Genomic DNA, 57,671 nt, shown 5'->3' with positions numbered 1-57,671 from the left:
ATGGGGCCTGGGCGAGATGGTCGTGCAGGGGGCCGTTAACCCGGATGAATTCTACGTGCATAAACCGACGCTGGCGGCTAACCGTCCGGCTATCGTTCGTCGCACCATGGGTTCGAAAAAAATCCGCATGATCTACGCGCCGACTCAGGAACACGGTAAGCAGGTAACGATCGAAGATGTGCCGCAGGAACAACGCGACATTTTCTCCCTGACTAACGAAGAAGTGCAGGAACTGGCCAAGCAGGCGGTGCAGATCGAGAAGCACTACGGTCGTCCGATGGATATCGAATGGGCGAAAGACGGTCATACCGGTAAGCTGTTCATTGTTCAGGCGCGCCCGGAAACCGTGCGTTCTCGTGGCCAGGTGATGGAGCGTTATACGCTGCATGCGCAGGGTAAAATTATTGCTGAAGGTCGTGCCATCGGTCACCGCATTGGCGCGGGTCCGGTCAAAGTCATCCAGGACATCAGCGAAATGAACCGTATCGAACCAGGCGACGTACTGGTTACCGACATGACCGACCCGGACTGGGAACCGATCATGAAGAAAGCAGCGGCGATTGTCACCAACCGTGGCGGTCGTACCTGTCACGCGGCAATCATTGCCCGTGAGCTGGGGATCCCAGCCGTGGTGGGCTGTGGCGATGCGACCGAGCGCATGAAAGATGGTGAGAAGGTTACTGTCTCTTGTGCCGAAGGCGACACCGGTTATGTTTACGCTGACATGCTCGACTTTAGCGTGAAGAGTTCCAGCGTGGAGACCATGCCGGATCTGCCGTTGAAGGTGATGATGAACGTCGGTAACCCGGACCGCGCTTTCGACTTCGCCTGCCTGCCAAACGAAGGTGTTGGTCTGGCGCGTCTGGAATTTATCATCAACCGTATGATTGGCGTACACCCGCGTGCACTGCTGGAGTTTGATGACCAGACGCCTGAGCTACAAAATGAAATCCGCGCCATGATGAAAGGTTTCGATTCTCCGCGTGAATTCTACGTTGGTCGTCTGACGGAAGGGATCGCGACGCTGGGAGCGGCGTTTTATCCTAAACGCGTCATCGTGCGTATGTCTGACTTTAAGTCCAACGAATATGCCAACCTGGTCGGCGGTGAGCGTTATGAACCGCATGAAGAGAACCCGATGCTGGGCTTCCGTGGGGCGGGCCGTTATGTTGCCGATAGCTTCCGCGACTGCTTCGCGCTGGAATGTGACGCAGTAAAACGTGTCCGTAACGACATGGGCCTGACTAACGTTGAAGTGATGGTACCGTTTGTACGTACCGTTGCCCAGGCGAAAGCGGTGGTGGAAGAGCTGGCACGCCAGGGGCTGAAACGCGGTGAGAACGGACTGAAGATCATCATGATGTGTGAGATCCCGTCTAACGCCTTGCTGGCCGAGCAGTTCCTCGAGTACTTCGACGGCTTCTCCATCGGCTCAAACGACATGACGCAGTTGGCGCTGGGTCTGGATCGTGACTCTGGTGTAGTTTCTGAACTGTTTGATGAGCGTAACGACGCGGTGAAAGCGCTGCTGTCGATGGCGATTCGTGCAGCCAAGAAACAGGGCAAATACGTGGGTATTTGCGGTCAGGGCCCATCTGACCATGAAGACTTTGCGGCCTGGCTGATGGAAGAGGGGATCGACAGCCTGTCGCTGAACCCGGACACTGTCGTACAGACCTGGCTAAGTCTGGCTGAACTGAACAAGTAACATCATGCCTTATCCGGCCTATTCAACGTAGGCCGGATAAGATACGCTAGCGTCGCCATCCGGCACTTTATCCTGCAACACTCTCCACGCTCAAACGCTGAATAATATCCTGACGCAGTTGGTATTTTTGTACTTTACCGGACGCTGTGCGTGGTAATTTCTCCACGATCACAATGTGCTCAGGGTATTTGTACTTTGCCACCCGCTTGCGACTAAAAAAGGCTACCACTGACTCCAGTGACAGCGAATGATGCGGCGGTTTTAGCACCACATAAGCACATGACCTTTCACCTAAGCGTTCGTCCGGCATCGCGACAACGCAGGCATCGTGAATGCGGGGGTGCTGCAATAAAATATCCTCAACTTCGCGGCTGCTGATGTTTTCTCCACCGCGGACAATGATATCTTTTTTCCGTCCGGTGATTTTGATGTACCCCGCATCGTCCATTCGGCATAAGTCGCCGCTGTAATACCAGCCGTCTTGATCCAGCGCACGGGCGGTGAGTTCGGGTTCATCGAGATAGCCCATAAACACATTGGGACCGCGTGAGGCTTCTTCGCCTTCTACACCCGCAGGCAACGTATTGCGTGCTTCATCGACCACTTTAATTTCGACGCCTGCAGCAGCATATCCGTCGGTATCCATCATGCGAGAAAGCGAATCATCGAGATTGACCAGCGCATGCGGGGAACTCTCTGTCGAGCCATAAATGCTTAATAATTTTATGCCGAGCTGCTGGCAGTCACGGGCAATCTTCTGTGGAATGGTTGTGCCCCCACATAAGAAAAAGCGTAGCGATGAGAGATCGCTTGGCCGTTTGTCCATGCTACACAACATGTCGTAGACGAAGGGCGTTGCGCCGAGCACACAGGTACAGCGTTGTTGTTCCAGCAGTTCAAGACAGGCGGCTGGGGTGAAAATATCTAACAATACGCTGCGTGCGCCGATTAAAAACGGTGCGGTAACGCCATGCATAAAACCGGTAGCGTGTCCCAGTGGTGCTGGCATTAAAAACACATCCTGCCAGGTGAGATTAAGACGGGCACAGTAGGCGCGCTCGCTGGCAAGGATGTTGTTGTGGGTCAGCATTACGCCTTTTGGCATTCCCTCGGTACCGGAGGTAAACAACACCGCCGCCAGTTCATCGGCGTGAACATTAATCGTTTGGGTTAATGGCGGAGCTAAAAGCAGTTGGCTGAGCGCTAGCGAGGTCGTTGCCGGAGCCAGTTTATCCACGGCAACGATCTGTTGCAGATGTGGCAACTGGTTTTGTAAGGGCAGGATCAGATCGACCGGTCGGGTCTGTTTAAACAGCGTCGGTGCGAAAAAAATCTTCGCCTTGCACTTATTCAACACCCATACCATCTCTGCTTCACGCCACGCTGGCAGCAGCGGTACGGAAACGGCCCCGGTTTTGAGGCAGGCCAGGTAGATAATCGTAAACTCGCACCAGCCCGGTAGCTGGAAGGCAATGCGATCGCCAGGTTGAATACCGCAGGCTAAAAACCAGGTTGCCAGACTGCTGGCCGCGCTATCGAGTGCAGCATAGGTGTATGAAGCGCCATGGTTATCAACCACCGCGATTTTATCTGGCATGGCTCTGGCAGTTTGGTTCCAGTAATCGCCAAGCGAAGCATCTCCCCATAAACCCTGTTGCCGCCAGACTTCGCGACGTTCGGCGTTAAACGTTAGTGTGATACTCATGAAGTTATTCCCTGGATGATTTCGGCATACATCTGACCGGATGGCCGGCGTGGCCGAACCGGTGTACTACAGGCAAAATCCGTTAGCCGTAGCGAAAATCAATGCCAAATGTTCCGACCGGATATTCCCATTGGTCGAGGATCGTGTCGCCGCACAGTACTCGACACGTTCCGCACTCCAGGCAACCAGCAGAATCAAAATGAATGTTTCCACTCTCGTCCTGCTTATACAGCCCGGCGGGGCAGGCTTTCAGCAGCTTGCGAAATTCATTAAGGTCTGGATGTTCGGCCAGGATGATGTGCGGGTGGCCTTCATCGACATTGAATTTATTGACGCCCAGTTTGACGTCAACGTTAACAGTATTGTCCTGACTCATAGTGCAGTTGCCCCCTTGATACCGTCTTTCAGTAAGTTCATCAGTCCGATTTGTTTGGCATGGGACATAATCATCTTGCGAACCGGTTGATTTGGACGTCCGTCAACGGTGAACATATCGCTCATGATGTCGGCCACCATACGCGGATACTGGGTGAACAGACGTGGGTTTTCCATCAACGCCGGGATCTTGCGAAAATGTTGTAAATCACGCATCACACAGCCTTGTTCAAGCGCGCGTTTGTAGGCCATCAGGCTGCTGGCAGAGAAATCCTGTCGTTCTTTTGCTGCAATGGCTGTTTGGGCAGCGGCTTCTGCGGAAGCGATGGCCAAATCCATACCTCGCACCGTGAAACCCAGGTTCAAACAGAAACCGGCGGCATCACCGACGATCATCACACCGTCATCGACCAGCTTTGGAACCATTGCCAGACCGCCTTCCGGCACCATATGCGCGGAATATTCCAGTAATTCACCACCGGCAATCAATGGTCGAATAGTTGGATGTTGCTTAAAGTCTTCCAGCATTTGTGGAATACTTTTTGTGGCATGGGCAATATCCCCCAGACCACACACCAGCCCCAGAGAGATGGAGTCCTGGTTGGTATACAAAAAACCTCCGCCCATCAATCCATCAGACGGTGAGCCTGCAAACAGCCAGGCCGCGCCCTCATTACCTGAAAGGTTGAAGCGATCTGCAATGACCGCTGGAGGTAAGCCGATCAGCTCTTTTACGCCAACGGCATAGTGATGTGCAGAAGAGGGAGGAACCATCCCCAGGGACCGCCCCAACATAGAGTTGACGCCATCGGCCAGGATGACAATATTGGCTTCCAGGATATCGTCACCGGCCTGGACTCCGGTGACCTTATTACCTTCGCGGATCAGAGCATCGACGCGCACACCGGGGATGAACTGCACGCCAGCTTGTTCCGCTTTTTCCATTAGCCATGGGTCGAGTCTGTTGCGCAAAACGGTATACGAATCCTGCGTTGGTGCGTCAGCTTTTTCACGATGGAAATCGAGAGTGACGGCGCTTTCTTCGGTCAGAAAGGAGATTTTTTCGCGGGTGACTTTACGCTCGAGCGGCGCCTCCTGCGCGAACCCTGGCATGATGCGCTCAAGGCTATGCGCGTAGAGTCTTCCGCCGGTCATATTTTTACTGCCTGCACTGTTTCCGCGCTCAATGACCAGCACGTCCAGTCCGGCCTGAGCCATAACGTAGCCTGCAACCGTACCCGCCACGCCAGCACCGACCACAATGGCATCAAATTTTTCATCTGACATGCTTTATGCTCCTTTCCCGCTGCAAGGGCAGCGGGAGATGTGCGTTAAATGGGGGGATTAGCGGCTGAGATGTTCGATAAGGGCCGGAACAACTTTGTAGATGTCGCCTACCAGGCCGTAATCGGCATAATTGAAAATAGGGGCTTTCTTGTCTTTGTTGATAGCAACAATGACTTTCGCGCCGTTACCACCGACCATATGCTGAATTTGTCCTGAAATGCCCAACGTCAGATAAAGGTCTGACTTCAGTAACACACCAGAAACGCCAATGTAGCGTTCGCGCTCCATCCAGTTTTCGCCTTCGGCGATCGGGCGCGAGCAGCCCACTTCTGCCCCCAGTACCGATGCCAACTGGTGCACCATCTCCAGATCGTGTTGCGCAACCAGGCCGCGACCCACGCCAACCACACGTTTGGCTTTACTGAGGTCCACGCTGCTCACGGATTTAGCGCGACGTTCCTGGCACATAATTTCATGAAGCGGTGCGATGTAAGCTACTGGGACAACAGGGCAGTTGTACGAGGCGTTTTCCGCTACAGGTTCAAGCAGGCCAGGGGCAAGAGTGATAATTGCCAGCGCGCTTTTGATTTTTTCTTTGCCGAATGCCAGCCCACCATACATTCGGTGCTCTGCGAACACTGTGCCATCCTCAAGAGTCACCGATATTGCGTCGTTCACCATCGCGGCATTGAGTTGGATGCTTAACCGTGCCCCAAGTGATTTCGCGCGCTTTGTGGCTGACATCAACAGCATTCCGGCGTGTTCTTGCATCAGCGCCGCGATGGTTTCGGCGTAATTTTCTACACGCTGTAAACCGGAGGGGGCTTCGAGCACGATTATTTCATCGGCACCCAGAGGTTTAACCTGATTAGCCTGTTCGCTGCCTTGTACAATAAGATGGACATGCTCACCCCACTGACGTGCGCCGGTCATTAATTCTGCGTAGCGTTCTACGTTATCGCTGAACACCCATACGTTAGCTAATTTACTCATGACAATTTCTCTCCGTTGAGCTTAGTTCAGGGCTTTTTTAAGGTGTTCAGCCAGTTCGGCAATGGCTTCAGCCGAGTCATTTTCCAGAATGATGTGCTTACGTTCTGTTTGTGGCGGTACAGTGAGGCTTACCAGTTCCGCTAACGGTGACGCAGGCGTCCAGCCAATATCGCTGGCTTGCCATGGTGTGACGGGCTTTTTACCCGCGCCGAGAATGGCTTTCATTGAGGGAATACGCGGCGTGTTGATATCCGAGGTTACGCAGAGTACGGCGGGGAGCGGCAGGTCGATCACTTCAACCTCGTCTTCCAGCACGCGCTCAACCACAATGCGGTCGCCGTTACGTTGGATGTTGCTGACGGCGTTAATCACCGGGAGTTGCAACAGTTCGCCAACCAGTAAGCCAACCTGTTGGGCATAGATATCCCCCGATCCTTCTCCGAACAGCATCAGGTCGAAATTCATATTTTTGGCCGCGCAGGCCAGCGCCTGAGCGGTGTCGCGGGGCAATGAATGCTCCAATTGCGGATCCTGCACCATGAACAAACTGTCCGGTCCACGTGACAGCACGTCTTTACGCACTTTGGAATTTTGCAGTAGCGATCCGCCCACGGTTAAAGCGACGATTTCATCACCCTCCGCACTCAGTTGCGCCGCGGCCTCAATCGCATTCAGATCAAACTGGCTGATTTTGGCATCGGCCCGGTCAAAGTTAAGCGAATGCTGTGGGGTAACAACAATGTCCTGTTCTTCAGGCACCAACTTAAAGCAGGTTATTATTTTCATGGCATCTCCAGTCATCCACAGTAGGGAAAATTAACTGAAAATAGTTTGCGGCAGAGAGGGGACAGTTTTCGACGGGGCAATCTGTTTTCATTCCCAACAATCTTGCAAAAAAAAGTGCTGCGGGAATGCTTGTTTTATAAACGAGAGCTCGGCCTTGTGTACTGAAGAGAAAAAAGAGCAAACAAACCAGGGAAGGATAATTGCGAAATGCATCATGTTTTTTATCGTTTTTACGCTTAATTTGTTTCTGATATGTAAATTGTTAATGTTGAATTAATAACATTTATTCTTTTCGTTTTTTATCAAACGGAAATAAACGTGGAAAACAACGCAATGAGGCAGGAGGTATCATCTTGCAGTCGACGCAAATAATTTTGTTTCGCCAGCAAGGAATAACGTTGTATAACGTTATTATCGTTTTCACTTTTCGATATTCATTATTCACAAAATTACTGCCTTTAGGTGGAGGTTGTCATGTATCAACGCTGCTTTGATAATGCCATTGAGACCCTTTTTGAGCAGGGGAAAACGCCGAGATTTTCCCGATTCGTCATTAGCGATGATCCTAACTGGGAGTCCGGACATCATGTTCATGATAATGAAACGGAGCTTATCTATGTTAAAAAGGGGGTTGCAAGATTAATCATCGACTCTTCGCTGTATGTCGCGCATGCCGGGGACATTGTGGTGATTGAGCAAGGGCGATTGCATGCGGTTGCATCTGATAGCAGCGCACCTGCTACCACTTACACCTGCGCACTCTACGGTTTCCGGTTTAACAGTTGGCAGGACAATCAGCTATTGCAGATGCACTCGTGTCCGGTCATTAGCGTCAGCCAGGGTAAAGAGGTTATTAAGAGTATTTTTAATGAGCTGGGGGTGATGCTCCCGCAGAGCAAGAACAACCTGACGTCTTCCGCTTATGACGCATTCGCGTATGCATTAACCGTGTTATATTACGAAAACTTTAAAAATGCTTACCGCTCTGAACAGGGATATATTAAAAAAGATGTCTTAATTAAAGATGTATTGGTCTATTTAAATAACAACTTCCGCGAAAAAATTACTCTCGAACAGTTATCTAAAAAATTCCGCGCCAGCGTGAGCTATATCTGCCATGAATTTACCCGCGAGTATCGTATATCACCCATCAATTATGTTATTCAACGGCGAATGACAGAAGCGAAATTTTCCCTGACCAATACGGAGGCCTCGTTGGCGGAAATTTCGTGGCGGGTAGGGTATGAAAACGTCGATCATTTTGCCAAACTTTTTCAGCGGCATGTGGGGTGTACTCCCAGCGATTATCGTAAGCAGTTTAAAAATAACCTTGCTGAGCAGGAATGCTTGATGCCTGAAGTTTGATTCTCCCGCACCGTCCCGGATAGCGTATCTGCGCTATCCGGTCAGTTATACCGCTTACTTATTCTGATAATCCTTTAGGATTTGGCGACCCGCGACGTAAATCATGATTTCATCGGTACCACCGCCAATGCGCTCACAGCGGACATCGCGCCAGAATCGGGATACGCGTGCTTCATCGGTGTAACCCAGTCCGCCCATGATCTGAATTGCGTCGTCAATCACTTCCATTGCCGTACGTGCACAATACAGTTTTGCCAGTGCCGCACTGGTTCGCAGCGACTGTTCCTGATCGGCCTGCCAGGCGACCTTCAGCACCATATTGCGCATGTTTTCAATTTTGATTGCCATCAGCGCCAGTTTTTCCTGGATCATCTGGTTATGACCGATCGGCTTACCAAATGCGATGCGCTGGTTAGCGTAGCGGGCGGCATCTTCGAAGGCGCATTCGGCAAAACCCGTGCTGCGCGCGGCGTTGATCAGGCGTTCCATTTCGAAGTTGTACATTACGTTGAGGAAGCCCATGCCTTCTTCGCCGACCATATCGCTTTCGTCCACTTCAACGTCATCAAGATAGACTTCGCAGGTGCTTAACATGTGCCAGCCGATTTTATGCAGTGGGTTAACCTTAATGCCCGGCTTCTTAGAATCCACCCACCACAGCGTAAAGGCTTTCTTCGGATCTTTCGGCTCCGGGTCGCGAGCCAGCACCAGCATGTACGGATACTCTTTAGCGCCGGTGATAAATGTTTTTTGCCCGTTGAGATACACCTTGCCATTTTTGCGGGTGTAGCTGGTGGTGGCACTATTATTATCGGAGCCTGCTCCTGGCTCGGTTAATGCCAGCGCATACGCCGGATCGCCCGTTTCCATGGTGCTTTCTGCTGTTTTACGCAGCTGCTCGGCGGAGCCAAAACGTCGCATGCTGTGGATGCACTGACCGTTAGTGATCAAAAAAGCGGGCGCGCCACATTTTGACACTTCCATCAGCGCCAGCATCTGGGTGACGTAATCAGCCGGGATGCCGCCAAACTCTTCCGGAACGCCCAGCATCGAAATGCCGTTGTCCGCAAGGGCTCGCATAAATTCCTTCGGATAAGTCGCCGTCTGATCGCAGGTACGGAAATACTCCTCCGGGAAATTGCTGGTAATCAGCTCACGAATGCTGGCAAGCAACAGTTCTTGTTCTTCAGTTAATGAAAAGTCCATCAGGGTACTCCTTTTAATTGGCTGCGTCGGGTAATACAAAGCCCATCGAGGCATCGATAAATAATCTTTCGTCCATCAATTTCAGGTCTGGGGAAATAATCGGTGTGAAATCCATTTTGTCCAGGATGTCTTCCTGTAAAGAGACTCCCGGTGCAATTTCGATTAAATGAAGACCATCTGCTTTTAACGTAAATACAGCGCGTTCAGTGATGTAACGCACATCAAGTCCACGTTCGAGGGCAATTTTTCCGCTGAAAGTCACTTCAGGTAATTCATTAACGAATTTTTTCACCCGACCTTCCTGCACGATATTTAACTTACCGTCCGCAACTTCCGTTTTCAGACTTCCGGCTGTTAACGTGCCGCAGAAAATAATTTTTTTGGAAGTGGCGCTAATATCGATAAAACCGCCGGTACCCATGATTTTGCCATTGAATTTGTGTACGCCGACGTTGCCGTGGCGATCCACTTCGGCAAAACTTAAATAGCACACATCCAGCCCGCCACCGTGATAGAAGTCAAACTGGGACGTCATATCCAGAATGGCGCGAGTGTTGACGTTGGCACCGAAAGCAATGCCTTGAGAGGTGATGCCGCCAATCGGACCCGTTTCGACTGTCAGAATAAAATCGTCAGCACAGCCTTCTTCGCGCGCGACGAGACCAATGCCATCGGCAATACCTACGCCAACGTTGCCGACCGCACCTTTGCGCATTTCAAACAGGGCGCGTCGGGCCACCAGTTTACGCTGATTGAGCGGCAGGGCAGTTTGTTGGCTGTCATCGAGCACAAAATCGCCAGAGATAAAGCGGTTAACCGGCGCACCACCGTACAGTTGCGTTTGGTCGGGGTCGATGACCACAATATCGACCAGATAGCCGGGAATACGTACCGACTTCGGATGCAAAGTGGCTTTCTTCACCATTTTTTGCACCTGCATCATAACGATGCCGCCGTTATTGTGTACGGCCTGGGCAATCACCAGCGCATCAAGATACATAACTTCATCTTCAAAGGTGGCATAGCCTTCGCTGTCACAGGTGGTGGCGCGAATAAAGGCGATGTTTGGCGCAATGGCTTTGTAATACAGGTACTCTTTGTTATCAATTTCCACCAATTTGATCAGATCTTCGGTGGTCACTTCATTCAGCTTACCGCCCTGTTGGCGAGGGTCAACAAATGTACCGATGCCGATATCACTGAGGATCCCAGGCTGGTGGGCTGCCGATGCACGCAGGGTTTGGGTTAATACGCCCTGAGGATAGTTATAGGCGGCAATTTTATTTTGTTCCGCCAGGTCGGAGATTCGTGGTGATTGTCCCCAGTGTCCGCATAATGCCCATTTGACTAAGCCTTCCTGTGCCAGCGGGCTAATTCCCCGGTCGGCACGGTCACCCAGACCTGTAGGGCTAATCAACGCTAGATTTCGTGGTGACTGAGAGTTTTTATATTTTTCAGCCAGCGCGTTAATTAATGTTGTTGCTTCGAGAATACCGCCACCTGCACCTAATACACAAAGAGTTGCTTCATCAGGAATATAATTAACTGCATCTGCTGCGGATAATACGGGTACCCGACCATCTATACGATTTGGTCTTGAAAATTTCATGTGAACTCCAGATTATATGCGTGCGACTACCTGTCGCTATATTCGACAATAATATTGTGAGTTATTTAATAAAGTTTAATTATCGGCCAGATATCCGTGGTTAGACGAATATCTGGGGTAGGGCATTACTGATATTAATATGGATATATCTGTAATTAAGCCTGATGCAATATTGTCAATACAGTACGCAGGTCGGTGACCGAAATTTGTCCTGGGGCGGAGGCTTTTTTTACTGCCCCAAAGGTTGCCGCTGAACCGAAAACTTCACCAGACAGACGTGAAATCACCCCTGTTTTAGCCATCGACATGGTGATTATCGGGCGATCGGCATAGCGTTCTTGCATTTCCAGCGTGGCGCTAAGCAGCGTCAGAACATCCGCTTTATTTTGCGGCATCAAGGCAATTTTGGGGATGTCTGCGCCTAGTTCCTGCATTTTACGCAGGCGCTGGACAATCTCTTCTGCAGCTGGTGTCTTATGAAAATCGTGATTGGACATAATCACAAAGACATTTTTCGCGTGCGCATGCTCGACGGTCGCTTTGACCAGTTCGTCTCCGGTAAACAGTTCCAGATCGATCATATCCACCAGACCGCTGTCTACCGCCGCGCGGTTAAGTGCAATATAGTTTTCGACAGACAGTGCCTGTTCACCGCCTTCTTTGGCGCTGCGGAAGGTGAAAAGTAGCGGTTTGTCCGCTATCACATCGCGGATGGCGCGAGCCGCTTCCAGCACGGCATCTGTGGAAGAGACATCGCCGAAATGGTCAACGCGCCATTCCAGAATGTCGAAATCCGCTTCGCGATAGGCCAGCGCTTCGCTTTTTACCGTTGCGATGTCTATACCCATCAGCGACACAATGATCTTCGGCGCACCATCGCCAATAACGAGATTTCTTACGGTTACGGTTTTCATTGATTACCCTTTAACTATTCTACAAATGCTTGCCCGTCAGGCGGCAAAACCCATAACCTGTTTCACATACTCCAGCGGGAAATCTTTCCCGGTCCAGAGCTTGAACTGTTCAGCCCCTTGCCATAACAACATGCCGTAACCATCAATTGTTTTGCAACCAGCACTTTGTGCCTGCTGCAATAATTTGGTCATATGCGGGTTGTAGACGCATTCGGTTACCAGCAGTTCCGGACGTAGCAGGGAAGCGTCGGTCACGAGAGATTCATTTTCCAGCGGCTTCATGCCGACTTTTGTTCCGTTGGTTAAAATATCCGCGCTGGCAAGTGCGTCAGCAAAAGCCTGGCGATCTGCGAGATCGATAACAGTGACCACGCAGTCGGTGTTTTCATTGACGCGTTTGGCAAACTCCTGCGCTTTGGCAAAAAACTCATCCTGGCGGTTAAAGAGTTTAATTTCTTTGATGCCTTCAATCGCTGCCTGTGCACCAATGGCTGTCGACGCACCGCCTGCGCCCAACAGTACCATGGTTTTACCTTTGATATCGAAACCACTTTCCTTAATTGCACGAATATGACCCGTGCCATCGGTATTGTAACCACGCAGGTAACCATCATCATTGACGATAGTATTAATTGCACCGACCAGTTTGGCGGCAGGTGTTAATTCATCAACATATTCACATGCTAGCTGCTTGTTGGGCATTGAGACCCCTGTACCACGCATCTTTAAGGCCTTCAGCCCGGCAATTGCATTAGCAAACGTTGAGTTATCGACTTCAAATGCCATATAAGTGAATGGCAATCCCGCTTTTTCTAATGCCTTATTTTGCATTTCAGGCGACAGACTGTGTCTGATAGGGTAGGCCATCAATCCAATTAGTTCATATTTAGCTGTTACGTCCATTTGATACTCCTTCTAAACAATTTATTGAAAATAACGTTCGCCCAACCGCACATCATTTTGGGGGATATCAAATACGCGGTAGTAACGAATAAAGACGATGATGGCGGTGATGAAGGCCAGCAGAGCAAATGCAAAGTCCAGCAAAATGATGTACTGCAGACCAATGTTAGAGAGGTATCCGGTGATTAATGGGATAATAAAGTTGGCTACGCCACCCATCATCATATAAATACTGGTGACTTTGGCTTTGCTCTTGGGAAAGAATTCAGACATCACCGAGACACCGAGCTGTAAAATACCGCCAGCGGCAGAGAATCCAATGAGAAATGAACCGACGTTACACACCAGCGGAGAGGGATATAAGTAGATGACGGCTGCGGTGATGGTTGCCAGCCCGGCGTTAAACACATTTGCCCAAATAGGCCGAACCCATTTTTTTAACAGAGCGGCAAAAATAAATACGCAGACTAATGATCCCATACTGTAGTAAGAGATTGTCTTCAGTGCGTCAGATTCTGCCATGCCGGCAAAGGCCATCGCATATTTGGGCATCCAGACTACGATGACGTAAAAAGTCGAAAAGGCAGCAACACCAAACATGACGGATGCCACACCTTCCAGCCAGACCAACGGTTTACTGTTCATCTGTGGCAGATCTTTCGCGATGCCAGCATCCACCATCTGGCCAGGGAAGCGACTTCTTAGCAGCATCAAGGTAATGACGACAAACAACGCACCCGGGATAATGACCGCATAGCCGTACCAGACATGGTTGAGCAACATGGTGCTGACGACGATGGGGTAGATCATCTGCCCAAACGAGACCATAGCTTTCACCAGGATAACGGCTGAGCCAGAGGCTTTAGGGAAGCATTCCATTAACGCCGGGTACCCGCCGGTATCCAGTGCCGAGTTTGCCACGCCAACGCAAACGGCCAGAATAAAGGCAATCATCAGATTAGGGCTGGCGGGAATACCGAAGAAGAACAGTATATAAAGAATAGCGCCTAACAGAATGATAGCCCGACGACCAAATTTATCTGAGAGCACGCCAAAGAATAAGATGCTCACCAGTCGCCCCAGACCAATGCCTGAAATCAAATAGGCAATTCCTGCATTGTCGGTGGAAAACTTTTCTGCAAGAGAGGTCATATTTTGCGCCAGTGTAATGACGCTAATGCCGTGTAGGAAATAACTTAAATAAATACAGATTATCGCCAAAAGAAATGGCGTATTAAAGGTCTTGCTTTGAGACATTTTCACAACTCCTTGCGGATTTTAAAATTGTTCTGTGCTCGTCGATATTGTTTAAATTGCGGCGACCTTGTAATTAATATACTGGGCGGCAGCCACAGAACCTACATAGCATGGCGTTTAAGTTACCAGGTATATTGCATAACACACTGTGAAATCGAACTCTGCCAGCCAGTGTTTTGCTGATGTTTTAAAACTGAAGTCAATTATTTTGCAGAAGAGGGGAACAATATTGCATCCACGCTTATTTTACGGCTTGTATCATCTTTAGCTGATGTTTTGACGTGATGTGGCTGCGATAACCAATAAACAACGCCAACAGGAATCCAACAGCGGCTATGCCAGTATCAAACCACATGATGTGAGCAATACTGGTTTCAGAGAGTTTTGCTGTTATCAATGGAATGGTGAAGGTCGCAATGCTGCCGGCGCTGTAGTAAATACCGGTCGCTTTGCCCTTCGCATGCGGAAAGCGTGCGGCCATCAGCGTTAAACCGATTTGCACAACGCCCCCTGCGGAAGAAAAACCGATGACAAACGCAAAGATAATGACAACGATAGGTGTCGGATGCAGACAAACCATCAGCAGTGCGACAAATGAGATAAACGTATACAGCATCAGCATCGATGTCGCGCGTTCTGCTTTTCGCGCCAGCGGGGCGGTGATCAGCACGCACAGTAGAGAGCCGCAGGTATAAATGCTTAACAGTTTGATAGATAACGTATAGGGCATTCCGGCGACAAACTGTCCGTATTGCGCCAGCCACTGGCTTACCAGGTAAAATGTCGCCATTGCGATGTAGCCGTACAGGGTGTAACTGGCAAGGTCGAGCAGGGAGCAACGATGTTCAGGTTGTCCGGTTTCCCGTTCAGCCGGTTGAGCCCGGATGACGGTATGAGGCCCGGGATGTGGCGGAAACCGACAGCGAAATAAAAACACACCGTTGAGTATCATAACGGTTGCCGCCAGCAGGAAGGACCAGCCAAACCAGATTTCGGCCCATACCAGCAGACTGATAATCATTGGCAGCAGGAACTGACCGCTGGAGACGAAGGCTTTTATCAAAATATTGGCCGTGCTGGGTGAACGGGGGAATGCCTCCATCAGGCTGGGATAGGTTCCGGCATCGAGAAAACTGTTTGCCATTCCCGCTAAAAAACCAAAAGCATAGGCAAGAAAAATACTGTGAGTATTTATGATGCCAATAAAGAAAATCAGGTAGCAGGTCATACCAAGGATAATAAATGGTCTGCGACCATAGCGATCGGAAAGCATCCCTGCTACTAATAAAACGCTTAAGCGGCCGATACCGAGTGAGGAAATAACAATCGAGACGCCCGCGGTATTGGTTTGCCACTGTTGTTCCAGTGAAGACATATTGAGGCTCATCAGAATGACCCCCATGCCGTGCACCAGGTAATTTAGGTACAGCCCTATCGCAGTGGAGAAATAGGTGTTTTTCATAATGTGTTACTCAGCGAAGAGGCTAAATAGGTATGGCGTTGCGATCTCTTAACACATACGCTCGAGATCGTGAGCATAGAGTTCAACAGCTGCCGACTGATAGATTTTCCAGTCGAGAAAACCATCGTGGTGATAAACCGCCTGAAAAGCGTTCAGATCGGGGAAAAAACGCATGGTGTTATTACCAATGCGGTTATTTATTTTGTCGATAATTGCATTAATTCTTAACTTCCTCTTGGCTTTCATTTCTGAACAAATGCGGACAATGTCGTCTGGAATTTCTCTTTCACCCTTTTCCCATTGTTGCCAGGCGACAACATTGTCATCGCGCGCGATATACCTGGCGCTTTCTTCCACCGTCATAGCAAAAATATGGCGGATCGCCTGTAGCTCTAATGCGTTCATTATTTGGTCGCTTCATAAAAGACGGTGGAATAGTAATAACATTGCTGTGGATATTTCGGCTTGAAGAGAGTCACAGTATTTTGTGCAATATTATTTGGTCCTTGACGGGGAAGATAATGTGTTGGTGCGTTAAGGTTGGTGGAGTGGCGTGCGAAGGACAAAAAAAAGCCCATCGTGGGAGATGGGCAAAGACTACACACAGCAATTCGTTGTTTCACTCAGGGGATTTCCATGCTTATAAATCAATGTGTTGATCTAAAGCCATGGGCTAATAGTAGGCATACTGATTTTTTACGTCGATCAGATTCATCTCAATAGTTTAAAAACTGTAAAGAATTTGCGACACAAATGAGTATTGAAAGAGGGATGAAGTTGGTTCTAATCCCGTAAGAGGGAGGGATTGATTAGTATTGTTAAACAATCAGGCGGCGTTGCCGCCTGATGTTGGATTACTTATTGCGTTCGATTTCAGCAATTTCTTCGAGGATTTCATCCGGATTGGTACCTGGCGCAGGGGCTTCGTTTACCCAGGCGGAGAACAGACGCCAGGAAACGGCCAGTACTACTGGACCGATAAACAGACCAATCATGCCGAAGGCAATCAATCCGCCGATGACTCCGGAGAGAATCAGGAGCAGTGGCAAATCGGCACCCATGCGAATCAGCATCGGTCGAATCACGTTATCCAGTGTTCCGACCACGCCGCTCCACACCAGCAACACGGTGCCCCAGGTTGAATCCCCCGTCCAGTATAGCCAGATAATGGCCGGAATCAGTACCGGTAGCGGCCCCAGTTGCACCAGACATGACAGGATCATCAATACCGCCAGCAGTGTGGCATACGGCACACCGGTTACCGCCAGACCAATACCCCCGAGCACTGCCTGTACCAGAGCGGTGACCACAACGCCTAATGCGACGGCGCGAATGGCTTGTGCTGCCAGCAGAATGGCAGCATCTCCACGTTTTGAGGCAAGACGGCAGGCGAAGTGACGAATACCTAATGCGACTTGTTCACCGCGCCAGTACAACAGGGCACTGAACAGCAGCATCAGGCCACAGTGCATCATAAAGCGGCCGATATGCGCGGCCTGACCGACGAACCAGGTGGTGGTGGTGCCGATATAAGGACGAACCTTGGCCATAATCGCCGAACCGCCCATATCCAGTAAGCTGTGCCATGCGCCATACATTTTGGCACCCACCAGTGGAATGCTGTTCAACCATGCCAGATCCGGTAGTGTCATATCACCTGCGGTTACGGCATGGATCAGCGGCCCACTGCCATCGACGATACTGTTAACCAGCAGCGCGATGGGGATGATGAACAACAGCACCAGCAACAGCGTCATCACCAGTACGGCAAGTGAACGGCGTCCCCAGAGCAATTTTTGTAAGCGTAGCAGGATAGGCCAGGTTGCAATGACAATCGTTCCTGCCCAGGCAAAACCGAGGATAAAGGGCTGAACAATCCAGAGACAGGCCACAATCAGGATGGCTAAAAACAGCACCGATAGCAGCACTTGTGCAATATCCCTGGGCTGACGGAAATTTACCATAAATACTTTTCACCTTTGTCTTTGCGCCAGAACGTTGACGCGACGTGAATACTTAAATGACACCCTGTAATGATGAGCAATTTCAGCGGTTTTGAACAGGCGGATTCTGCCTGTAAATCTGCTGAGCGTATTAGAAAAAAATGTGATACAACAAACAAAGCAACACGCAAACGATTAAATTCACAACACAGACCGCAGGAAAGGGTCACTATAATGATTCCACAAATTTCTCAGGCACCAGGTGTCGTTCAACTGGTGCTCAACTTTTTGCAGGCACTGGAGCAGCAAGGATTTACGGGCGATACGGCAACGAGCTATGCCGATCGTCTAACAATGTCGACGGATAACAGTATTTATCAGCTGCTACCTGATGCTGTCGTTTTCCCTCGTTCAACCGCAGATGTGGCGCTAATCGCCCGTCTGGCGGCAGAACCGCTTTTCTCGTCGTTGATTTTTACCCCGCGCGGCGGCGGCACCGGGACCAACGGTCAGGCGCTGAACCAGGGCATTATTGTTGATATGTCCCGCTATATGAGTCGCATTATTGAAATCAACCCGCAAGAAGGTTGGGTGCGGGTAGAAGCCGGGGTGATAAAAGATCAGCTCAACCAGTTTCTGAAGCCTTACGGCTATTTCTTTGCCCCGGAATTATCCACCAGTAACCGGGCAACGCTCGGCGGGATGATCAACACCGATGCGTCCGGGCAAGGATCGTTGGTTTACGGTAAAACTTCCGATCATGTGTTGGGCATCCGTGCGGTGCTGATGGGCGGTGATATTCTTGATACTCAGCCAATGCCGATCGAGCTTGCCGAAATGCTGGGGAAAAGCAATACCACCATTGGCCGCATCTATAAGACCGTTTATGAACGTTGTCGCGATAACCGACAGCTGATCATGGATAAATTCCCGAAACTTAATCGCTTCCTGACCGGGTACGATCTACGGCACGTCTTTAACGATGAGATGACCGAATTTGATTTAACCCGCATTCTCACCGGCTCTGAAGGTACGCTCGCGTTTATCACCGAAGCCCGTCTGGATATCACCCCGCTACCAAAAGTTAGACAACTGGTTAACGTCAAGTACGACTCTTTCGACTCGGCGTTGCGTAATGCCCCGGTGATGGTGGAAGCACGCGCATTGTCGGTAGAAACTGTTGACTCCAAAGTACTCAATCTGGCGCGGGAAGATATCGTCTGGCACTCGGTAAGTGAATTGATTACCGATGTACCTGATAAAGAGATGCTGGGTCTGAACATTGTAGAGTTTGCCGGTGACGACGAAGTATTGATTAATTCGCAGGTCAGCGCACTGTGTGAACGTCTGGATGGCTTAATCGCTCGTCAGGAAGCGGGTGTCATTGGCTGGCAGCTGTGTACCGAACTGGCGGGAGTCGAACGAATTTACGCCATGCGCAAAAAGGCAGTCGGTCTGCTGGGCAATGCAAAAGGTTCCGCGAAGCCAATTCCGTTTGCCGAGGATACCTGCGTTCCGCCGGAGCATCTGGCGGACTATATTGCCGAGTTCCGCGCGCTACTCGACAGCCACGCCCTGAGTTACGGCATGTTTGGTCACGTAGACGCAGGCGTGCTGCATGTCAGACCGGCGTTGGATATGTGTGACCCGCAGCAGGAAGTGCTGATGAAACGCATTTCTGATGATGTTGTGGCGCTGACGGCGAAATATGGCGGTTTGCTGTGGGGCGAGCATGGGAAAGGTTTTCGTGCAGAATATAGCCCGGCGTTCTTCGGCGAGGAGCTGTATCGCGAACTGCGCAAAGTGAAATCGGTGTTTGATCCGCAAAACCGGCTGAATCCTGGGAAAATCTGTCCACCGGAAGACGTAGATGCGCCGATGATGAAAGTGGACGCGGTGAAACGCGGAACGTATGACCGTCAGATCCCTCTGGCCGTACGCCAGGAGTGGCGCGGGGCAATGGAGTGTAACGGCAACGGGTTATGCTTTAACTTCGATGCGAAAAGCCCTATGTGTCCGTCGATGAAAATCAGCCTCAACCGTATTCATTCGCCAAAAGGGCGAGCTACGTTAGTGCGTGAATGGCTGCGTTTGTTAGCGGATCGCGGGATTGACCCAATACAGCTGGAAAAAGAGCTACCGGAAAAACGCGCCAGTTTACGTTCGCTGATTGCCCGTACCCGCAACAGCTGGCATGCGCGCAAGGGTGAATACGATTTCTCACACGAAGTAAAAGAGGCGATGTCAGGTTGCCTGGCGTGTAAAGCCTGTTCCACCCAGTGTCCAATTAAAATTGATGTACCGGAGTTCCGTTCGCGCTTCCTCCAGCTGTACCACACGCGTTATCTGCGCCCGTTGCGCGATCACATGGTGGCGACCGTTGAGAGCTATGCGCCGTTAATGGCACGAGTGCCCAAAACGTTTAACTTCTTCATCAACCAGCCGCTGGTGCGAAACCTGGCTAAAAAGCACATTGGAATGGTTGATTTACCTCTGTTGTCTGCACCGTCGCTGCAACGCCAACTGGTGGGGCATCGCTCCGCCAATATGACGTTGGAACAGCTCGAATTACTCAGTCTTGAGCAAAAAGCCCGTACGGTGCTGGTGGTGCAGGACCCTTTCACCAGCTATTACGATGCGCAGGTGGTTGCTGACTTTATACGTCTGGTAGAGAAGCTGGGCATGCAGCCGGTACTGCTGCCGTTTTCGCCAAACGGCAAGGCGCAGCACATTAAAGGCTTCTTAAACCGTTTTGCCAAAACGGCGAAAAAGACATCCGAGTTTCTTAACCGGGTAGCGAAGCTGAATATTCCGATGGTGGGTGTTGATCCGGCGCTGGTGCTTTGTTATCGCGATGAATACAAGATGGTGCTGGGTGAACAACGGGGGGATTTCCATGTGTTGCTAGCCAACGAATGGTTATCGAAAGCTGTGGAAGCACAGCAGCCAGTCGCTGTTGGCGGTGAACCGTGGTATTTCTTTGGCCACTGTACCGAAGTGACGGCCTTGCCGGGCGCGCCTGCACAGTGGGCGGCTATTTTTGCTCGCTTTGGCGCAAAGCTGGAGAACGTCAGCGTGGGATGCTGTGGTATGGCTGGCACCTACGGCCACGAAGTGAAGAATCACCAAAACTCATTGGGGATCTATGAGTTATCATGGCACCAGGCAATGCAACGATTGCCACGTAACCGTTGTCTGGCTACCGGGTACTCCTGTCGCAGTCAGGTTAAACGCGTTGAAGGTACGGGCGTTCGCCACCCATTACAGGCACTGCTGGAGATTATAGGATGATCTGGAAACGTGAAGTCACACTCGAGGCGCTCAATGCCATGGGTGAAGGAAATATGGTTGGGTTGCTCGATATTCGTTTTGTGCACATTGGTGACGATACGCTGGAAGCTACAATGCCGGTGGACCATCGCACCAAACAACCCTTTGGGTTGCTGCACGGCGGCGCATCCGTGGTGCTCGCGGAAAGTATTGGTTCGGTAGCGGGATACCTGTGTACTCAGGGTGAGCAAAAAGTGGTGGGCCTGGAGATCAACGCCAACCATATCCGTTCTGCGCGGGAAGGGCACGTCAGGGGTGTATGTCGCGCGTTACATACCGGCTCTCGTCACCAGGTTTGGCAAATAGAGATCTTCGATGAGCAGGGACGATTGTGCTGTACGTCGCGTCTGACGACCGCAATTTTGTGATGCATATTGCTTTTGGTCATTATCTGCACAGGGAATGGTGTTATACTGTGCAGGTTTTGAACACAAGCGAGGATGATATGTCTACCCAATTAGACCCTGCCCAACTGGCAATAGAATTTTTACGTCGTGATAAAACCGATCTTTCACCGGCTCAGTACCTGAAAAGGCTAAAACAGCTTGAGCTGGAGTTTGCAGATCTGTTGGCGCTCTCTTCAACTGAACTGAAAGAAGAGATCTATTTTGCCTGGCGCATGGGCGTTCATTGATTCCGGTATGCTTATCGTAACGAAACCCCGACACGTGTTCGGGGTTATTTTGGCCTTAAATCTTCATTACCACTTCATCTCACCGCTGTTAACCTTCGCACTTAGTTCCAGCGAGCTTGCGTCTGCCAGACCTGGCCATGCTGCCGTCATGGTTTTAATCACATAATCCGATCCTTTCTTCGCCCCTAACACCTGCTCAAACGACTGCAAATAGTCCTGGGTGAAGCGAATAGCTTTATCGCCGGTTGGGCGTTCGCCAATGTAATGACCCGGGACCACTTGAGTGGGCTGTAAGCTCTGCATTTCGCTCAGTACGTTACGCCATGTACTACGCTGTTCTTCAGACTGTGTATCCGCCGTCCAGACGTGAATACCTGAAGCCACGCCTGTGCCGCCAATAATGGCCCGATTCGCCGGGATCCAGATATACGCTGCATAATCGTTGGAGTGACGCAGTTCCAGCGGTTCACCATCAACCGTGAACTGCGTTTGCGTCGTCGCCTGCGGAACGGTGAGCGATGTTGGCGCGCCGTCCTTCATTTGCGGGCCCCAGAATTGCAGTTTGGCCTCTTTGGTGGCGCGGATATGGTCTACCACCTGCGGTGTTGCCAGAACTTTTACCTGTGGGAAAGCGTTGACGATAGGTTGCAGACCGAAATAGAAATCCGGATCGCCGGAAGTGATCACGATAGCCTTCAGCGTTTTACCGCTGGCGCGAATCATCTGCACCAGCTGTTCGCCATCTTTGGTGCTGAACTGGGCGTCAAACAGAATCGCCTCTTTGGGACCAGACACCAGCGTCGAAGAGACCGGGAAAATACCCTTCTCCTGCGGATTATAGACGTCCAGCTGTAGCGGTGCGGCGAAAGCTGAAGACGCAAACAGAGGTAACAGCAGGGCCAGAGATTTAACTTTCATACCAGGTAACCTTATGCAGGGAATTGTCTTTTGATAGTTCCCGTATTTTAAGCATATTCGTATCTGTTAGAATTCCCTCATTAGGACATGCTGAGTTTCATAAAACGATCGGATGGGATGCAATGGACAGAGTGATGGCGGCAACGGTATTTAACCATATCTGTGATTTGGGCAGTCTGAGCGCCGCTGCACGTGCATTGGGGCTTTCCCGTCCGATGGTCAGTCGTTACCTCGACGAGATGGAGAAATGGGCAGGCGCAAGGCTTATCCATCGCTCATCGCGTCGCTTAACGATCACGCCAGCGGGTGAAGAGGCATTACTGAAAACGCGTTCTCTGGCGCAACTTTCGCTGGATATTGGTGCCGCCAGTGGCGCGCAAATTCCCTCAGGCACGCTACGTGTGGCCTGCGCCCATTTTACCGCCATGCATATTCTTGCTCCGGTTCTGCCGGCGTTTATGGAGCAATATCCGCAATTACGTATTGAGGTGGAGATCAATAATCAACCGGTAAGCCTTGTGGGGGAACGCATCGATGTGGCGATCCGCATAACGGATAATCCCGAGCCAGGAACCATCGCCCGTCGGTTGGGCGACTGTAAATCGGTACTTTGCGCGTCCGCAGATTATCTGCATCAACATGGCACGCCTGAGACAGTCGACGATCTCACTCGGCACAATTGCCTGTACTACAGCGGTTTTGCCGGACAATCCTGGCACTTTTTGGATGCCCAGGGGCAGTCTGTCTCCGTTGCAATCAAAGGGAATTTGAGTGCAGGGATCTCTTCGCTGCTCTGCGAGTCGGCGGTGGCAGGAATGGGAATCGCGTTGGTGCCAGAACTGGAAGCGCAGGAAGGGCTGGCGCAGGGAGCGTTAATTCGATTACTGCCAGAACTTCAACCTAAATGCTTACCAATTTATGGCTTATACCTTTCTCGGGAGCATCAGCCTGCGGGGCTACGTTTGCTGCTGGATGCGCTTAGTGGGGCGGCGCAATGCTAAAAAGGTAGCTAAACGTGCTCACAAAATAGTCAAACCGCAAGTTGTGTTAAAAAAAACTTAACGGTGTATGAGATTATTCTTATCGCCCCTTCAAGAGCTAAGCCATCGTGAGTGCCGGAGATAAGCGCCGGATGGGGCCGGAACCCTTAAGCCTGCCAGCAAGCAGACTTAAGGGTTTTTTGTCATTAGCATATTATTTGAATAGTTGTTTTCCCTGTTTTTATCCCTACCTATCCCTTAAATAGACATTATCTATACATCTTTTAATCTTTGACCTGCCTGAACGATTGGATTTCTATAATCCATTATTAATCAATGCATTGAACAAATAATTCCATTCCTGTAAACCCTCGCTGCAGGGTCTATGCTTAGTAAAAGTAGTCAAAAAGGGCGGTTAACCCGAATGCCCCTGCTGTTGAGGGGTTGAAGTGATAATCATTATCACTAACATGTTGTTATAGCTTAAAAGCTAGTGACTCGAGGTAACCCTATGGAATTGCATTCAGGAACATTTAACCCGGACGATTTTGCCTGGCGTGGACTGACGTTAACACCTGCGGCTGCGGCGCATATCCGTGAACTGGTGGCAAAGCAACCCGACATGTTGGGCGTGCGCCTGGGCGTGAAGCAAACGGGATGCGCGGGATTCGGCTACGTGCTGGATACCGTGCGCGAGGCCCAAAAAGACGATCTCCTGTTTGAAACGGATGGCGCCAGACTGTATGTGCCTTTACAGGCGATGCCGTTCATCGACGGCACAGAAGTCGATTTCGTTCGCGAAGGATTAAATCAGTTATTTAAATTTCATAACCCGAAAGCCCAGAACGAATGCGGCTGTGGCGAAAGTTTTGGGGTATAGGCGGTACTATGTCTCGTAATACTGAAGCAACTGACGATGTCAACACCTGGGCTGGCGGGCACCTTAATTACAAAGAGGGTTTCTTCACCCAACTGCAAACCGATGAGCTGGCGAAAGGGATCAACGAAGAGGTCGTGCGCGCGATTTCGGCAAAACGTAATGAACCCGACTGGATGCTGGAATTCCGCCTGAATGCCTTTCGGGCATGGCTGACCATGGAAGAGCCGCACTGGCTAAAAGCGCACTACGACAAGCTGAATTATCAGGAGTACAGCTATTATTCCGCACCGTCCTGCGGTAACTGCGATGAAACCTGCGCATCTGAGCCGGGAGCCGTGCAGCAAACAGGGGCGAATGCGTTTTTAAGCAAAGAGGTTGAGGATGCCTTTGAACAGCTTGGCGTACCGGTCCGTGAAGGCAAAGAGGTGGCGGTTGATGCTATTTTTGACTCGGTATCGGTGGCGACCACCTATCGCGACAAATTGGCGGAACAGGGCATTATTTTCTGTTCGTTCGGTGAGGCGATTCACGATCATCCTGAGCTGGTAAAACAATATCTGGGCACCGTGGTTCCAGGTAATGACAACTTCTTTGCCGCGCTGAATGCAGCGGTGGCATCTGACGGCACGTTTATTTATGTACCGAAAGGTGTGCGTTGCCCCATGGAACTGTCGACCTATTTCCGTATCAATGCGGAAAAAACCGGGCAGTTTGAACGCACTATTCTGGTCGCGGATGAGGGCAGCTACGTCAGCTATATCGAAGGCTGTTCGGCTCCGGTGCGCGACAGCTACCAGCTGCATGCCGCGGTGGTAGAAGTCATCATCCACAAAGATGCCGAAGTGAAATACTCGACGGTGCAAAACTGGTTCCCCGGGGATGGTAACACCGGCGGCATTTTGAACTTCGTCACCAAGCGCGCTCTGTGCGAAGGTGAAAACAGCAAAATGTCGTGGACGCAGTCGGAAACCGGCTCGGCCATTACCTGGAAATACCCAAGTTGCATTTTGCGTGGCGACAACTCTATCGGCGAATTCTACTCCGTGGCCCTGACCAGTGGTCATCAGCAGGCCGATACAGGCACCAAGATGATCCACATCGGTAAAAACACCAAATCGACCATTATCTCGAAAGGGATCTCCGCCGGACACAGCCAGAACAGCTATCGCGGTTTAGTGAAAATCATGCCGACCGCCACCAACGCCCGCAACTATACCCAATGTGACTCGATGCTGATCGGGGCGGATTGCGGAGCGCACACATTCCCATATGTGGAGTGTCGTAACAACAGCGCCCAGCTCGAGCACGAAGCCACGACGTCGCGCATTGGCGAAGATCAGCTGTTTTACTGCCTGCAGCGCGGTATCAGCGAAGAGGATGCCATTTCGATGATCGTGAATGGTTTCTGTAAAGACGTGTTCTCTGAACTGCCGCTGGAATTTGCCGTGGAAGCGCAAAAACTTCTCGCCATAAGTCTTGAACACAGCGTCGGTTAAAATTTAAGGAAAGCACATGTTAAGCATCAAAGATTTACAGGTCAGTGTGGAAGATAAGGCGATCCTGCGTGGGCTGAGTCTTGAAATTCGCCCCGGAGAAGTGCACGCCATTATGGGGCCAAATGGTTCCGGGAAAAGTACGCTTTCCGCCACCCTGGCCGGACGTGATGACTATGAAGTCACCGGCGGGACGGTAGAATTCAACGGTAAGGATTTACTGGAACTGTCACCGGAAGACCGGGCCGGCGAAGGGATCTTTATGGCATTCCAGTATCCGGTGGAAATCCCCGGCGTCAGTAATCAGTTTTTCCTGCAAACGGCACTGAATGCGGTGCGCACCTACCGTGGTGAAGAGTCGCTGGACAGGTTTGACTTCCAGGATCTGATGGAAGAAAAAATTGCGTTGCTGAAGATGCCGGAAGATTTGCTCACGCGTTCGGTCAACGTTGGTTTCTCCGGCGGTGAGAAAAAGCGTAATGACATATTGCAAATGGCGGTGCTGGAGCCTCAGTTGTGCATTCTGGATGAGTCGGACTCCGGGCTGGATATCGATGCGCTGAAAATCGTCGCAGACGGCGTGAACTCACTACGCGACGGGCAACGCTCATTCATTATCGTCACCCATTATCAACGCATTCTGGACTATATCAAACCCGATTATGTTCACGTTCTCTACCAGGGGCGAATAGTGAAGTCCGGTGATTTTACGCTGGTCAAACAACTTGAGGAGCAAGGTTATGGCTGGCTTAGCGAACAGCAGTAACGTGCTGCAACAGTGGCACCATCTGTTTGAAACGCAAGGTGAGACGCGCTCGCAACATGCCCAGCAGCATCTGCAGCAGATGCTGCGTCTGGGGCTGCCAACGCGTAAGCATGAGGACTGGAAATACACGCCGCTGGAGGGGTTAACCAATAGCCAGTTTGTCAGTCATGTCACTGAGATAACGTCAGCCCAGTGTGAAGCGTTAGCGCCGGCAATTGATGCCATACGACTGGTATTTGTCGACGGGCAATTCTCTCCAACGCTGAGCGACAGAGCGGAAGGTAGTGGTTTTGACATTACCATTGACGATGCGCGCCAGATGCTGCCAGCGGCTATCCAACCGGAAGTGTTTCTGCACCTGACCGAAAGCCTGTCGCGTAGCGTCACTCACATTCAGGTGAAGCGTAACCAGCGCCCAGCGAAACCGCTGCTGCTACTGCACATTACCCAAGGGCTGGCGGGCGATGAGGTGAACACGGCGCACTATCGCCACCATCTGGAGCTGGCGGAAGGCGCAGAAGCCACCGTTATTGAACACTATGTCAGCCTCAGCGAGCTTCGCCATTTCACTGGCGCACGTTTAACCATGAATGTCGCGGCGAATGCGCACTTGCGCCACATCAAACTGGCGTTTGAGAACCCACAGAGCCACCATTTCGCGCACAATGACATTCAATTGGGGGCGGATGCCACGGCCGCCAGCCACAGTTTTTTACTCGGTGATGCGGTGCTGCGTCATAACACCAGCACCCAGCTTAACGGCGAAAACACCACGCTTCGGCTCAACAGCCTGGCAATGCCGGTGAAAAATGAAGTCTGCGACACCCGCACCTGGCTTGAGCATAACAAAGGATATTGCAACAGCCGCCAGCTGCATAAAACGATCGTCAGCGATAAGGGGCGGGCGGTATTCAATGGCCTAATCAACGTCGCTCAGCACGCTATTAAAACTGATGGCCAGATGACCAACAATAATTTGCTGCTCGGTAAACTGGCGGAAGTGGATACCAAGCCGCAGCTTGAAATCTATGCCGACGACGTGAAATGCAGTCACGGGGCGACGGTAGGGCGGATCGACGACGAGCAGATGTTCTATTTGCGTTCGCGCGGGATCGGCCAGCAAGATGCCCAACAAATGATTCTCTATGCGTTTGCCGCTGAGCTAACGGAAGCCCTGGGCGAGGAAACGCTGAAACAACAGGTACTGGCACGGATCGCCCAACGCTTGCCGGGAGGCGTAGCATGACATTTCCCATTGAAAAAGTGCGGGCCGATTTTCCTGTTCTGACGCGTGAAGTGAATGGTTTACCGTTGGCGTATCTGGATAGCGCGGCCAGCGCGCAAAAGCCGAACCAGGTGATTGATGCCGAAGCCGAGTTCTACCGTCACGGCTATGCGGCGGTCCACCGCGGTATCCATACGCTGAGCGCTCAGGCTACGGAAAAAATGGAGAATGTGCGCAAGCTCGTTTCGCTGTTTATTAACGCCCGCTCCGCCGAAGAGCTGGTGTTTGTTCGCGGTACGACGGAGGGCATCAATCTGGTGGCGAACAGCTGGGGCAGCAGCAATGTGCGGGCGGGCGATAACATTATCATCAGCGAAATGGAGCACCATGCCAATATTGTGCCCTGGCAGATGCTGTGTGCCCGCGTAGGTGCAGAACTGCGCGTTATCCCGCTCAATGACGATGGTACGTTGCAGCTGGAAACGCTGCCGACGCTGTTTGACGATCGCACGAAGCTGCTGGCGATTACCCACGTATCTAACGTGCTGGGCACGGAAAACCCGTTGGGTGAGATGATCGCGCTGGCGCATCAATACGGCGCGAAAGTGCTGGTAGATGGTGCGCAGGCGGTGATGCATCATCAGGTGGATGTGCAGGCGCTGGATTGCGATTTTTATGTTTTCTCCGGGCATAAACTTTACGGTCCAACCGGTATTGGCGTTCTGTATGCCAGAGAGTCGCTGCTGCAGGAGATGCCGCCGTGGGAAGGCGGTGGTTCAATGATTGCGACGGTGAGTTTGAGTCAGGGAACGACGTGGGCCAAAGCGCCCTGGCGGTTTGAAGCCGGAACGCCAAACACCGGGGGCATTATCGGACTCGGCGCGGCTATTGAATATGTTTCAGCGCTGGGGCTGACTGAAATCAGCGAATATGAACAGTTCATGATGTGCTATGCGTTGGAACAGCTGGCGGATGTGCCGGATTTAACAATCTACGGACCGGATAACCGTCTGGGTGTGATTGCGTTTAACCTCGGCAAGCATCACGCCTATGACGTCGGGAGTTTTCTCGATAACTATGGCATCGCCGTGCGGACGGGGCATCACTGCGCAATGCCGCTGATGGCCTTTTATAACGTTCCTGCGATGTGCCGGGCGTCGATTGCAATGTATAACACCCATGAAGAAGTGGATCGCCTGGTAACGGGCCTCAAGCGTATTCACCATTTACTGGGCTAACAGGGAGGCGTTATGGCTGCGCTACCGGATAAAGAAAAGTTGTTGCGTAATTTTCTGCGTTGCGCTAATTGGGAAGAGAAATACCTGTACATTATTGAACTGGGTCAGCGTTTGCCGGAACTAAACGATGACTTACGCTGCCCGGAAAATAGCATTCAGGGATGCCAAAGCCAGGTATGGATTGTTATGCGTCAGAATGGCGAAGGGATTATTGAATTACAGGGCGACAGTGATGCGGCAATTGTGAAAGGGCTTATTGCCGTGGTATTCATTTTGTATGATCGCATGACGGCTCAGGATATTGTGAATTTTGATGTGCGCCCGTGGTTTGAAAAAATGGCGCTCGCACAGCATCTCACACCGTCTCGTTCACAAGGGCTGGAGGCGATGATTCGGGCTATTCGCGCCAAAGCCGCAACTCTTAGCTAAACTGATAAAACACGTCAACTTTCAGACCGACTTGAAAGCGTTCGTGTAAGGCAACGCAGTGACTCGTAGGCCGGATCGGGCGCTCGCCGCCGTCCGACAAGAACGCCAGGGGGGTGAGTGAGTATGAAACGCGCGTCTGTTATTACGTTAATGCTAATCGGCGCCTACAGCGCTATTCAGGCCGCATGGGCGGTCGATTATCCTTTGCCCCAGGCGAACAGCCGCCTTGTTGGGCAAAACCAAACCTACACCGTGCAGGAAGGCGATAAAAACCTACAGGCGATAGCCCGTAAGTTTGATACCGCTGCAATGCTGATCCTTGAAGCCAACAATACTATTGCCCCCGTACCTAAACCCGGAACGCTGATCACTATTCCCTCACAATTACTGCTGCCGGATGCACCACGCGAAGGCATTATTGTGAATCTGGCGGAACTGCGTCTGTATTACTTCCCGCCGGGAGAGAATATTGTTCAGGTATTCCCGATTGGTATCGGTTTGCAGGGGCTGGAAACGCCGGTAATGGAAACCCGGGTTGGGCAGAAAATCCCGAATCCAACCTGGACCCCTACACCAGGCATCCGTAAACGCTCTCTGGAGCGTGGCATCACATTACCGCCTGTTGTACCTGCCGGACCAAATAACCCGTTAGGACGCTTTGCACTGCGTCTGGCGCATGGAAACGGTGAATATCTGATCCACGGCACCAGCGCGCCGGACAGCGTGGGCCTGCGAGTGAGTTCTGGGTGTATTCGCATGAACGCGCCGGATATCAAAGCGTTGTTTGCTCAGGTCCGCACAGGCACGCCGGTCAGGGTGATTAATGAGCCGATAAAATATTCGATAGAGCCGAACGGCATGAGGTATGTCGAAGTGCATCGACCGCTGTCGCCTGAAGAGGAACAAAACGTCCAGACCATGCCGTATGTGTTACCAGCCGGCTTTACCCAGTTTAAAGACAATAAAGCGGTGGATAACAGTCTGGTGGAAAGGGCGTTGTATCGTCGTGCAGGTTATCCGGTCACCGTCACTGCCGGGCAAGCATCGGTCGCGAGCAATAGGCCAGAAGTGAAGTCTGCGCAAAATGGTGTGCCGGGAGAAGATGCTGAGGTGCGCGCTACGCAATAACAGGGAAGGGGAATTCAGAGCAAAAAAATGGCGCACAATGTGCGCCATTTTTATTACACAGATACTATTACTTGCGGTATTTAGTAGCTGCGTTGTCCAGACGCTGGTTAGCGCGAGCTGCGTCATCTTTAGCAGCCTGAACGTCGGAACGCATTGCGTTCACGTCGTTGCTCAGCTGGTCAACTTTAGCGTTCAGAGTCTGAACGTCAGAAGACAGCTGATCGATTTTAGCGTTGCTGGAGCAACCTGCCAGCAGAGTAGAACCCAGGATTACCGCGCCCAGTACCAGTTTAGTACGATTCATTATTAATACCCTCTAGATTGAGTTAATCTCCATGTAGCGTTACAAGTATTACACAAAGTTTTTTATGTTGAGAATATTTTTTTGATGGGAATGCACTTATTTTTGATCGTTCGCTCAAAGAAGCATCGAATTGTGCAAAAACGGCTAAAAAACCGAGTGAAAACAGAAAGCTTCCATCGGATTCATCTTAGATAATCACGGATTAGATAGTGAAATCCGATTTGATTTTTTATTAATTGTGGCTATCGATTAAATAAAAAAAGCGCCACTAGGGCGCTTTTTTAAGCAAATTAATTCGCGATGGAATTATTACAGCACGTGAACGGATGCAGTGTTGGTGGTGCCGCTCGGAACCAGTGCACCAGAAACCATAACCACAACGTCACCTTTCTGAGCCAGACCGCTTTCCAGAGCGACTTCTTTACCCAGGCGATAGAAATCATCGGTAGAGCTGATTTCTTTAACCACCTGTGCAACAACGCCTTTGCTCAGCACCAGCTGACGCGCGGTAGTTTCGTTGGTGGTCAGCGCCAGGATGGTAGCATCCGGGAAGTATTTACGTACTGCACGAGCAGATTTACCACCCTGGGTTGCGACGACGATCAGCGGCGCGTCCAGTTTTTCAGCAGTTTCAACCGCGCCACGGCACACGGCTTCGGTGATGCGCAGTTTGCGGCTGTCATTGTTGAAGTCCAGACGGCTGGTCATCACACGGTCAGTACGCTCACAGATGGTCGCCATGATGGTAACGGCTTCCAGCGGGTATTTACCTTTTGCTGACTCGCCAGACAGCATTACTGCGTCGGTACCGTCGAGGATGGCGTTCGCTACGTCACCGGCTTCTGCACGGGTCGGACGCGGGTTTTTGATCATGGAGTCCAGCATCTGGGTCGCAGTGATAACGACTTTACGTGCACGGATACATTTTTCGATGATCATCTTCTGCGCGAAGATAACTTCTTCAACCGGGATTTCAACGCCCATATCGCCACGCGCAACCATGATGCCGTCAGACGCTTCGAGGATTTCGTCGAAGTTGTTCAGGCCTTCCTGGTTTTCGATTTTGGAGATGATCTGGATGTTTTCGCCGCCGTGCGCTTTCAGGTGCTCACGGATTTCAACGACGTCAGAACGTTTACGGATAAAGGACGCTGCAACGAAGTCAACGCCTTGCTCGCAACCGAAGATAAGGTCTTGTTTGTCTTTTTCAGCCAGTGCAGGCAGTGCGATGGAAACGCCCGGCAGGTTAACACCTTTGTTTTCGCCCAGGTCGCCGTTGTTCAGCACTTTACAGATAACTTTGTTACCTTCGATGGCGGTAACTTCCATGCCGATCAGACCATCGTCAACCAAAACGGTGTTGCCGACGGACAGATCTTTCGTGAAGCCTTCATAAGTAACAGCAACGATTTCGTTGTTACCTACGACAGATTTGTCGGTGGTGAAGGTGAAGGTCTGGCCCGCTTTCAGGGAAACGTCGTTACCGCCTTCCAGTTTGATGGTACGGATTTCCGGACCTTTGGTGTCGAGCAGGATTGCTGCTTTCTTGCCGGTTTTGCTCATGACGTTGCGCAAATTCTTGATGCGCTGACCGTGTTCTGCATAGTCGCCGTGAGAGAAGTTCAGACGCATGACGTTCATGCCCGCGTCCAGCATTTTGGTTAACATCTCTTCAGATTCGGTTTTCGGACCGATGGTGCAAACAATTTTCGTCTTTTTCATGACAGTCTTAGTCTTTAAGTTGAGAAGGATATGGAAATCTGGCTCCCGCCGCGCACGGACGGGAAGCTAAACCTGAGTTACGAAAGTTGTGATGCCTCGCTCTAAGGATAGGTGACATCGAAAGAGCGTGCAGAGGAATGTGTGCTTGTGTTTCAGCCCAACGGGATGGTGAGTTTTGTAGTCGTTGAGTTTTACAGGTCAATGTGCTGAAACCATTCAAGAGACAATTGGCGCGCATTATACGCTGAAAATTATCAAAAAGGAAAATGGAAACAGCGTTTCAAAACACTTCTGTGCAGTTTTACAAAGAATCAGCATTAAATTGTTTCGGGTTGGTTAACAAAACACCGCCCAACTTCAGACGGTGTTGCGCAACAAGAAAAAAATAACGTGTTGCAAACTCAGGATTCAGCCTTAGTCGAGCAGCTTTCGCCCCTCAAGATCGATATGGATGTCCTGCTTATGCGCTTTCCGATACCACAAAACCGCCAGACCGATTACAGACCAGATAACCCCGAGCGTCAGCGCGTGAATGTTCATATTCAGACAGACATAACCAATGACGACCATCCCCAGCACAGGAGAAATCACATGAGGGACAAAACGACGATGCTGTTTCATCTTTACGTTGTAGAGCACGAAGACACTCAGGTTCACCATAAAGAATGCGAAAAGCGCACCGAAGTTGACAAGGGTGGATATGGATTCAATTTTCCCGGAAAACAAGTAACTAAGGAATAGTGTCACAGCCCCGGTGAACAGAATTGCATAGTCAGGTGTTTTTCTTTTACTGTGCACATGCGCCAGAAATGTGGGTAACATTTTATCTCGCCCCATAGAGAACAGGACGCGCGATACGGCGGTTTGCGCCGTAATGATATTCCCGACTGCGCAAACGAACGCTACGATGATAGAAAATGCAACTTTAAGCCAGATGCCGCCAACATCGCCTGCAATCGTGAAAAAAGCCTCGTTAGTTTCTGTACCTTCCGCAAAACTGTCGATTTTACCCGTAGCGAATGCGGCAAAGGTCACCACAATAATAAACAGCACGGTGGCCAGGATAAGGGCGAGAAGGGTTGCCTTACTGACTGCTTTCCCGCCGCCTTCGCTTTCTTCACTTAGGGTACTAATGGCATCAAATCCGAGGAAATTGAGCGCCGCAACAGAGATCGCGGTAGCAATTAAGCCAGGGGTAAACCACTGAGAATCAAAAAAAGGTTTGAAAGAAAATGACACGTGGCTGCTATCAAGCATCAGCAGTCGCAAAATCAGCACCACAAAAATGGCCAGAATACCGAGTTGAATAAAGACCAGCAGTTTGTCGAATTTAGCCGTTTGTTGTATTCCCAAATAATTTATGCCCGTTCCGATAGCCACATAAATTAACGGCCATACCCAAATCGGTATTTGCGGAAGTATTGCATGAACAGCAACACCGCCCAGGACGGCAACCAGCGTAGGGAATAACAGATAATCCAGCAACAAAATCCATCCGGTGAGAAAACCCACAGCGGGGTTGATGCACACGCCTGCATAGGTATAAGCCGACCCGGAGGATGAGATGTGCTTTGATAATGTTGAATAGCTGTGGGCGGTAAAAAACATCGCGATAGCGCCAATAATATACACGAGCGCGACCATGCCATGAGATAAATTATATACGACGCCATAGAGAGAAACCGGCGCGATCGGCACCATAAATACCAGCCCGTACAGCACCAAATCTGTGAGAGATAACTTTTTTATTTTACTCATAGTAAACACCTCAATTCGTGTTAATCAAGGCCTCGTAAAAACTCACGGACAGCAGTGAGGCAAGGCTCGGTATTTTCTTCATGTGGGTTATGGCTGCTGTCAGGAATCGTGACACCCCGACAGTGGGTTATATGGGTAATAAGCGGTTGAACGACCTGTGATGTCGCCTGATCATACTCACCATGAAGGACTAATCCTGGGCATCGAATCTTGTGCAATGAACGGGTGATGTCCCACTGCGCCAGCAAGCCATTCACCGCAAGTTCATTCGCGCCCCATAGCACATGGTAGGCGGTGGGATCGGCGGCAAATTGCGCATCAGAACGCTGAATATGCAGCGGTTCTTGCGCCAGGGAATAAACATGTTTTTTGTAGTAGGCAATAAGTTGTTCAGGCGGATGCTGATAGATTTTTGCCTGCATAATGGCATCGTCTGACATTGCATCAGCGCCAGTCGTGAGTTCTTTAAACAATCGCAGTACTTCGCTTTGCCAAAGTGGGATGCTGGCGGGAGCGCTGGCATATATCACACCACTCAACCCTTCCGGTTGCGTGCAGGCGTGCTCTGCTGCCAGCATACCTCCCCAGGAATGTCCGAGTAATGAATATCGCTGACCAATATTCAGATGACTGATTAATTGGCGAAGTTGCTGAAGATAACGTTCTATTGTCCAGAATGAGGCATCCGCCAGCGGAAAATGCGTCGAACGACCACAACCATATTGATCGTAAAATATCACCATGCGTCCATCATCAGACAGCTCATGATAATTTAATAGATAATCAAAACCGCCTGCTGGACCGCCGTGTAAGATGATTAATGGCATTAATTGAGATGCCGGGTCGCCATAAATACGATAGCTGGTTAATATGCTATCGCAAAACATTTCACCATATTTGTAGTGACTTTGCATATTTTTAACCGATACGGAGGGAAAAGGGCAGGTGATTCAATAATCACCTGCAGATTGGCGTTTATTTTTTAATTGCTTGCAGAACGTTACACCAGAATGACTTGTAATGTTCCCATTGCATAAATTGCGGACTTCCCCAGTGCGGTGCGCAATCACTGGCAAAACAGCCGACTTTACCTTTATTGTACTCACCGAGAACTAATAGTGGGTCGTCATTTATTTTGACCAACGTGATGCTGTTTACCTTGGCACGCAATTTGTTATAACCGAGCAAGGGGGGCCACTGTGTCAGGTCCTGCGTAATGACATGCTGTTCCTCCGTGTTGATTGGGCAGCATCCTTCCGGAATTTCAACGCGATCATCATGCTCCAGCATTTCGACAGGCAAAACTTCGGCCAGCAGGGTGTTTTTATAATTTGCTTTCGCTTCAATGCCGGTGAAGGAAAGGTATCCGCCAATCATTAACAGACCGCCGCCATTTGAGACATATTCTTTAATCAGCGCTAACGCATTCGGGATGATATTCATCTGATAAAAAGTTTTGTTTTGCAACAAAAAGGTATTGCTGCCTATATCGCTAATCACGATAGCATCGTATATATCAAGTTCCTCTACCGTCTGCGGGAAGCGGGTTTGTACAATATGCGCTGGCATGTAGTCGATAGTGATATTTTGCTGGCGCAGACAGGATAAGAGATAGTCAGCGCCTTCTTCGTATTTACTGGATGTGAAGCTGTCATATCCCTTAGAATGAATCATATGAATATGCCATGACTCACCGATAAATAAAATTTTCATACTGAGATCCTATTATTTGATATTAATAATATCATGCGATTGAGTGCGCATCCGGTGTAGTACCAGCTCATGCTGCGGCATGCTCGATGCGCCTTCTTGTTCAACTGCCAGTGAAGCAAAGGCAGAGGCATACTGAATGGCTGATACAAGGTCTGATTTACGGGCAAGTGAGGCGGCCAGTGCGCCATTAAATGCATCACCCGCGCCCGCAGCATCTTTGACGACGGCACTCCAGGCTGGGATAAACAAAGTACGGTGGCGTTCGCACAGTAATGATCCTTGTGCGCCGAGAGTGATAATGACCTTCTCAACGCCTGATTGAAGAATGATATTCCCTGCTTTTTGAGCATCATCAATATTTAATATTGTAATACCCGATAAAAATGATGCTTCTGTTTCGTTAGGTGTTAAAATATCTATTGAAGGTAATAAACGGCTAACATTTTTGGTATAAGGTGCCGGATTCAAAATAATTGTCTTGTTTGCTAATTTACCCAAGCGAACAAATTCTTCAATAGCATCGATATTAGTCTCCAGCTGCATTAGCAAAACGTTAGCTTCAGATATATGACCCTGCTGTTCATTAATTTCGTGCCTGGTTAGCATCATATTGGCACCAGGATAGATAGCAATGATATTATCACCATCCTGCTCTGAAACATAAATTAATGCACTTCCGGTGGGGGCATCATCAGTCTGATAAGCACAATATGAATTTATACCAGATTGGATAATATGATTGAGGGCAAAAGAGCTAAACTGATCTTTACCTACTTTAAAAATAAAGTGGACGTCGGTGCCAGCATTATTTGCGGCCAATGCCTGATTAGCACCTTTACCTCCTGGATAAAAACCGAACTGGCTTGCGAGGATTGATTCACCGCTTTGCGGAAGCCAGGGGACGGTAGCCGATACATCAATATTAAATGAACCTAATATACAAACTTTTCCCGACATTTTCGTGCCTTCTCTATGTAATCGAAAATCTTTGTTTGCCGGAGTTGAAATTGTGCCGGAGATATCAATTTTATTTTCTGTTATCAACTTGCTTAATGCCTGGCGGTTAACAATACCACCACCGTAACAACGCAAAAGCATTCCTGTTTTCTGAAAACAACAAAGATCTGAACGTATAGTCTCCTGGCTAACATTAAAAAGAACGGCGAGTTTTCTCACGCTGACACTATGATCTTTGATGAGTAAGTTAAGAATAGATGTACGCCTTTCTTCTTTAAACATTAAAGCCTCCGTGTATTTTGCTGAATTGTATTTATAGTAATGTTGCCATGTGGTGAAATGAATCACAGATCATGCTGTAAACCGGAAGCAAAACCAAATTATTGAGAATAATAAAAAGTGGATTACACGTTCTTTATTTTTATATGTTTACAATTAACGCAAGATATCTTGTGAGCACAGTCATGTATTAGTTTTGCAATTTCCTATGTCTCATTTAAAAGATGCTGGCTTGCTCGATTCAGTTATAAATTGAGATGGGTTGAGATAAAAAAAACAGTGAACAAAAATGTCAGGAGTTTTTCCATCATCGTGGCTGGGATAGAACGGATATCTGTTCAGTGTTCGCGACATATATATCTAAATGTTATATCAAATACTTTTTAATTCATTTTAAAAGACAATTCCGCTGATTACACTCGTTTGGACATCCATACTGCTAAACAGCCAAAAGCGATAGCAGAAGAACAATAAGCAGCAGCGGATACCCAAACGACATGATTGTCCTGAAAAATATTTCGAAAGTGTTTACGCCAGGAAGGCTTGCCATCACCGCTGTCGATAACGTCAACCTGACGGTTGAACAGGGACAGATTTACGGCATTATTGGTTACAGCGGGGCAGGTAAAAGCACCTTAATTCGTTTGCTCAATGGGCTGGAAAAACCGACCTCCGGCAGCGTGATGATTAACGGCCACGATATCTCTGCCGCCCGTGGGGAATCGTTACGCCAGGCACGACTGAAAATCAGCATGGTGTTTCAACACTTCAATTTGCTGTGGTCACGGACCGTTAGCGAAAATATTGCTTTCTCTATGCAAATCGCTGGAGCGTCCAAAGCGTCAATCAAACAGCGGGTTGCTGAACTGATTACGCTGGTTGGGCTGAGCGGTCGTGAAAATGCGTATCCGTCACAGCTCAGCGGCGGGCAAAAACAGCGTGTAGGAATTGCCCGCGCGCTGGCGAACAATCCGGATGTCCTGCTGTGTGACGAAGCCACCTCGGCGCTGGATCCGCAAACTACCGATCAGATCCTCGATTTACTCCTCGATATTAATCGTCGCTTCAAATTGACCATTGTGCTGATCACTCATGAAATGCACGTGGTACGCAAAATCTGCGATCGCGTGGCGGTAATGGAAAATGGCAAAGTTGTTGAGGAAGGCGACGTACTCAGCGTCTTTACCCATCCACAGCAGCCGATCACCCGACAGTTCGTTCGTCAGGTGAGCCAGTACACCGAGGAAGACGAGTTTAATCCGCAGTTGGCAAGTGAGCTTGGCGGCGTAGTTATCAAGCTTACGTTTACCGGGCAACGCACGCACCGGCCTGTGGTTGGCGAGTTGACCCTGCGCTATGGCCTGCCATTCAACATCTTGCACGGCAAAATGGCGCAAACCGCACACGGTGTGTTTGGTCAACTTTGGGTGCACGTGGTGGCCTCTGAGGAACAATTGAACAATATTTTGGCCGACCTGCGCCAGAGCGACATTGAAGGCGAGGTGATTCAACATGGCTGAAGAACTGTTTCCCCATCTGAAGTGGGAGCAACTGTTAGCGGCAACCCAGGAAACGCTGTATATGACAGCTCTTTCGGGTGCTGCGACCTTTATTCTGGGCATCGCGCTTGGTCTGGCATTGTTCCTGACCGCGCGCGGCGGATTGTTCCCCAACCGAGCGGTATATAGCGCTATTTCGCTGGTGGTGAATATCTTTCGTTCAATCCCATTCATCATTTTGATCGTGCTGCTGATCCCGTTTACCAAAGCGATGGTAGGCACCATTCTCGGCGCCAATGCCGCGTTGCCTGCGCTGATCGTCGGTGCAGCGCCGTTTTATGCACGTCTGGTCGAAATCGCTCTGCGTGAAGTGGATAAAGGCGTTATTGAAGCGACACGTTCGATGGGCGCACGGCTGAGCACGCTTATTTTTCGGGTTTTACTGCCGGAATCCTCTCCTGCTCTGGTGTCCGGGATCACCGTGACGCTAATTGCGCTGGTTAGCTACAGCGCGATGGCAGGGGTAATTGGTGCCGGTGGTTTAGGGAATTTGGCCTATCTGGAAGGATTCCAGCGCAACCACAGCGACGTCACGCTGGTGGCGACGGTGACGATTTTGCTCATTGTCTTCATCATCCAGCTTTGCGGCGATGTGATCACCTCTCTGTTAGATAAACGCTAATAAAATACGGAAACCATTATCATGAAAAAATCACTGACGTTACTCGCCGCAGCAACCTTAAGCGCTCTGAGCTTTGCCTCCTGGGCAGACACTCTGACCGTTGGTGCATCTAACGTGCCGCACGCGGAGATCCTTGAACAGGCCAAACCGATTCTGGCGAAACAGGGGATCGATCTGGAGATTAAACCGTTCCAGGATTACATTCTGCCGAACACCGCGCTGGCTGGTCGTGAGATTGACGCTAACTACTTCCAGCATATTCCGTACCTGAACAGTGTGATTAAAGATCATGCGGGCGATAAAACGTATGACTTCGTCAGCGCCGGAGCAATTCACATTGAGCCAATTGGTATCTATTCGAAAAAAGTGAAATCGCTTAAAGAACTACCGGAAGGCGGCAAAGTCATCATGCGCGATGCGGTATCTGAGGAAGGCCGTATTCTGTCGATTTTCGAAAAAGAGGGTGTTATTAAGCTGAAGCCGGGCGTGGATAAAGTAACCGCGCGCATTAGCGATATCGTCGAAAACCCGAAAAAGCTGAAGTTCCTGCCAAACGTGGAAGCCGCGCTGTTACCGCAGATGTATAACAACGACGAAGGCGATGCGGTGGTGATTAACGCCAACTACGCCATCGATGCCGGGCTGGATCCGGTGAAAGATCCGATTGCCGTTGAAAGCGGTGAAAACAACCCGTACGCCAACATCATTACCGTGCATCGTGGCGACGAGAAGAAGAAGGATATCGTCGCATTGGTCGATGTCCTGCACTCCAAAGAAATCCAGGACTGGATCCGTACTAAATATAAAGGCGCGGTGATCCCGGTTAATAACTGATCCGCTTTTTGCTGAGTGGCGGCAGTGCCTTATCCGGCCTACGACGTCTTGTAGGCCGGGTAAAACGCGTTCACGCAGAACTACACTCGCTCAATTCTCGCTGGCAACCCCTGACGCACCGACGCACCCGACACCCAGTCAAGCCAGGTATTGGCAACCTGCCGGGTAGGATCCGCAAAGCCCAAATCATTGAGATTAATCCCTGACTTTATCTGTGCATCAAATGCCATTGGCTTGCCGTCGAGCGTATGCTGAGCTGCGCCCATCTCTTTATGCCCGTAACCGTGTTCAATGGCGATGACACCCGGCATGACGCCATGCAGCAGACTTATCTGCGCTTGCGCCTGACCGCCAGGGGTGGTGATACGCACGATATCGCCATGTGCTAAACCATACCGCTGACCATCCTGCGGATTGAGCGCCACCAGATTAACCGGTTTCAGATGATGAAGGCGCGGGATAACCGCCGTGGCGCTGGACATGGTATTGGATTTAAAGGAAATCAGTTTCAACGGCCACTCTTGTTCCGGGAACAACTCCTCGACCGCACGTCCATCAGACAGACGTGAAGGATACCAGGCCGGGCAGCCGCTGTAGCGCTCGCCGGTAATTGCATGACGGTGCGCGGCGACGTTCGCATTCCAGATTTGGAGCGGTTTTTCCCAGGCATTGCCGACGCGGTTATCAACTCGCCCGCTGATGTCCGGCGCAAAGCGCCCGCCGCGGGAGTAGATAAACGCAACTCGGCTGATTTCATCGGGTTTCAGCGTTTGGGTCATCACAGGCATGATCCGCTGTACTCCGGTCAGCGCTATGTCTTCCGGCTGTGCCTCTGCAACCGGGGCTTTGCCCATAAACGCAATATTGGCGGCGAGGCGCAGGTAGTAATCTTCCGCACGATTCAACGGATAGTGATTACCTTGCGGATCGGTAATCGCATTGTCGCCGAATCCGGGTAGCCCAATGCGCTTTGCCACTGCGATACAGAAAGATTCCATCGAGGCCGATTGACCGTCAGCCGTGAGGCTGGTCGCAGGTCTGACGACAGGCCAACGCGCGGTGGTGGCTTTGCTGGCCACGCCTGCCCACGGAGCGCTAAATCCCCAGCTTTCGAAGTTGTGGGTATCCGGCACGATGTAATCTGCCAGCGCCGTGGTTTCGTTCATAAAGGCGTCAATCGCGATAAACAGCGGCAAGCGAGCAGGATCCTTGAGCTTTTCTTCCGCCACGCCACGTAATCCCGCAATGCCGTAAAACGGGTTGGTCATGTTTGAGATCCATGCTTTCAGCGGATAAGGGTAACCTTCAAGCGCTGAGACGAGGAGTTCGGTAAGCTGACCTGCGACAAACGGATACCACGGGGCCTTAGCCGGGAAGGGGGATTGTCCGGCAGCTACCTTATTGCGGTACTCTTCGGAAGACTCATAAGCGGTTTTACTGCGCGCGATGCTTAACCCTTTCGGCTTTACCTTCCCGGCGAAGCTGTCCATGTTGTAGCGCGGACCGTCGGTGGCACCATTGAATTTGCCGCCACCAACAAACACACCGCCTTCAAGACTGAGGTTGCCAATCAGCGCATTGAGCATCATTACCGACCAGGCGTTATAAAATCCATTGCCTGCCATCATTCCGCCGTGCGTAATTACTGCCGCTTTACGTCCGTGGCGGGTGAATGCGTCGGCCAGAGCGCCAATGTCTGCTTCTGACACCCCACACTGCTGGCTGTACTGCGTTAGCGACAGTTTCTCTGCGGACTCTCGCAGACACTGGAAGCTGCTTTTTACCGTTACCGTCTGCCCGTCAGCCAGCGTCACCTCGCGGGTAACAAACAGTTGCGCACGCGGGCAACTGTTGGCGGCGACAATCTCACCGGCCTCGTTGACGACCACCGGCTCCTGGGCGGCGTTTGTGCTCAGATGGGCGAGGGTCAGGTGTTGTCCGGCAAGCGTTGGAATTTCATCGGTAATCACAAGATGAGTGGCGTTAGTCCAGCTTTTTTCTCCTGCCTGCTGCATGGCCTGCACGCCGGGAATGGCGAGATAATCAGCGTTATAGCGTTGTTTATCGATAATCCATCTTATCATCCCCATCGCCAGCGCGGAGTCGCTTCCCGGTCGTACGGGCTGCCAGTGGCCGCGATCGTCAGCCAGCACCGTGGTTAATGGCAGGGCGGGCGCTACCACAACATAGCGGAAGTCGTCACGTAAACGGGCGCTGGCCAACTGGCGGGCCTGGCGCTTAAACGGGTTGCCGGATTGCGCCGGAGAGGTGCCCATAAACAGCGCGAATTCGACGTTATCCCAGTCGGGTTTCACGTGGGTATTTTTATCCAGATCGCCCATTAACGCGCCGGAACCGGCCCGATAGGCCAGACCGCAGTAAGCGCCATGAGCACCGAAATTTTTACTGCCGAAACTGTTCAGTGCGAAGCGACGTAGAAAGGTATCACGTCCTTCATCGCTGGTATTAGTGACCAGCAGTTGATTGGATTTTGGGCCAAAGCCGGGATGTTTCGCATCAAGCGGTGTAGCGGGATCGTAGATGGCTCTCAGACCATCAACGTGGCCTTCACCAAACAGATCTCCGCCTTCCACCACCTCTTTGATCAGCTGTTCGAAGCTGATGCGCTGCCATTTTCCCTCACCGCGCTTACCGACGCGCTTCATGGGCTCCAGAATACGTAACGGGCTGTACAGACCTTCGAGTAAAGTTGCACCACGGGCGCAGGCGGTGGAACGTGCGTCAAGACCTGACTCCCCGGCCAACTGTTCCATTGCCATGGTAAAGGGGACGGAGGCGTCTATATGGTGCTCGTGCGACAACGGATGATAAGGGTTGCCCGCAATGCGCAGCACCTTGCCTTGCTCAGTGTCAACGCGAACCCGCACGCCACACTGCGTCCAGCAACCAAAACACTGTGTCATGGAGATCACCTGCTGCGGGTTTTGCTGCCAGTGCGGCCGGGCGTTGGCTTCAGGGATGAGCGCGTTTGCAAAGATGCGGTCACGGGTAATTTTGCCCGAGGTTCCGTCCAGCAAACCGTCTATCGCGCGCTTTGCCACATCCCGATAACTCAGGCCAAAAGTCACCATGCCACCTACGGCAAGGCCCACTTTAAGCCACTGACGACGGGTTAAATTAGCCATGTTGCATTCTCCTTCCGATCGCGTTCAGGGCTTCACGAACAATAATAATCAGTGCTATCCACAGGCCGAAAGTACCCACAATGGCCAGCCAGCCATCGGTGCCGCCGGGCAGGGTGTAGGGATTAAACTGCGCGTTAAATTTCGGTACGGTCTGCACCTGGATGAGTAACGTCCAGCGCATTAGCCAGCACAGCGCCATGGCGCTAAAAGCGAGTAATATGCGCAGCGGTAGCGACAAGGGGTAACGTACAACCAACCCGCAAAGAACAAGTGAAACAAGCCATAACGCAACCCAACCGATAGCGTAGTGTTGTGCTGAAGAAGCCACATCCAGCCATTGGCGGATAGCCGAACCGGAAAGCGTATTACCGCTCGCCCAGATCAACACCACGATAGCCAGTGCGATCAACGTGACCATTTGCCCCCACGCTAGCTTACGCGGCAGTACGTCCTTGTTATTTGTCGTGGCAATAAGCAGGACAAGAAACGTTTGCAGCGCGCTGAGGAACATCGCAACCGGAAATGCGTAACTGAACCAGATGGGACGCGCCTGCACCACCGACACTTCACGGCCGGTGTAAACCAGCAATCCGATGGCGGACAGTGCGCTACCAAGTGCTAACCATTTTGTGACGTTGTAACTTTTTAGCGTTAGCCGTTTAACGTGCTGCGCCAGAAACCACAGACCTAAAAAACCGGTAAACAGCGGTAAGAACAGTGCGCCCCACGGCATCCAGGACCACGGCGTCGGATACGCATAGAAATGCCAGACGCGGGCGGTTTGGTGTAGATCAGCGGTCAGCGCCAGCGGTGCGGTAATCGCGCAGGTCAGGGCGATTAACAGCGTCAGATTCTCCAGATCTGCCGTTTCTTTTTTGCGCCAGTGGAGAACGCAGGCGAACAGTGCGGCGCAGGCGGCAATGCCGATGAAAAAGAAATATTGTACGGCCCAGGGTAACCAGCTTACGTCCTGGGGATGGGCCAGAACCTCGTCGATAATTAGTGAATGGTTCATTTAAACCTCCTGCCAGAGAGCGGGTTGAGCACGTCCAATCAATGGGGTGACAAACGCCTCATCCAGTCCCAGATAGAACACGTGAGGAGACGTACCGCTTTCCGGCTTCAGGACTTTGATGGTGTCATGGTGTTCATGCAGCATTTGTGAAATGCGGCTGTGTGGATCTTTAATATCGCCAATGATGCGCGCGCCGCCGACGCAGGATTCTACACAGGCCGGGAGCAGCCCCGCTTCGAGGCGGTGAACACAGAAGGTACATTTATCGGCGGTTTGCGTTTCATGGTTGATGAATCGCGCATCATAAGGGCAGGCCTGCACGCAATAGGCGCAGCCAACGCAGCGTGTGTTGTCGACCACCACGATGCCGTCTTCGCGTTGGAAAGTGGCCTGTACCGGGCAAACAGGCACGCAAGGGGGATTATCACAATGGTTGCACAGTCGCGGCAGCAGGACGTTGGTGACGCTTTGCTGACCTTCAATCTGTACTTGATACTGGTTGACGAGGGTACGAAATTCGCCCTGTGGCGTCTGGTTTTCAATGGCGCAACTGACGGTACAGGCCTGGCAGCCAATACAGCGTCGCAGGTCAACCAGCATGGCGTAGCGATGCTGAAGTGAGCCTTCATGGCGTTCAGGCGAAAAGGGAAATTTCGCCTGAGCCAGCGGAACCAGTGATGCGCCAGCGGTCAGGACGCCCAGTTGCTGGAGAAACTGCCGTTTACTGCTGTCCATATTTTCTCCCGTCACGATGCAACAACGAAACATTGGTCACGCCGTTGATTTGCGTGTGATGAATAAAGAATCTCAATGATTTACAGTGTAAAAATCGTGACGGGGTATACTCTATTGTGGTTAACCACATACCCGGCTTGTTGTTGATCTAAAACAACATAATTGACAGGGACAATTGAGTGGGACGCAACGTAGTAAGATGTCTGACAGTGCTGGCGTCGCTGTGGATGCTAAGCGGCGCGGTCAGGGCGCAGACATGGAACATTGGCGTTTTGGCGATGCGCGGGGAGGTTTCTACACGTAATCACTGGCAGCCGCTGGAAACATTGTTGAATCAGCAAATCCCCGGCGAACAGTTTCATATTCAACCGCTGGATCTGCACCAGATGCAGGAGGCGGTGAATCGTGGAACGGTGCAGTTTGTTGTTACTAATCCGGCGCAGTTTGTTCAGCTAAACAGCCGTTCTGCGCTGCGCTGGCTGGCTTCGCTACGCTCCACCCGTGGTGGGAAAGCCACCAGTAACGTGATCGGCAGCGCGATCCTCGTCAGACGCGACAGCGGGATAACCTCCCCACACGATCTGATCGGCAAAGCGGTTGGCGCCATTGATGCTCAGGCTTTTGGCGGCTATTTGCTGGGATATAAAGCGCTCAGTGATGCCGGTCTGCGCCCTGAACGCGATTTACGTCTGACGTTTACCGGATTTCCCGCCGATGCTTTACTCTATTTATTACGTGAAAAAGCCGTGCAGGCGGTGATCGTGCCGGTGTGCCTGCTGGAAAAAATGGATGAAGAAGGCCTCATTCGTAAAACCGATTTTATGACCGTGTTGAACCATCCGACCTCAATTCCCTGTCTGACCAGTACACCGCTCTATCCTGACTGGTCATTTGCCGCACTACCTGCAGTGAGTGACGAGCTGGCCGATCGCGTCACGCGGGTGCTGTTCAATGCACCGCAAAACGCGACATTTCGCTGGGGAGCGCCCGCCTCGACCCGCGAGGTGGAAGCGTTGTTGCGCGATGTCCGCCAGCATCCGCAGCAGCGTCAGCTGTGGCTGGATGTCAAAAGCTGGTTTATTCAACACCGACTGGCAATGGGGGGCGTGGCCATCGTGTTGCTGTTGCTGACGCTCAATTACATCTGGGTAATGCTGTTGGTTCGCCGACGCGGCAGGCAGCTAGAGCGGAACAATGTGTTGTTGCACAAACAGGAACAGGCGCTGGAGACTGCCCGACAAATGAGCGTGCTGGGGGAGATGACCTCCGGTTTTGCCCATGAGCTCAATCAGCCGTTGTCGGCTATCCGCCATTATGCCCAAGGCTGTCTGATTCGCCTGCGCGGTCAGGATGAGCAGCATCCGTTGCTGCCCGTGCTTGAGCACATCGACACCCAGGCACAAAGGGGGGCCGATACGCTGCGCAATCTCCGGCAGTGGGTCAGCCAGGCACAGGGCAATCCGGTACTTCCCGATGACTGGCAAGCCATCAACGTTCACGATGCTATCCATCACGTCTGGCAATTACTACGCATGCCCCAGCAATTCCCGGCGGTAACGCTGCACACACAGGTCAGCAAGGCGTTAACATTGACGTTGCCAAGCGTTCTTCTTGAGCAGGTGCTGGCCAATCTGGTACTCAATGCCGCCCAGGCAGGGGCTACCACAGTTTGGTTTAGCGCCCTGCATAAGGATGGTGGTGTGAGTATTCAGGTGCAGGATAATGCCGGAGGCATTGACGAGACGCAGTTGTATCAGGCGTTTCAGCCGTTTATGACCACGCGTAAAGAAGGCATGGGACTAGGACTGGTCATTTGTCAGCGACTGGTGCGCTACGCAAACGGAGATATTGAGATCAACAATCAGCAGGCCCCGGACGGAAAAGCGGGGGCGAGAGTGACATTATATTTTAAACCAAATCGGGAAGGAGGCCGTAGTGGCGATAATTCATCTGCTGGATGACGACATTGCCGTAACCCAGGCCTGCGCGTTTTTATTGGAAAGTCTGGGATATGAAGTGTCTTGCTGGGAGCAAGGTGAGAAATTCCTCGCTGAGGCAAATCTGCACCAGGTGGGTGTACTACTGCTGGATATGCGTATGCCGGTACTGGATGGGCACGCGGTGCATGAAATCATGCGTCAGAAAGCAAGCACCCTGGCGGTGGTCTTTCTCACCGGGCATGGCGATGTGCCGATGGCGGTTGAGCAAATGAAACGTGGCGCGGTCGATTTTTTGCAAAAACCGGTGTCAGCCGTGCCGCTTCAGGCAGCATTAGAACATGCCTTGCAGGTCTCGGCAGCGGCGTTCTCGCGACAAGAGATCATCTGCTGCTATCAACAACTTACGCCAAAAGAACGGGAACTGGCGCATCTGGTAGCAAAAGGATTAATGAATCGGGAAATTGCTGATGCCATGAATATTGCCGTGCGTACGGTTGAAGTGCACCGGGCGCGGGTGATGGAAAAAATGCAGGCGGGAAGTCTTGCTGAGCTTGTAAATCGACTTCAGAGAGTTCAGTAGAATGATGACATTTCTTTGATTTTCATTGAATTTTGTCTAAATCCTCAGAGTGATATATGCTGTTGCTTTGAGTTAATGACGAGCGGGCAAAAATGGGAAATCAGACGAAAGACGACGAGTTGTACCGTGAAATGTGCAGAGTAGTCGGTAAAGTAGTGCTGGAAATGCGCGATCTGGGACAAGAGCCTAAGCATATCGTCATTGCGGGAGTACTGAGAACCACCCTTGCTAACCAGCGTGTGAAGCGCAGTGAGTTAGAAAAACAGGCTATTGAGACCGTAATTAAAGCATTGACCGGATAATCCGCAAAAAGAGGGCGGTAGTTTCTCTCTCCGTCCTCTTATTCTCATTACGTTAATCTATCAATAATTATAATTTAGTGTTGCAATTAACGCTATCCAACTCGCTATATATTTAATTGTATACCGGATGATATATAAAAATATATATGAGAGTGGAGTCACAAATATTTGCAAGACATATGAAGTGCTATTTCAATTTATCTTAATGATAATAAATCTCACTCCGCATTAATTATATCCCTTCCGTTTTTTAATTGATGACGATCAAGACTAAGCATGCTGAATAACCACATTATTTCTGTGCCTAACCCTAAAGGATTAGATTCATTCAGTTTAACCACCGTCATTTATGCGATCAGGTTAGGGCAAAAATTTACGTGTTGTTGGCAACTTTAACCGCCCGATATGGCTTGAGCTGCGCTGGTTTAAATTAGCCTGAAGGTGTTGCTACCACAGCATTTGCGAAGAGGATGCGAAATAAATGAACCAGGTTGATCGTCCATTTTTAGATTGTGGTTTAACGCGACTAGAATTTCTGCGGATATCAGGAAAAGGACTGGCGGGATTAACGATTGCTCCCGCGCTGTTATCCCTTTTTGGTTGTAAGCAGGAAGATGTCGATAGTGGGACTGTTGGGCTTATCAATACGCCTAAAGGGGTTCTGGTGACCCAGCGAGCTCGCTGTACGGGCTGTCACCGCTGTGAAATTTCCTGTACCAATTATAACGATGGTGCGGTGGGTACCTTCTTTTCCCGGATAAAAATCCATCGCAATTTCTTCTTTGGCGATGATGGTGTCGGGTCCGGTGGTGGGCTGTATGGCGATTTAAACTATACCGCAGATACCTGCCGGCAATGCAAAGATCCGCAGTGTATGAAGGTTTGCCCAATAGGTGCAATTACCTGGAAACAGGAAGACGGTTGTATTGCGGTGGACCACAAACGCTGTATTGGCTGTAGCGCGTGTACCACAGCCTGTCCGTGGATGATGGCGACCGTAAATACCGAAACGAAAAAGTCCTCAAAATGTGTGTTATGCGGGGAATGCGCCAATGCTTGTCCGACTGGGGCATTAAAAATTATCGAGTGGAAAGATATTACTGTTTGATAGATAGCAGGCATACCTGATTCGCGCCATTAATTGCCAAAAATACCGCAGTTTTGGATAAAAAAGCTGCCTGAAGAATGGCGGGTATATCTATTAAACCTTCTTGCAAAGGAAAACATGATGGCTAATGGTTGGACAGGTACTATTTTACGGGTCAATCTCACCACGGGTAATATCACCCTTGAAGATTCCAGTAAATTTAAAAAATTTGTCGGTGGGATGGGCTTTGGTTATAAAATTATGTACGACGAAGTCCCGCCAGGCACCATGCCTTTTGATGAAGGGAATAAGTTGGTTTTTGCCACCGGACCATTAACGGGTTCTGGCGCTCCCTGTAGCTCCCGCGTCAATATCACCTCCTTATCGACATTTACCAAAGGCAATTTAGTCGTGGATGCTCATATGGGCGGTTTCTTTGCTGCACAAATGAAATTCGCCGGTTACGACGCCATTATTATTGAAGGCAAGTCCGAATCGCCGGTCTGGATCAACATTAAAGACGATAAGGTTAGCATCGAAAAAGCCGATTTCCTGTGGGGTAAGGGGACGCGCGCCACAACTGAAGAAATTTGTCGCATCACCAGCCCGGAAACCTGCGTCGCCGCGATTGGCCAGGCGGGGGAAAATCTGGTGCCGCTCTCCTGCATGATCAACAGTCGCAACCACAGCGGCGGAGCTGGTACTGGCGCAGTAATGGGCTCGAAAAACCTGAAGGCTATTGCGGTAGAAGGGACCAAAGGCGTCAATATTGCCGATCGCAAAGAGATGAAGCGGCTCAATGACTACATGATGACCGAGCTCATCGGCGCTAACAACAACCACGTTGTGCCAAGCACCCCGCAGGCCTGGGCAGAATACTCTTCGCCAAACTCGCGCTGGACGGCGCGTAAAGGGCTGTTCTGGGGCGCAGCAGAAGGCGGACCAATCGAAACCGGGGAAATCCCGCCGGGCAACCAAAATACGGTAGGTTTCCGTACCTATAAATCGGTGTTCGATCTGGGGCCAGCCGCAGAAAAATACACGGTCAAAATGAGCGGCTGTCATTCATGCCCTATTCGTTGTATGTCGCAGCTCAATGTTCCGCGGGTGAAAGATTTTGGCGTGCCGAGTACCGGCGGCAACACTTGTGTGGCGAACTTTGTACACACCACCATTTTCCCCAATGGCCCGAAAGATTTTGACGATAAAGACGATGGGCGCGTGGTGGGAAACCTGATTGGTCTGAACCTGTTTGACGATTACGGTATCTGGTGTAACTACGGCCAGTTGCACCGTGATTTTACTTATTGCTATTCGAAAGGCGTCTTTAAGCGCGTACTGCCGGCTGAAGAGTATGCGGAAATCCGCTGGGATCAGTTGGAAGCGGGTGATCCTAATTTTATTAAAGACTTCTACTATCGGTTGGCGCATCGCGTGGGGGAACTCAGTCACCTTGCGGACGGCTCGTATGCCATTGCTGAACGCTGGGATTTGGGCGAAGAGTACTGGGGTTATGCCAAAAATAAACTGTGGTCGCCGTTCGGTTTTCCTGTTCACCATGCGAACGAGGCTTCAGCGCAGGTGGGGGCGATCACCAACTGTATGTTTAACCGTGACTGCATGGCGCACACCCATATCAACTTCATCGGCTCCGGTTTGCCGTTGAAATTGCAGCGCGAAGTGGCGGGCGAGCTGTTTGGTTCACAGGATGCCTACGATGAAACCAAAAACTACACCCCGATCAATGCTGCCAAGATCAAATATGCCAAATGGACGCTGCTGAAAGTCTGTCTGCATAACGCGGTTACGTTGTGTAACTGGGTTTGGCCGATGACGGTTTCACCACTCAAGAGCCGTAACTATCGCGGAGACTTGGATCTGGAAGCGAAGTTCTTCCAGGCAGTCACCGGTGATGAAACCACGCAGGCGAGTCTGGACCTGGCCGCTGAACGCATCTTTACTTTGCATCGTGCTTATACGGTCAAACTGATGCAAACCCAGGATATGCGCAATGAGCACGATCTCATCTGCTCCTGGGTATTCGATAAAGATCCGAAGATCCCGGTCTTCACTGAAGGAACCGACAAGATGGACAGGGAGGATATGCGTCAGTCATTGACGATGTTCTATCAGGAAATGGGCTGGGATCCAGAGCTGGGTTGCCCAACGCGTGAAACCCTGAACCGACTCGGACTTGAAGACGTGGCAGCTGATTTGGCGGCGCAAGATCTGTTGCCAGCGTAAGGAACGTGAGATGACTAACGTGAGCAACGTTCTGGCACCCGTAGAGGCGCTTCCTGACGAGGTTGATAGTCAAAAGAGACACTGGCTACAGGCGTTTCACCCGCCGGTAGAACAGGTGACTGCGCCGCAGGTTCAGGATCCTGCCAGCCCGGAGTCGATTGTGGCAGATTTTATCCGCCAGCATTCGGCATCGGGGCAATTGGTGGGGCGCAGCGTGTTTCTGCAGCCACCTTATTCGGTCCCTGAAACCGATCTATCCGCGCTGCTGGATGCGCTGTGTCAGGACGCAATTAACGCGGATATCACCCGTGTGCAGGGCGCGGAAGATGTCTATTTCTACTCAACGCAAACCATGACGGCAAACTACGCCGACATGTGCGTGCAGGTGGTGGAAAACGACATCTGCCGTGCGATTGCCGAGGCGGTACGCTTCGACGGCCGCACGTATCCTCGCCCCTATAAGGTCGCCATGTTGACGCAACCGCCGTATAGCTTTGAATCTCAGCAGATTACAGCGGCGCTAACGGCTATGGAAACGCATCCCGATTACGCAGATATACGTACTGTGGAATCGTCAAATGCGGAACCTTATCTGTTTAGCGAACGTTTTATGAGTTATGGCAAAGCGTACGGCCTGTGTGAATGGCTTGAGGTTGAGCAGTATCAGAACCCCTGAATTATTCAGGTTGATGTCATGGAACGTGTGGACGACCACTGTCACAGTTTAGAGGATAACCCGATGTCCTTCACCCGACGAAAATTTGTCATTGGCATGGGGACGGTGATTTTTTTCACCGGCCCAGGTCAAAATCTGTTAGCGAGTACCAGGAGCCCTAAAGCCGTTCGTTACGTCATGATTCACGACGAATCACTGTGTAACGGATGTAATATCTGCGCGCGGGCCTGCAGGAAAACCAACCATGTTCCTGCCCAGGGCAGCCGTTTGTCGATAGCGCATATTCCAGTCTCGGACAACGACAACGAAACGCTGTATCACTACTTCCGTCAATCCTGCCAGCATTGTGATGATGCGCCTTGTATTGAGGTGTGCCCGACCGGTGCCTCCTGGCGGGATGAGAACGGTATTGTGCGAGTAGATACGTCTTCCTGTATCGGCTGCAGTTACTGTATTGGTGCGTGTCCTTATCAGGTTCGTTATCTCAACCCGCATACCAAAGTGGCGGATAAATGCGACTTTTGCGCTGAATCACGCCTGGCGAAAGGTTTTCCACCGATCTGTGTTAACGCTTGCCCGGAACATGCGCTGATTTTTGGCCGTGAAGATAGCCCGGAAATTCAGACCTGGTTGCGAGAAAACAAGTATTACGAATATCAACTTGCAGGCGCCGGGAAACCCCATCTGTATCGTCGGTTCGGTCAACATTTGATTAAAAAGGAAAATGTATGAACGCGTCGCAAAATGCCGAACAGTTTCACGCCCAGCTTGCGCAGTATGTTCCCCTGTTTTCACCGGACTACTGGCCCGTGTGGTTAGTCGTTGCCGGGTTAATGCTGGTGGGAATGTGGCTGGTGCTGGCGCTTCACGCCATGCTGCGCTTTCGGGCGGCACATAAAACGTCGGCAGGGCACGGTGAGAAGGTCTATTTATATTCGAAGGCTGTTCGTTTGTGGCACTGGTCGAATGCGCTGCTGTTTTTGCTACTTCTGGTCAGTGGCCTGGTCAATCACTTCTCTGCCGTCAGCGCACCGGTCATGAAAAGTCTGCTTACCGTTCATGAGGTTTGCGGCTTTTTGCTACTCGCTTGCTGGGTTGGTTTTGTGCTGATCAACCTGATTGGCGGCAACGGACATCACTATATTATTCAACGTCAGGGCTGGATCGCTCGCGCGCAAAGACAAACACGTTTTTACCTGTTTGGCATTATGCAGGGCGAGTCACACCCATTCCCGGCATCACCGCGTTCTAAATTCAATCCGCTACAGCAGGCGGCCTACGTTGGCGTGATGTATGGGTTGCTGCCACTACTGCTGATTTCTGGGTTGTTATCGCTTTACCCGACGGTCGTCGGAGATCTGTTTCCTGGTGTGCGTTACTGGCTGCTTCAGGCGCACTTTGCGCTGGCAATTGTCAGTCTGTTTTTCATTTTTGGGCATCTTTATCTTTGCACTACGGGCCGCACGCCGGGCGAAACCTTCAAGTGTATGGTGGATGGCTACCACCGGCATTAAGCGATGATGATTACACGAAGTGACTTACGGGCCTGGCGTGTTGGGCCCGTCATGTATCGCTGGTTTCTACGCGCGTTTCCCGCAGGAGGAAGCTATGCCGATGTTCATCGCGCGCTCCAGCGGGAAGGGTATACTGATTGGGCAAATAGCCTGGTGGAATACGGCTGGTCGAAATGGCGGGAAGAGGCGAGTTTTGCTCAGCAGGATATTGACGCAATGGGGAATATTTCCTGTGAGCAAGCCGCGGAGGAAACCAGTCGTCCGTTGGCGAGTGCGGAAGATTATGCCCGATTTAGCAGTGCGGGTGACAACGTTAAAATTGCCAGCGCCGGGTATGCCGCACAGATCGCCAGTGCCGGTTACAGCGCACGGATTGGCAGTGTAGGCTATAACACGCATATCGGCAGTTCAGGCGATCGTGGGCGAATAGCGATTGCGGGAAATTCGGCGCGTATCAGCAGTGTGGGCGACGGAACGCGTATCGCCAGTACCGGCATGCGCGTACGCATCAGTTCGCTTGGCGACCGAAACCGGGTTGCCAGTAGCGGTGATTTAACCCAGGTAGCCTGTTTTGGCGCAGAGGCAAAAATCGCTAACTGCGCGGACAATATCCACATTATTGCCAGCGGAGAGAACGCCGTTGTTGCCAGTACCGGTACTGTAGATTCGATAACGCTCGGTCCCGGCGGATGTGCGGCGCTGGCTTATCACGATGGCGAGAGAATGCGCTTTGCGCTTGCCGTTGAAGGGGAAAAAAACATTCGGGCGGGCGTGAAATATCGGCTCAACGAAGACCATCAGTTTGTGGAATGTTGAGCCGAGAGGTCATTTTAGTGCGAAGCGGCGCTGGGTGATTTTCTCCAGGCTAAAGCACAGCAGGTAATAGACCAGTCCGGTAAAGATAAAAATGGCTGTCGGGTAGATTTGCACCCGGCTGTTAACCTGACCGGCAACCGTCGTGAGTTCCGGTACGTTAACGATAAATGCCAGTGACGTGTCCTTCAGTAGCCCAATGAAAATCCCCGTCAACGACGGCAGTACGTTACGCAGCACCTGCGGCAGCAAGATAAGCCACAGGGCCTGATCCCGGCGAAACCCCTGAACGACTGCCGCTTCATATTGCCCACCAGGCAGTGCGCTAATTCCAGCATACACCGAGTGCATCACCGAAGCGGTGGTGAACCATGCCAGCGCCAGCGTCACGGTAACGGCACCGGGTAGATCGCTTCCGGTCAGCATGGGTAGCAAATACCACATCCAGAAAATCACAAAGATGAGCGGAATGCCGCGAATAAATTCCGCCCAGATAAACAACCCGTTGCGAACCGCGCCAGGAAATCGCCAGGCGCAGCAGGCAAGAACGATCCCGCCAGGCAGCGCCAGCAAAGCCGCACCGATAGCCATCAGCAAAGTGAGCAGTACACCGCCGGGTTGCCCCTCAGCCACACGTCCCCACAGGAGATAGTCAAGATTGTCGGTAATGACCGAAATATTAGCGATCATGCAGTATGCTCCTGACGCTGAAGATGCGCATTCTTACCTTTGACGATTTACCCGCCGCCGGCCGCGGGCCAAGACGCGTAAGCAACATACCCAGCACGATGCCGGTAAACAGATAGAGTGCGGTGCCAACGGCAAAGGCTTCCAGCGCGTGCGCGTTGTAGCTCTCAATTTGCCGTACCTGGTAGGTGAGCTCAGCAAATCCAATACCGCTGGCAAGCGAGGAAAGCTTCATCAGGTTGAGATATTGCCCAACAATGGGTTGCCAGGCGTTTGCCAGTCCCTGAGGCAGTAGAATGTGACGAAATATCGCCCAGGATGAAAACCCCTGCGCCACGGCAGCCTCGCGTTGTCCGGCAGAAACTGCCTGTAAACCTGAGGCGATCTCTTCGACCAAAAATGCTGAGGTAAATACGCCCAGTCCCCATGCTGAACAGATAAACTCCGGCGTTAACCACCAGACATCACCCGGCAGAATTGACCATGGATGATCAGCATTGATGAAGCTAATGACGTCACGGGGAAGCCAGTTCCATGCGGCAAAATACCAGAACATCAGTTGCACCAGTAAAGGTGTATTGCGAAACACCGAGACCCACACCCCGACCATCGTTTTAGCGAGACGATTGCCCGTCAGTCGCAGGCTGAGCAGTGAGATGGCAATGAGCGTGGCGAGCACGATACCTGCCAGCGTCACCCAAAGCATGGTAAGAAAACCAGAAATTATCCATTGCAGGGGGTGCCCGCTCAGCACTCCCTGCCAGTCCATTGCATGCATTATGATGATGACTCCTGGTGTAACGGGTCGAGCACTTTTTTCAGGAAACGCTGGGTTCTCGGGTGCTGTGGTTGGACGAAAAAATCCTCCGGCGGGGCCACTTCAAGAATATCGCCACCATCGATGAAAACCACACGATCGGCAATCTCGCGGGCGAAATGCATTTCGTGGGTCACGACGATCATGGTGATACCGCTGTGGGCGAGATTTTTCATCACCTGCAATACCTCGCCGATCATTTCAGGATCCAGCGCGGAGGTGGGCTCATCAAACAGAATAATTTGCGGTGATGAAGCCAGCGCGCGGGCGATGGCCACGCGCTGCTGCTGTCCACCGGACAACTGTGCGGCATAGGCATTGGCTTTTTCCGCCAGTCCCACCTTTTCCAGCAACTCAAGTGCCCGGCGATCCGCTTCCGTCTTATTCCAGCCGTGAACATATTCCAGCGCCAGCGCGATGTTTTGCAGCGCAGTCAGATGCGAATAGAGATTGAATTGCTGAAATACGAAACCGATACGGCTGCGTAGCTGGCGTAATGCCGCCCCGCGCAACTGACTAATTGGTTTACCATCAATGAAGATTTCGCCATCGCTGAGCGACTCCAACTGGTTGATAAGACGTATAAGAGTGGACTTTCCAGAACCGGAAGGTCCCAGAATGGTCACCACTTCACCGGGCTCAACTGCCAGGTTGACGCCGTTAAGTACAGTTTGAGCGCCATACTCTTTAACCACATTGCGTAGCTCGACGCTCGCCTGACGCAAATGGGTAAAATCCGCAGCCGAAGCTGCGGATCGATGAAAAAGGGCTGAGAGCATATTATTTGGCTTCTATTTTAAAGGCGCGGGCTTGTGGACTTTTGGTTTCAGGACCAAACCAGACATCATAAATTTTGGCCGCCTGCCCGGTAGATTCCAGCTTCAAAAGTTCATCGTTGACGGCTTTTAACAACGCTGGCTCACCTTTTTTCACCCCCACCCCAATCTCTTCTTTGCTCAGCAGGTCCGGTAGAATTTTGAAATCTGCTTTATCCGGCGCACCGCCTAATAAACCGGCCAGAATCGTACTGTCCTGGGTGATGGCCTGAACATTGCCGTTGCGCAGTGCGGTTAACGCCAGCGGGATATCGTCATAGGCCAGTACGCGCGACTGCGGGAAGCGCTGATGCAGTGCCTGTTCACCAGTAGTGCCTTTTACCGCGCCGATGCGTGCTTTGCTGTATTGATCGAGCTTATCCGGAGATTTTGCTGGCACAAGGAACTGCTGGCCGGTAACAAAATAGGGGACGGAGAAATCTATTACCTGCGACCGCTCAGGCGTGATCGTGATATCCGCAACGATTAAATCGGCTTTACCAGATTGTAATAACGGAATTCGGTTTGCCGGATTGGTCGCCACCAGTTCCAGTTTTACACCAAGAGATTTAGCCAGCGCTTCGGCAAAATCGACGTCGTAGCCGACAATCTTATGCGTTTTGGCATCGATGGAGCCAAACGGCGGGTTCGCGTCAAATGTTGCGACTTTTACTACGCCTGCGGCTTTGATATCGGCCAGTTGGTCGGCCTGAGCCAGTGAGACGCTAATGCCTGATGCCAGCAGGATGCCGAGTGCCAGCAGTGTTTTTTTCGCGCTGTGAGTTTTTGTTACCATCATTTTGTAAGTCCCTGTCGTTTTTTTTGGTTTGTGCTTTTTACGCTCCCATAACTCAGGTTCAGGACAAAATAAGAAAAAATTCTTATCTATTTACAAAATGTTATTAGTGAAAAAGGTGTTAACAATGGGTAAACGCAATGCGATATGTAGCCAGGCGAGAGGGCATAGCCAGGAGGTAAAAAAAAACCGGCATTGCGCCGGTTCGGAAATCAGATTTTG

The 57,671-nt window shown here is 51.0% G+C and carries 54 protein-coding genes and 1 other RNA gene (2 of these 55 running past the window's edge); 25 read left to right on the top strand and 30 right to left on the bottom strand.

Annotation, left to right across the window (positions count from 1 at the left end; translation table 11 throughout):
- Window positions 1-1,708: the 3' portion of a phosphoenolpyruvate synthase gene (ppsA, locus tag SK39_RS01365; RefSeq protein ID WP_048216523.1), read on the top strand. 671 nt of this gene lie to the left of the window's left edge; 1,708 of the gene's 2,379 nt are visible here — the last part of the coding sequence; its start codon lies off the left edge, out of view; its stop codon occupies window positions 1,706-1,708.
- Between the two features lie 67 nt (window positions 1,709-1,775).
- Here the strand turns inward: ppsA and fadK are convergent, their stop codons facing one another.
- The 5 genes from fadK to SK39_RS01340 form a co-directional block, all read right to left on the bottom strand.
- A complete protein-coding gene (fadK, locus tag SK39_RS01360) occupies window positions 1,776-3,413 on the bottom strand; it encodes a medium-chain fatty-acid--CoA ligase (RefSeq protein WP_048216522.1) in 1,638 nt (545 codons plus the stop codon).
- An 82-nt stretch (window positions 3,414-3,495) separates the two neighbouring features.
- Window positions 3,496-3,789, bottom strand: coding sequence for a ferredoxin family protein (locus tag SK39_RS01355; protein WP_003836621.1), 294 nt, complete (start codon window positions 3,787-3,789; stop codon window positions 3,496-3,498).
- A complete protein-coding gene (locus SK39_RS01350; RefSeq protein WP_003843469.1) occupies window positions 3,786-5,075 on the bottom strand; it encodes an FAD-dependent oxidoreductase in 1,290 nt (429 codons plus the stop codon). The genes SK39_RS01355 and SK39_RS01350 overlap by 4 nt, the downstream gene beginning before the upstream one ends.
- A 57-nt stretch (window positions 5,076-5,132) precedes the next feature.
- Window positions 5,133-6,068, bottom strand: coding sequence for an electron transfer flavoprotein subunit alpha (locus tag SK39_RS01345; protein ID WP_032935921.1), 936 nt, complete (start codon window positions 6,066-6,068; stop codon window positions 5,133-5,135).
- A 21-nt stretch (window positions 6,069-6,089) separates the two neighbouring features.
- Window positions 6,090-6,854, bottom strand: a complete 765-nt coding sequence (locus tag SK39_RS01340) for an electron transfer flavoprotein (protein ID WP_032935920.1) — start codon at window positions 6,852-6,854, stop codon at window positions 6,090-6,092.
- A gap of 474 nt (window positions 6,855-7,328) precedes the next feature.
- On the opposite strand from SK39_RS01340, the gene SK39_RS01335 reads away from it, so the two are divergent.
- On the top strand, window positions 7,329-8,219 hold the full coding sequence (locus SK39_RS01335; RefSeq protein ID WP_003836612.1) for an AraC family transcriptional regulator: 891 nt from the start codon (window positions 7,329-7,331) through the stop codon (window positions 8,217-8,219).
- A gap of 54 nt (window positions 8,220-8,273) precedes the next feature.
- Here SK39_RS01335 and SK39_RS01330 read toward each other — a convergent pair whose 3' ends face one another.
- From SK39_RS01330 to ydiK, 9 genes are all read right to left on the bottom strand, one after another.
- The gene (locus SK39_RS01330; protein ID WP_003836610.1) at window positions 8,274-9,425 is read right to left on the bottom strand and encodes an acyl-CoA dehydrogenase; all 1,152 of its coding nucleotides are present in this window, start codon (window positions 9,423-9,425) and stop codon (window positions 8,274-8,276) included.
- 13 nt (window positions 9,426-9,438) lie between these two features.
- A complete protein-coding gene (locus SK39_RS01325; protein ID WP_003843475.1) occupies window positions 9,439-11,034 on the bottom strand; it encodes an acyl CoA:acetate/3-ketoacid CoA transferase in 1,596 nt (531 codons plus the stop codon).
- 155 nt (window positions 11,035-11,189) lie between these two features.
- The gene (aroD, locus tag SK39_RS01320; RefSeq protein WP_003836605.1) at window positions 11,190-11,948 is read right to left on the bottom strand and encodes a type I 3-dehydroquinate dehydratase; all 759 of its coding nucleotides are present in this window, start codon (window positions 11,946-11,948) and stop codon (window positions 11,190-11,192) included.
- A gap of 36 nt (window positions 11,949-11,984) precedes the next feature.
- The gene (ydiB, locus tag SK39_RS01315) at window positions 11,985-12,851 is read right to left on the bottom strand and encodes a quinate/shikimate dehydrogenase (RefSeq protein WP_003836604.1); all 867 of its coding nucleotides are present in this window, start codon (window positions 12,849-12,851) and stop codon (window positions 11,985-11,987) included.
- A gap of 21 nt (window positions 12,852-12,872) precedes the next feature.
- Complete coding sequence (locus SK39_RS01310; RefSeq protein WP_048216521.1) at window positions 12,873-14,108, bottom strand: MFS transporter; 1,236 nt, start codon at window positions 14,106-14,108, stop codon at window positions 12,873-12,875.
- Between the two features lie 241 nt (window positions 14,109-14,349).
- Window positions 14,350-15,570 carry an MFS transporter gene (locus SK39_RS01305; protein WP_048216520.1) on the bottom strand — a complete coding sequence of 407 codons (1,221 nt, stop codon included), beginning with the start codon at window positions 15,568-15,570 and terminating at the stop codon, window positions 14,350-14,352.
- A gap of 48 nt (window positions 15,571-15,618) precedes the next feature.
- A complete protein-coding gene (locus SK39_RS01300) occupies window positions 15,619-15,975 on the bottom strand; it encodes a YdiL family protein (RefSeq protein WP_003836596.1) in 357 nt (118 codons plus the stop codon).
- Window positions 15,976-16,132: 157 nt separating this feature from the next.
- An RNA gene (gene rprA, locus SK39_RS25205) (antisense sRNA RprA) lies at window positions 16,133-16,240 on the bottom strand.
- A gap of 184 nt (window positions 16,241-16,424) precedes the next feature.
- Window positions 16,425-17,534 (bottom strand): AI-2E family transporter YdiK, encoded by a 1,110-nt coding sequence (ydiK, locus tag SK39_RS01295; RefSeq protein ID WP_003030544.1) that lies wholly within the window; start codon window positions 17,532-17,534, stop codon window positions 16,425-16,427.
- Between the two features lie 213 nt (window positions 17,535-17,747).
- Here ydiK and ydiJ point away from each other — a divergent pair, with 213 nt between their 5' ends.
- The 3 genes from ydiJ to SK39_RS01280 all read left to right on the top strand — a co-directional run bounded on the left by ydiJ (window position 17,748) and on the right by SK39_RS01280 (window position 21,477).
- Window positions 17,748-20,804, top strand: a complete 3,057-nt coding sequence (gene ydiJ / locus SK39_RS01290; RefSeq protein ID WP_048216519.1) for a D-2-hydroxyglutarate dehydrogenase YdiJ — start codon at window positions 17,748-17,750, stop codon at window positions 20,802-20,804.
- Window positions 20,801-21,211: a 1,4-dihydroxy-2-naphthoyl-CoA hydrolase gene (menI, locus tag SK39_RS01285; RefSeq protein WP_003030541.1), complete on the top strand. Its 411-nt coding sequence runs from the start codon at window positions 20,801-20,803 to the stop codon at window positions 21,209-21,211. The genes ydiJ and menI overlap by 4 nt, the downstream gene beginning before the upstream one ends.
- A gap of 77 nt (window positions 21,212-21,288) precedes the next feature.
- Window positions 21,289-21,477 carry a YdiH family protein gene (locus SK39_RS01280; protein WP_003030540.1) on the top strand — a complete coding sequence of 63 codons (189 nt, stop codon included), beginning with the start codon at window positions 21,289-21,291 and terminating at the stop codon, window positions 21,475-21,477.
- Between the two features lie 66 nt (window positions 21,478-21,543).
- Here the strand turns inward: SK39_RS01280 and SK39_RS01275 are convergent, their stop codons facing one another.
- On the bottom strand, window positions 21,544-22,395 hold the full coding sequence (locus SK39_RS01275; protein WP_048216518.1) for a Vmh family MBL fold metallo-hydrolase: 852 nt from the start codon (window positions 22,393-22,395) through the stop codon (window positions 21,544-21,546).
- Window positions 22,396-22,517: 122 nt separating this feature from the next.
- Between SK39_RS01275 and SK39_RS01270 the strand changes: the two genes are divergently transcribed.
- The 8 genes from SK39_RS01270 to ldtE all read left to right on the top strand — a co-directional run bounded on the left by SK39_RS01270 (window position 22,518) and on the right by ldtE (window position 30,534).
- Entirely contained in the window at window positions 22,518-23,396 is an 879-nt protein-coding gene (locus SK39_RS01270; RefSeq protein ID WP_008323864.1) for a LysR family transcriptional regulator, read from the top strand.
- A 490-nt stretch (window positions 23,397-23,886) separates the two neighbouring features.
- Window positions 23,887-24,255 carry a Fe-S cluster assembly scaffold SufA gene (gene sufA / locus SK39_RS01265; protein WP_003029385.1) on the top strand — a complete coding sequence of 123 codons (369 nt, stop codon included), beginning with the start codon at window positions 23,887-23,889 and terminating at the stop codon, window positions 24,253-24,255.
- A gap of 8 nt (window positions 24,256-24,263) precedes the next feature.
- The gene (gene sufB / locus SK39_RS01260) at window positions 24,264-25,751 is read left to right on the top strand and encodes a Fe-S cluster assembly protein SufB (RefSeq protein WP_003836585.1); all 1,488 of its coding nucleotides are present in this window, start codon (window positions 24,264-24,266) and stop codon (window positions 25,749-25,751) included.
- A gap of 16 nt (window positions 25,752-25,767) precedes the next feature.
- Entirely contained in the window at window positions 25,768-26,514 is a 747-nt protein-coding gene (gene sufC / locus SK39_RS01255) for a Fe-S cluster assembly ATPase SufC (RefSeq protein WP_003029383.1), read from the top strand.
- The gene (sufD, locus tag SK39_RS01250) at window positions 26,489-27,760 is read left to right on the top strand and encodes a Fe-S cluster assembly protein SufD (protein ID WP_003836582.1); all 1,272 of its coding nucleotides are present in this window, start codon (window positions 26,489-26,491) and stop codon (window positions 27,758-27,760) included. The genes sufC and sufD overlap by 26 nt, the downstream gene beginning before the upstream one ends.
- Window positions 27,757-28,977, top strand: a complete 1,221-nt coding sequence (gene sufS, locus SK39_RS01245; protein ID WP_048216517.1) for a cysteine desulfurase SufS — start codon at window positions 27,757-27,759, stop codon at window positions 28,975-28,977. The genes sufD and sufS overlap by 4 nt, the downstream gene beginning before the upstream one ends.
- A gap of 12 nt (window positions 28,978-28,989) precedes the next feature.
- Window positions 28,990-29,406 (top strand): cysteine desulfuration protein SufE, encoded by a 417-nt coding sequence (gene sufE, locus SK39_RS01240; RefSeq protein WP_003029378.1) that lies wholly within the window; start codon window positions 28,990-28,992, stop codon window positions 29,404-29,406.
- Window positions 29,407-29,529: 123 nt separating this feature from the next.
- Window positions 29,530-30,534 carry a L,D-transpeptidase LdtE gene (gene ldtE / locus SK39_RS01235; RefSeq protein ID WP_048216516.1) on the top strand — a complete coding sequence of 335 codons (1,005 nt, stop codon included), beginning with the start codon at window positions 29,530-29,532 and terminating at the stop codon, window positions 30,532-30,534.
- Between the two features lie 67 nt (window positions 30,535-30,601).
- On the opposite strand, the gene lpp is transcribed toward ldtE, so the two are convergent.
- The 7 genes from lpp to SK39_RS01205 all read right to left on the bottom strand — a co-directional run bounded on the left by lpp (window position 30,602) and on the right by SK39_RS01205 (window position 37,270).
- Window positions 30,602-30,838 carry a murein lipoprotein Lpp gene (lpp, locus tag SK39_RS01230; RefSeq protein WP_003029373.1) on the bottom strand — a complete coding sequence of 79 codons (237 nt, stop codon included), beginning with the start codon at window positions 30,836-30,838 and terminating at the stop codon, window positions 30,602-30,604.
- Between the two features lie 309 nt (window positions 30,839-31,147).
- Window positions 31,148-32,560: a pyruvate kinase PykF gene (pykF, locus tag SK39_RS01225; RefSeq protein WP_003029366.1), complete on the bottom strand. Its 1,413-nt coding sequence runs from the start codon at window positions 32,558-32,560 to the stop codon at window positions 31,148-31,150.
- A 7-nt stretch (window positions 32,561-32,567) separates the two neighbouring features.
- Entirely contained in the window at window positions 32,568-32,762 is a 195-nt protein-coding gene (ynhH, locus tag SK39_RS27750) for a protein YnhH (RefSeq protein ID WP_242637968.1), read from the bottom strand.
- Between the two features lie 212 nt (window positions 32,763-32,974).
- Window positions 32,975-34,318 (bottom strand): APC family permease, encoded by a 1,344-nt coding sequence (locus SK39_RS01220; RefSeq protein WP_016150144.1) that lies wholly within the window; start codon window positions 34,316-34,318, stop codon window positions 32,975-32,977.
- A gap of 20 nt (window positions 34,319-34,338) precedes the next feature.
- The gene (locus tag SK39_RS01215) at window positions 34,339-35,232 is read right to left on the bottom strand and encodes a proline iminopeptidase-family hydrolase (RefSeq protein WP_016150145.1); all 894 of its coding nucleotides are present in this window, start codon (window positions 35,230-35,232) and stop codon (window positions 34,339-34,341) included.
- Window positions 35,233-35,293: 61 nt separating this feature from the next.
- A complete protein-coding gene (locus SK39_RS01210) occupies window positions 35,294-36,031 on the bottom strand; it encodes a glutamine amidotransferase (RefSeq protein WP_003836572.1) in 738 nt (245 codons plus the stop codon).
- A gap of 12 nt (window positions 36,032-36,043) precedes the next feature.
- Entirely contained in the window at window positions 36,044-37,270 is a 1,227-nt protein-coding gene (locus SK39_RS01205) for a PfkB family carbohydrate kinase (RefSeq protein ID WP_048216515.1), read from the bottom strand.
- Window positions 37,271-37,764: 494 nt separating this feature from the next.
- On the opposite strand from SK39_RS01205, the gene SK39_RS01200 reads away from it, so the two are divergent.
- Genes SK39_RS01200 through SK39_RS01190 form a run of 3 tightly spaced genes read left to right on the top strand, consistent with a single transcriptional unit; the run spans window position 37,765 to window position 40,282 of the window.
- A complete protein-coding gene (locus tag SK39_RS01200; protein WP_016150147.1) occupies window positions 37,765-38,787 on the top strand; it encodes a methionine ABC transporter ATP-binding protein in 1,023 nt (340 codons plus the stop codon).
- A complete protein-coding gene (locus tag SK39_RS01195; protein ID WP_003029361.1) occupies window positions 38,780-39,448 on the top strand; it encodes a methionine ABC transporter permease in 669 nt (222 codons plus the stop codon). Before SK39_RS01200 ends, SK39_RS01195 begins: the two co-directional genes overlap by 8 nt.
- Window positions 39,449-39,469: 21 nt before the next feature.
- Window positions 39,470-40,282: a MetQ/NlpA family ABC transporter substrate-binding protein gene (locus SK39_RS01190; protein ID WP_016150148.1), complete on the top strand. Its 813-nt coding sequence runs from the start codon at window positions 39,470-39,472 to the stop codon at window positions 40,280-40,282.
- 80 nt (window positions 40,283-40,362) lie between these two features.
- On the opposite strand, the gene ttrA is transcribed toward SK39_RS01190, so the two are convergent.
- Genes ttrA through ttrB form a run of 3 tightly spaced genes read right to left on the bottom strand, consistent with a single transcriptional unit; the run spans window position 40,363 to window position 45,178 of the window.
- On the bottom strand, window positions 40,363-43,428 hold the full coding sequence (ttrA, locus tag SK39_RS01185; RefSeq protein WP_032935897.1) for a tetrathionate reductase subunit TtrA: 3,066 nt from the start codon (window positions 43,426-43,428) through the stop codon (window positions 40,363-40,365).
- Entirely contained in the window at window positions 43,421-44,443 is a 1,023-nt protein-coding gene (gene ttrC, locus SK39_RS01180; protein WP_032935895.1) for a tetrathionate reductase subunit TtrC, read from the bottom strand. Before ttrC ends, ttrA begins: the two co-directional genes overlap by 8 nt.
- Window positions 44,444-45,178, bottom strand: coding sequence for a tetrathionate reductase subunit TtrB (gene ttrB / locus SK39_RS01175; RefSeq protein ID WP_003836551.1), 735 nt, complete (start codon window positions 45,176-45,178; stop codon window positions 44,444-44,446). It lies immediately after the preceding gene.
- A 227-nt stretch (window positions 45,179-45,405) separates the two neighbouring features.
- On the opposite strand from ttrB, the gene ttrS reads away from it, so the two are divergent.
- From ttrS to ydhT, 9 genes are all read left to right on the top strand, one after another.
- Window positions 45,406-47,139, top strand: coding sequence for a tetrathionate respiration histidine kinase TtrS (ttrS, locus tag SK39_RS01170; protein WP_129622437.1), 1,734 nt, complete (start codon window positions 45,406-45,408; stop codon window positions 47,137-47,139).
- Entirely contained in the window at window positions 47,114-47,698 is a 585-nt protein-coding gene (gene ttrR / locus SK39_RS01165; RefSeq protein ID WP_003836549.1) for a tetrathionate respiration response regulator TtrR, read from the top strand. Before ttrS ends, ttrR begins: the two co-directional genes overlap by 26 nt.
- Before the next feature lie 92 nt (window positions 47,699-47,790).
- Entirely contained in the window at window positions 47,791-48,000 is a 210-nt protein-coding gene (gene fumD, locus SK39_RS01160; RefSeq protein ID WP_032935892.1) for a fumarate hydratase FumD, read from the top strand.
- Between the two features lie 481 nt (window positions 48,001-48,481).
- Window positions 48,482-49,108, top strand: a complete 627-nt coding sequence (locus tag SK39_RS01155) for a ferredoxin-like protein (protein WP_003029338.1) — start codon at window positions 48,482-48,484, stop codon at window positions 49,106-49,108.
- A 120-nt stretch (window positions 49,109-49,228) separates the two neighbouring features.
- Window positions 49,229-51,331, top strand: a complete 2,103-nt coding sequence (locus SK39_RS01150; protein ID WP_032935891.1) for an aldehyde ferredoxin oxidoreductase — start codon at window positions 49,229-49,231, stop codon at window positions 51,329-51,331.
- A gap of 10 nt (window positions 51,332-51,341) precedes the next feature.
- A complete protein-coding gene (locus SK39_RS01145) occupies window positions 51,342-52,007 on the top strand; it encodes a YdhW family putative oxidoreductase system protein (protein WP_032935890.1) in 666 nt (221 codons plus the stop codon).
- Between the two features lie 63 nt (window positions 52,008-52,070).
- The gene (locus tag SK39_RS01140; RefSeq protein WP_003029332.1) at window positions 52,071-52,739 is read left to right on the top strand and encodes a 4Fe-4S dicluster domain-containing protein; all 669 of its coding nucleotides are present in this window, start codon (window positions 52,071-52,073) and stop codon (window positions 52,737-52,739) included.
- The gene (phsC, locus tag SK39_RS01135) at window positions 52,736-53,521 is read left to right on the top strand and encodes a thiosulfate reductase cytochrome B subunit (RefSeq protein WP_003029330.1); all 786 of its coding nucleotides are present in this window, start codon (window positions 52,736-52,738) and stop codon (window positions 53,519-53,521) included. Before SK39_RS01140 ends, phsC begins: the two co-directional genes overlap by 4 nt.
- A gap of 3 nt (window positions 53,522-53,524) precedes the next feature.
- The gene (ydhT, locus tag SK39_RS01130; RefSeq protein WP_003836540.1) at window positions 53,525-54,337 is read left to right on the top strand and encodes a protein YdhT; all 813 of its coding nucleotides are present in this window, start codon (window positions 53,525-53,527) and stop codon (window positions 54,335-54,337) included.
- A 9-nt stretch (window positions 54,338-54,346) separates the two neighbouring features.
- On the opposite strand, the gene SK39_RS01125 is transcribed toward ydhT, so the two are convergent.
- From SK39_RS01125 to SK39_RS27020, 5 genes are all read right to left on the bottom strand, one after another.
- Window positions 54,347-55,024, bottom strand: coding sequence for an amino acid ABC transporter permease (locus SK39_RS01125; protein WP_032935888.1), 678 nt, complete (start codon window positions 55,022-55,024; stop codon window positions 54,347-54,349).
- The gene (locus SK39_RS01120) at window positions 55,014-55,799 is read right to left on the bottom strand and encodes an amino acid ABC transporter permease (RefSeq protein ID WP_048216513.1); all 786 of its coding nucleotides are present in this window, start codon (window positions 55,797-55,799) and stop codon (window positions 55,014-55,016) included. The genes SK39_RS01125 and SK39_RS01120 overlap by 11 nt, the downstream gene beginning before the upstream one ends.
- Window positions 55,799-56,617 carry an amino acid ABC transporter ATP-binding protein gene (locus tag SK39_RS01115; protein ID WP_003029322.1) on the bottom strand — a complete coding sequence of 273 codons (819 nt, stop codon included), beginning with the start codon at window positions 56,615-56,617 and terminating at the stop codon, window positions 55,799-55,801. Before SK39_RS01115 ends, SK39_RS01120 begins: the two co-directional genes overlap by 1 nt.
- A gap of 1 nt (window position 56,618) precedes the next feature.
- Window positions 56,619-57,452, bottom strand: coding sequence for an ABC transporter substrate-binding protein (locus tag SK39_RS01110; protein WP_032935887.1), 834 nt, complete (start codon window positions 57,450-57,452; stop codon window positions 56,619-56,621).
- 209 nt (window positions 57,453-57,661) lie between these two features.
- Window positions 57,662-57,671, bottom strand: partial view of a hypothetical protein gene (locus tag SK39_RS27020; RefSeq protein ID WP_003832695.1) — the end only. It continues 131 nt past the right edge of the window; the window shows 10 of its 141 coding nt (coding positions 132-141); its start codon lies beyond the right edge, outside the window; its stop codon occupies window positions 57,662-57,664.

It is taken from the genome of Citrobacter sp. BIDMC107, assembly GCF_001037575.1.
In the GTDB taxonomy this organism is placed as follows: domain Bacteria; phylum Pseudomonadota; class Gammaproteobacteria; order Enterobacterales; family Enterobacteriaceae; genus Citrobacter; species Citrobacter freundii.
The sequence above is the reverse complement of the archived record's forward strand: the minus strand, read 5'-3'. Positions and strand labels throughout refer to the sequence as shown.

Bases quoted from the DNA above. Each gene is read 5' to 3' on its own strand.
- fadK (WP_048216522.1), bottom strand. From the start codon at position 3,413: ATGAGTATCACACTAACGTTTAACGCCGAACGTCGCGAAGTCTGGCGG.
- SK39_RS01355 (WP_003836621.1), bottom strand. From the start codon at position 3,789: ATGAGTCAGGACAATACTGTTAACGTTGACGTCAAACTGGGCGTCAAT.
- SK39_RS01350 (WP_003843469.1), bottom strand. From the start codon at position 5,075: ATGTCAGATGAAAAATTTGATGCCATTGTGGTCGGTGCTGGCGTGGCG.
- SK39_RS01345 (WP_032935921.1), bottom strand. From the start codon at position 6,068: ATGAGTAAATTAGCTAACGTATGGGTGTTCAGCGATAACGTAGAACGC.
- SK39_RS01340 (WP_032935920.1), bottom strand. From the start codon at position 6,854: ATGAAAATAATAACCTGCTTTAAGTTGGTGCCTGAAGAACAGGACATT.
- SK39_RS01335 (WP_003836612.1), top strand. From the start codon at position 7,329: ATGTATCAACGCTGCTTTGATAATGCCATTGAGACCCTTTTTGAGCAG.
- SK39_RS01330 (WP_003836610.1), bottom strand. From the start codon at position 9,425: ATGGACTTTTCATTAACTGAAGAACAAGAACTGTTGCTTGCCAGCATT.
- SK39_RS01325 (WP_003843475.1), bottom strand. From the start codon at position 11,034: ATGAAATTTTCAAGACCAAATCGTATAGATGGTCGGGTACCCGTATTA.
- aroD (WP_003836605.1), bottom strand. From the start codon at position 11,948: ATGAAAACCGTAACCGTAAGAAATCTCGTTATTGGCGATGGTGCGCCG.
- ydiB (WP_003836604.1), bottom strand. From the start codon at position 12,851: ATGGACGTAACAGCTAAATATGAACTAATTGGATTGATGGCCTACCCT.
- SK39_RS01310 (WP_048216521.1), bottom strand. From the start codon at position 14,108: ATGTCTCAAAGCAAGACCTTTAATACGCCATTTCTTTTGGCGATAATC.
- SK39_RS01305 (WP_048216520.1), bottom strand. From the start codon at position 15,570: ATGAAAAACACCTATTTCTCCACTGCGATAGGGCTGTACCTAAATTAC.
- SK39_RS01300 (WP_003836596.1), bottom strand. From the start codon at position 15,975: ATGAACGCATTAGAGCTACAGGCGATCCGCCATATTTTTGCTATGACG.
- ydiK (WP_003030544.1), bottom strand. From the start codon at position 17,534: ATGGTAAATTTCCGTCAGCCCAGGGATATTGCACAAGTGCTGCTATCG.
- ydiJ (WP_048216519.1), top strand. From the start codon at position 17,748: ATGATTCCACAAATTTCTCAGGCACCAGGTGTCGTTCAACTGGTGCTC.
- menI (WP_003030541.1), top strand. From the start codon at position 20,801: ATGATCTGGAAACGTGAAGTCACACTCGAGGCGCTCAATGCCATGGGT.
- SK39_RS01280 (WP_003030540.1), top strand. From the start codon at position 21,289: ATGTCTACCCAATTAGACCCTGCCCAACTGGCAATAGAATTTTTACGT.
- SK39_RS01275 (WP_048216518.1), bottom strand. From the start codon at position 22,395: ATGAAAGTTAAATCTCTGGCCCTGCTGTTACCTCTGTTTGCGTCTTCA.
- SK39_RS01270 (WP_008323864.1), top strand. From the start codon at position 22,518: ATGGACAGAGTGATGGCGGCAACGGTATTTAACCATATCTGTGATTTG.
- sufA (WP_003029385.1), top strand. From the start codon at position 23,887: ATGGAATTGCATTCAGGAACATTTAACCCGGACGATTTTGCCTGGCGT.
- sufB (WP_003836585.1), top strand. From the start codon at position 24,264: ATGTCTCGTAATACTGAAGCAACTGACGATGTCAACACCTGGGCTGGC.
- sufC (WP_003029383.1), top strand. From the start codon at position 25,768: ATGTTAAGCATCAAAGATTTACAGGTCAGTGTGGAAGATAAGGCGATC.
- sufD (WP_003836582.1), top strand. From the start codon at position 26,489: ATGGCTGGCTTAGCGAACAGCAGTAACGTGCTGCAACAGTGGCACCAT.
- sufS (WP_048216517.1), top strand. From the start codon at position 27,757: ATGACATTTCCCATTGAAAAAGTGCGGGCCGATTTTCCTGTTCTGACG.
- sufE (WP_003029378.1), top strand. From the start codon at position 28,990: ATGGCTGCGCTACCGGATAAAGAAAAGTTGTTGCGTAATTTTCTGCGT.
- ldtE (WP_048216516.1), top strand. From the start codon at position 29,530: ATGAAACGCGCGTCTGTTATTACGTTAATGCTAATCGGCGCCTACAGC.
- lpp (WP_003029373.1), bottom strand. From the start codon at position 30,838: ATGAATCGTACTAAACTGGTACTGGGCGCGGTAATCCTGGGTTCTACT.
- pykF (WP_003029366.1), bottom strand. From the start codon at position 32,560: ATGAAAAAGACGAAAATTGTTTGCACCATCGGTCCGAAAACCGAATCT.
- SK39_RS01220 (WP_016150144.1), bottom strand. From the start codon at position 34,318: ATGAGTAAAATAAAAAAGTTATCTCTCACAGATTTGGTGCTGTACGGG.
- SK39_RS01215 (WP_016150145.1), bottom strand. From the start codon at position 35,232: ATGCAAAGTCACTACAAATATGGTGAAATGTTTTGCGATAGCATATTA.
- SK39_RS01210 (WP_003836572.1), bottom strand. From the start codon at position 36,031: ATGAAAATTTTATTTATCGGTGAGTCATGGCATATTCATATGATTCAT.
- SK39_RS01205 (WP_048216515.1), bottom strand. From the start codon at position 37,270: ATGTTTAAAGAAGAAAGGCGTACATCTATTCTTAACTTACTCATCAAA.
- SK39_RS01200 (WP_016150147.1), top strand. From the start codon at position 37,765: ATGATTGTCCTGAAAAATATTTCGAAAGTGTTTACGCCAGGAAGGCTT.
- SK39_RS01195 (WP_003029361.1), top strand. From the start codon at position 38,780: ATGGCTGAAGAACTGTTTCCCCATCTGAAGTGGGAGCAACTGTTAGCG.
- SK39_RS01190 (WP_016150148.1), top strand. From the start codon at position 39,470: ATGAAAAAATCACTGACGTTACTCGCCGCAGCAACCTTAAGCGCTCTG.
- ttrA (WP_032935897.1), bottom strand. From the start codon at position 43,428: ATGGCTAATTTAACCCGTCGTCAGTGGCTTAAAGTGGGCCTTGCCGTA.
- ttrC (WP_032935895.1), bottom strand. From the start codon at position 44,443: ATGAACCATTCACTAATTATCGACGAGGTTCTGGCCCATCCCCAGGAC.
- ttrB (WP_003836551.1), bottom strand. From the start codon at position 45,178: ATGGACAGCAGTAAACGGCAGTTTCTCCAGCAACTGGGCGTCCTGACC.
- ttrS (WP_129622437.1), top strand. From the start codon at position 45,406: ATGCTAAGCGGCGCGGTCAGGGCGCAGACATGGAACATTGGCGTTTTG.
- fumD (WP_032935892.1), top strand. From the start codon at position 47,791: ATGGGAAATCAGACGAAAGACGACGAGTTGTACCGTGAAATGTGCAGA.
- SK39_RS01155 (WP_003029338.1), top strand. From the start codon at position 48,482: ATGAACCAGGTTGATCGTCCATTTTTAGATTGTGGTTTAACGCGACTA.
- SK39_RS01150 (WP_032935891.1), top strand. From the start codon at position 49,229: ATGGCTAATGGTTGGACAGGTACTATTTTACGGGTCAATCTCACCACG.
- SK39_RS01145 (WP_032935890.1), top strand. From the start codon at position 51,342: ATGACTAACGTGAGCAACGTTCTGGCACCCGTAGAGGCGCTTCCTGAC.
- SK39_RS01140 (WP_003029332.1), top strand. From the start codon at position 52,071: ATGTCCTTCACCCGACGAAAATTTGTCATTGGCATGGGGACGGTGATT.
- phsC (WP_003029330.1), top strand. From the start codon at position 52,736: ATGAACGCGTCGCAAAATGCCGAACAGTTTCACGCCCAGCTTGCGCAG.
- ydhT (WP_003836540.1), top strand. From the start codon at position 53,525: ATGATGATTACACGAAGTGACTTACGGGCCTGGCGTGTTGGGCCCGTC.
- SK39_RS01125 (WP_032935888.1), bottom strand. From the start codon at position 55,024: ATGATCGCTAATATTTCGGTCATTACCGACAATCTTGACTATCTCCTG.
- SK39_RS01120 (WP_048216513.1), bottom strand. From the start codon at position 55,799: ATGCATGCAATGGACTGGCAGGGAGTGCTGAGCGGGCACCCCCTGCAA.
- SK39_RS01115 (WP_003029322.1), bottom strand. From the start codon at position 56,617: ATGCTCTCAGCCCTTTTTCATCGATCCGCAGCTTCGGCTGCGGATTTT.
- SK39_RS01110 (WP_032935887.1), bottom strand. From the start codon at position 57,452: ATGATGGTAACAAAAACTCACAGCGCGAAAAAAACACTGCTGGCACTC.